The organism is Terrirhizobium terrae, from assembly GCF_030323265.1.
Classification (GTDB): domain Bacteria; phylum Pseudomonadota; class Alphaproteobacteria; order Rhizobiales; family Rhizobiaceae; genus Neorhizobium.
Map to the genome: position 1 here is coordinate 453,723 of NZ_CP104991.1, position 57,225 is coordinate 510,947.

Sequence of the window (57,225 nt, forward strand, 5' to 3'; positions counted from 1 at the left end):
GAATGCTGACTATCAGCGGAGCCTTACCTCGCTCGGTCGGTTTGGCGAGCCCCGTGAAGTCGCCAGTGCAGTCGCATTTCTGGCAGGCCCTGCTGCCAGTCTGGTCACCGGCGCCGTTCTAAGTGTAGACGCCGGCTTCAACGCGTAATCCTCCACCTTATTCGGACGTCGGCCTCCCCGACGTCCTCCGCCCTCGCATCGATTCTTGGCTGGTGCCGGAAAGGGTCCGGAAGGCGTCGAGGCACGGCTACCCTTGATAGCCACAATCGGTTGAAGAGACCTCATCTGCGATCAAGTCGTGGGGGAAAATCAGCCCCGAGCAAGCCGCCAATGCGATGCTTGGAAGCAGAACTAACAAAGGAATCAACACGATGATCGTTGCAGGCAACTCCAGGATCCCCCTGCTCTTGCAGTCGAGCTCCCGATTGTCTGGGCAAGACACCGTCCGCGAAGCACAGCAAGTAAAAGGAGGTGGAAATCTCCCCTCTGTCTCCCTTGATCCCCGATATGGCTCGAAGCTTGCGGACGCGCTGTGGTCGATGGAGAGCAACGGCGTTGTGTTGGATCAAAAGCCCACTCGTACTGCTCTCAGCAAAGACGAGAAACCCGATGCGGCTGATGAGTTCGTGAAAGTATCCAACATGACGCCAGCCGAACGTATCCGTTATTTCTTCCTGAAGGATCGCGAGCTGAATGAAGACAAGCTGGCTGCAATGAGCCAGAAGGATCGAGAGGCGATCGAACAGCAGATCAAAGAGACTATCCTGCAACAACTCGGCTTGGAGAACGAAGACGGTAAGCCTGACGACGCGCCTGCGCCAGCACCGGAAGGGGATCCCGTACCTTTGGATGCAATGCCGTAAAGCGGCGGCGTTCGCAATCGCCCGAACGGCTCAATGACATCCTGTAGGTCGGTAAAGCGGGCCGCGCGCTGAGATGCCATCTTAGTCAAACTACGAAATCAAATCGCCCGAACCTTCCGTCACCGGTTTGCTTGATGTCGAGGAGCAGCGCCTCATCAAACAACCTGTCTCCGGCATTACTGGGCTCTCCGGGAAAATAGAGCTGGGTGGTGAGGACGCGCCCACCCGGGCGCTGGACCTTGAAATGGAAATGGCGCGTTCGGCCGGGATAAAGCGCGGGGACGATGGTGTTGAACCACCATCGCCCCTGCGTGTCGGTGAACTGGTGTCCGCGCAGGCGGAACCCCACGCTATCATAGTCGCCATTCTCATCGGCTTGCCAGATCTCGACGAGGCTGCCGGCTATAGGCCGGCAGCGATTGTCGAAGACGAAGCCGGCGACGGTTATTCGCTCGCCTCCGGGTGCATCCGGATAGAGATCCCGATTGAGCGGCGAGTTCGGCCTGAAGAAGGGACCGGCTTCCCGTTCCAGGGTCGGTTCGTCTCCATCGTCACATGCGGGGGTAAGCGGCAGCTCGGGAGCGGCCTGCGCAAACGCCCTCGTTCTTGCCGCCTCGATGAGAGGCAGCGTCAGAAAGGCAGTCAGAAGCGAGCGTCTGGTGGAGGACAAGACCGGTCTCCCAGTGTGATGGTCGGTTAATCGGCGCGCCGTCCAGGCTGCAGGCGTTGCGCGGCGTTCGCCTGCGCCTCCCGGATAAGGCCTTCATACATATTCTCCTTGCCGGGATACCACGGCATCGTGCCGATGGACCCAAAGCCGGGAACCGTTTCCATATGTGCGACCATGCGGGCGCGCATCCGCTCATCGGGAAGCGGGCCCTTCAGCGCCTGGACATTGTCGCTCATATGGTCGGGGTTGGACGTGCCGCAGAGGACGCTCGTGACGGCAGGATGCGCCATGACCCATTTCAGGAAGAACTGCGCCCAACTCGTCGCTCCGAACTCGGCTGCAAAACCGGGAAGCTCATGGCCCTCGACCACCTTCATCAGGCGGGCCTTTTCGAGCGGCAGATTGATCAGCACGCCGACGCCCTTGTCGGCCGCAGCGGGAAGAAGACGACGTTCGGCGTCGCGGTTGAAGATCGAGTAGTTCGTCTGGATGAAGTCGACATCATCACGCTGGACGATCGCCAGGAGCTGGTCCTGCGCCGCCGACTCGTGGTGGGTCACGCCGACATGGCGTATGAGACCTTCCTTTTTCCAGGCCTTCATGAGCGGGACGACGACCGGCGCATTGGTGATGCTGTGGCATTGCATGAGATTGATCGTGTCGCGCCATGTCCGCATGCGCGATTGCCGGAAGCTTTCCATCGCGTGGCTTTCATCGCCCAGATATTCTCCCGTCGACCAGACCTTGTTGGCGAGGAAGATCTCGTCCGAACCGTCGAACTCTCCCATGAACTGGCCGACGCTGACCTCGGCCGAGCCGTAAAGCGGCGATGTGTCGACCACACGCCCGCCCGCGGCGACATACCGCTCGAAGACCTGGCGCAAGGCGTCGCGTCGGTCACCGGGCTTCAGGTCGAAGGTGAGGAAGGTGCCGAGACCCAGCGCCGTGACCCTTTCGCCGGTCCGCGGCAAGGTGCGGGTAAGGACGTCCGGCTTGGATCCAGCGATTGGCGACGCCGCTTTCGTTTCCTGGGTTTGCGCCGCAGCGTGGCTGGCAAGCGCCAGCCCTGTCGCCGCCGCGCCCATCGTGCCGAGGAAACCGCGCCTGTTGATCTTTGACTGGTCCATGAGAGTTCTCCTGTTTCCTTAATCGTCAAAACTGCCAGTTGGCGGGAACCCAGGCGTAACCGCCGTCGGTTTTCAGCATCCGGCCGAGGCCGGGGAAGGGAAAATGGAAGCCGAGCACCGGGAGACGATCGGCGGCCGCCCTGTCAAAGATGCGCCGACGGGAGGCAAGAGCGGTTTCCTTGTCGCGGTCCGGGCCTGGAAGCCACGGCCTGTCGACGTTGACGACGGGGTGATAGGCAAGGTCCGCCGTCAGCAGCAGCTGGTCGTTTCCGGAATGGACAAGGAAGGTAGCCATGCCCGGCGTGTGGCCGGATGCCACGATCGTCGTCAGGCCGGGCACGATCTCGGCGCCGGCTTCGTAAAGCTCCACATCGTTCATGAACGGCGCGAGGCTGTTCTTGATGTTTGCGGCGAAGCGCAGGCGGAACTCCTCCGGCACCGGCATATAGGAGAGATCCGGATCGGTACGGACGAAGAAGTCCCAGTCCGCCTTCGGGACGAAGACTGTGGCGCGGGGAAAGGCCTTGCCGCCATCCGCGGTTCGCAAGTTACCCACGTGGTCAGGGTGGGTATGGGAGATAACGATCGCGTCGATGTCCGCTGGCGCGAGGCCGACAGCCGCGAGGTTATCAAAGATCTGGCCACCGTTCGGGCCCATGGTCTTGCCGGCTCCGGCTTCGATCAGAATGCGCCGGCCGCCGGTTTCGATCAGCAGCGTGTTGAGGTTGAGTGTCATGTGATCGGCCGGAAGAAAGGCCTGACGCAGGACCTCCTGAAGCTCGGCTTCCGGCGCATCGCTCGCATAGACGCGCGGCGGGCCACCAATCACGCCGTCGCTCAACACTGTCGCGCTGATGTCCCCGACGCGGAAGCGGTAATGCCCCGCATTGCCGGCCACCTGTGACGCGGCCTGGGCCTTGGCTGTTCCGGAACCACCCAGATTCGGAAGGAGCATGCTGGATGCACCAGCGACAGCGGACAGCATGATAGCACGTCTGTTGAGGGTGAAGGCATTCATCGGTCTTCCCTTTCGCATTGGGCACGCTCGGCTTCGCTACGCAGGGGTCTAAATGACCCGCAAAGGAACCGGATGGAGCGCGGCGTTGAACTCTACGCCAACCATGACATCGGACAATTGATCTGATAAGCTGCATTAAGTTTATCAGCTTGATTAGAAATGCTTCTCAATGAACTCTCTTCGTCTGGACAGCTTCGACGTTTTCGTGGCCATCGTGCGTTGCGGCGGTTTCCGCGCGGCAGCGCTTGAGCGAGGGTCTCTTCATCGGCCTTGAGCCAAACGATGAATGCCCTGGAAGAGGCTCTGGGTATCCGGCTCCTCAATCGAACGACGAGGAGCGTGTTCCCCACGGAGGCCGGCCAGCGCCTTCTTGAACGCCTGGCACCTGCATTGGGCGATATCAGGCTCGCCATCGCCGAGGTCGACGAACTGCGGGACAGCCCATCCGGCACGCTCAGGATCAACGCGCCCGCGCCGGCCGTCGATCATTTTCTGTGCCCGCTGGTGTTCGATTTCATGGACGCCTATCAAGAGGTGAAAATCGAGATCATCAGCGATGCGGCCGTCATCGATATTGTGGAGCAGGGTTTCGATGCCGGCGTCAGGTTCGGCAAGCAGCTGGCGCAGGACATGATCGCGTTGCCGCTTGGCCCTGCACTTCGCTACGCCATCGTCGCTTCCCGGATTATATAGGAAGGTGGGGACAGCCGCAGACACCGCACGAACTTGTGGATCACGACTGTATAAGGCGCCGGTTCCCAGGCGGCACGCTCGTCACCTGGCAGTTCGACGAGGCGGGCGAAGAGATCGAAGTCACGCCAACGGGCCGATTGACGGTCAGCTCCGCGCATAACGAACTGCAAGCTTCGCTGGCAGGCAGAGGGATTGCCCATGTCTTGGATGACTACGCCAAGCCGCATATCCAAACCGGCCGGCTGGTGGAGCTTCTCTTAGACTGGAGCCCCACCCTGCCGCACTGGTTCTTATACTATCCCAGCCGACGCCTTCCAAGCGCCGCCATGCGCGCCTTTCTCGACTACATGAGGAACTATGACTGGCAGGCCAGGACCTAATGCCGTTCCAGCCGGAACTGCGGCAGGAACGGCTTGTCGACGATGCCTTATTTGACCCGCTGCCATTCGATCCTGATTTCGGTGCCTTCCGGCCGGCGGAATTGCTCGGTCATACGATCACCATCAACGATGAGCGTGAGATCAGCACGCGTCCGCACGCTGCCGACCCAGTTCGGGAATGTCGACCCTTCGACACGGTTTCCGCTGAACTCTCCGTTCTCATCGACGGTATAGGTTCCGAAAAACCCGATGCTGCGTGACATGGCCGTGCGATTTTCATCATCCGTTCCCTCGCCGCGCGTGTTGGAAGCAAACGGCGGGATTTCGGCGTCTGTCAAGACCTCTACGAAATGCATGTCAGGCGTGAAGACCAGAAGCCCATTGGGCTTCTCTCCATAGGCGGCGATATTTTCCCCGCCGGGGTCGATCGTCGCCGATATCATGCGCCAGGTGCCTGCGACCTGATTTTCGGTGGCAGTCTGCGCGAAGGCAGCCGACGAAATGCTGACGGCGACGGCCAATGTGATCGGTCGAATGAACATGTCGTTTCCTCTGCTGTTAGGGATGATAGGGTCCCGCCGCCGCGGGGTTCACAGATCCTGCCGGTCGGCGGAATTCGCGACGTCCCGCTGCGCCTCAAGTGCCGACAGGCGTTTGGAAAGCGCCTGCGAGATGGAGGAGTAGGCCGTGCTGCCCAGCGCCAATCGCAATGGTGGTGCCTCGCTTGCGGCAGCCGACAGGATCGCTGCCACGGTACGCGCCGCATCCCCTTGATCTCGAAACTGCCATCGCCGATTGCACGGCGAACGGCGCCCGCAGGCGTTTCATCATAGGCAGCCATGGGATCCGCGCAGACCAGATTGGCTCCGAAGTTCGTGCCGGTCGGCCCCGGCTCGGCGATGATGAAGTCGATGCCGAAAGGCGCCACCTCCTGTGCCACAGCTTCGATGAAGCCCTCGATGCCCCATTTGGTCGCGTGATAGAGGCTGAAGCCCGGATAGGCGATCTGCCCGCCTTCGGACGACACCTGGACGATGCGCCCGCCGCCTTGCTTTCGAAGAAACGGCAATGCTGCGCGGATCAAATGAATGGACCCCGTGAGATTTGTGGCGATCTGTCGATCGATCTCGTCGTTCGTCAGCTCTTCCGCCGCACCGAACAATCCGTAGCCGGCATTGCTGACAATGACCTCTATCCGGCCGTGCCGCTGGAAGGCATCTCCGATTGCGCGGCTTATGCTCTCCGGTTCGACCAGATCGAGCTGAACCACGTCCAGGCGTTCGCGGTACGTCTGTTCGAGTTGCGTCAACGCCCCGCGACGGCGGACGGTTGCGACGACCTTGTGACCCTGCGAAAGCAGTCGCTGCGTCATTTCGAAACCGAGTCCCGAAGAAGCGCCGGTTATGAACCATGTCTTTGGCATGTGATCTCCTTATCTTCCATTCGCGAATGTAGATCTGCCGGATTGGTGATATAAGATTGGCAATTTGAGATGAGATGGTGAGGAAAATTCACGAATGGTGCGCCCCAGCCTCAGCGATCTGGCTGCCTTTTCCGCAGTGGCCGATCACCAGAGCTTTCGCAAAGCAGCCGACGTCATGGGTGTTTCGCGTTCCGCCCTCAGCCACGCGATCATCAGTCTCGAGGCGAAACTCGGCGTTCGGCTCTTCAACAGGACGACACGCAGCGTTTCGCTGACACAAGCCGGCTCACGCCTGCTCGGCCGCGTCAATCCGCTTCTTCAGGATCTTGATCAGGCGCTCGATACGCTTTCGGAGGAACGCGGCACGCCAAGTGGCACGCTACGGATCAATGCGAACAAGAGCGGCGCATGCATCCTTCTCGCCGACGTCGTTCCGCGCTTTCTCGATCTCTATCCCGACGTCGAGCTTGATCTCGTGTCGGAAGGTCGCCTTGTCGACATTGTGGAACAGGGTTTCGACGCCGGAATACGCCTGTTGGAAGCCGTTCCGAAAGACATGATCGCGGTAAGATTCGGCGGCGACGTGCGTTTCGTCACCGTCGCAGCGCCGTCTTATCTGGACGGCAAGGCCAAACCGCAAACACCCGATGATCTTCATCAGCATTGCTGCATCCGCCAACGTCTGCCGAGCGGCAAGCGCTATCGCTGGGAGTTTTCCAGACGCGGCGCCGAAATCTCTGTCGACGTGCCGGGCAACCTCACCCTCGATGACAGTGATCTTCTCGTGCAGGCGGCGGCGGACGGCCGCGGTATTGCTTATGTGCCGGAGCATTTCGCGCGGCCGCTCATCGGATCGGGCCGGCTGGTGACCGTGCTCGATGACTGGTGTCCGCCCATGCCCGGCCTGGCGCTCTATTATCCGCGCAGCCGGCATGTACCATCACCGCTGCGAGCCTTCATCGACCTCCTTCGGGAGGTGGACAGGTCACGATAAAGGGGCGACACCGCGTGGCGTCTGCCCCTGTCAGATGGCCTGCCAGATGGATCGAGACGAGCCTGCCGCGCGATCGCTCTGGCCTGATCGCGCAGCAAAGGCTCGTTCGATATGTCAGGGTGTCGCCGGCTTTCGACGCAAGATCATGCCGCCATGGTGCAAGGTGTTGGCATCGACGAAGTCGCCGTCGGCGGTAAAGCCCGTATCGTCCCAGTACTCGATATGCGTTCCGTCGACTTCATAGCGGCCTTCATAGGCTCGCTCGCGCTGGCCGCGCGCTTCGACATAGCGTCCGTTCGGCAGAAGTTCGTGACGGACACGGTTGTCGTCGGTGACCCACATGCCGGCGTAGGGATGGTTCGGCTGCAAATTTGTTTCCTGTGCTTCTACGGATTGAAACGAAAGGGTGGCAGTGACGAGGGCTGCGAATGCCGGTCGCATGGTCTGGCTCCTTTAGACGTTGCTGTTGTGGGTCTGGTGAGGGCGCGAATACGCGCGGTGTCGGTTCGGCAGACGCGCAGGTCTGCCGAACCGCAGCATCGGTCATTGGGAACGCGGGGCGTTGTTATCCACGACCTGCTGATAGGCAACAAGATCCAGGAAGGCTTCCGCATTGACGACGAGGCCGTCCTTCATCTTGATAATCCAGACGAACTGGTTGCGATAAGGTGCGCCGGACGTCGTCGTCGCCGTCCCGTCGAAGCGGATGATGACCGTGTCGCCGTCGGCAAAGATGTTGTGCACCTGCGGCATGATCGGCGTCGCAAGGCGGCTGGTCAGGGAAGAGAGGCCTGTTCGACGAAATCCTTCTGGTTTCGATAGGTGCCAGCCACCGGGCCCGAGCCATGAATTGTCCAGACGACGTCGGGGGCGAGGAGTTCCGCGAAGACATAGGTGCCTCCGCGCCATTTTTCGAAGGCGGCCTCGACGATCGCCTTGTTCCGTTGCTCGACCGCGGCGCTATCGGCAGCCTGCACTTGCGTTGCCGTTGTGTTGGCGATGGCTGGACCCGGCAGGGCGAGCGACAGCAATGCCACTGTGATCAGAGCCGTATGGCTCGCGCCGGCAACTCGCTGGCGTGTCGGAAAAATGGTCATGGTATCGATCCTTTCTGTTGCTGGGGACTTGGCGGGGCCTATCGACGAGCAATGAAACCGGATGCACCGTCGATGGGACTCGCGTTTCAGCGGTCAGTTACGGCGTTCGACCACCGCACCGCCGAAGATCAGTTGCTGGACAAGGGGACGTTGCGTGAAGCGAGCGGGAAAGACGGGGACCAGCGCGCTGATCCGATCCAGTCGGTCCAGTTGCTCCGGCGTCAGCGCCAGATCCAGAGCCTTGAGATTGTCCTCGGCCTGGGCAAGCGTGCGCGCGCCGATGATGGGGGAGACGACGGCCGGGTTGGCCAGCGTCCAGGCAAGCGCCACACGCGACGGCGTGGAATCGGCCTCTTCCGCAACGGTTCGAACCTCGTTCGCTATGTCGATCGCCCGTTTGTTCAGATGCCCGGACGAGGCGATGACGCCCTTGCGGCTGGCGGACACGGTCGCTTCTTGTGAATCTTCAACGTCGGCGAGGGAGTATTTGCCGGTGAGGACGCCACCGCCGAGGGTGACCACGGAAGCACCCCAAGGCCCAGAGCCTCAGCCGCCGGCAGAAGCTCGTGCTCGACCGTCCGTTCCACGAGGCTGTATTCGATCTGCAGCGCCACGAAAGGAGACCAGCCGCGAATGTCGGCGAGCGTCTGCATTTGTGCAACGCGCCATCCAGGCGTGTTGCAAATACCGAGATAGAGGACTTTCCCGGACCGAACGAGGTCGTCGAGCCCTCGCATGACCTCATCCGGCCGGGTCGTCATGTCCCACGCATGCAGATAAAGGAGGTCGATGCGATCCGTGGCGAGCTGCTTCAGGCTCTGCTCGACGGAGCGAACCATGTTCAGGCGGTGGTTGCCGCCCGAGTTCGGGTTGCCCGGATCGCGTGCCATGGTAAATTTCGTCGCAAGAACGATCCGCTCGCGCTTGTCGGCGATGAAGGTTCCAAGCAGGCGTTCGGCACCGCCATCGGTGTAGTTGACCGCCGTGTCGAGGAAGTTGCCGCCTCGATCGACATAAAGATCGAAAATGCGGCGCGCCTCGTTGCCGTCGGCACCCCAGCCCCATTCGGAACCGAAGGTCATCGTTCCCAGGCTTAACGGTGAAACGCGCAAGCCCGACCATCCAAGAAGTTTATAATCATCAAGCGCCATGTCAGCTCTCTCCTGGTTGCGAGAACCAAGGTAGGCGGCTCGATAAGATCGAACAACTTGCCCAATGATGACCATGCTGGTAAATCTATCTAACCAATGGCGATCGATCTGAACGGCATTTCTGTTTTCCTGGCAGTCGCGGAAGCGCGCAGCTTTCGTGTGGCCGCGGAGAATCTGGGCGTCACGCGGCCAGCCATCAGCCAGGCCATCCGTCGCCTCGAAGATCGGCTCGGCGTGGCGCTCGTGCGTCGCACGACGCGCAGCGTCAGCCTCACGGAGGCCGGCGAACAACTGTACCAGCGTGTGGCGCCGGCGATTTCCGAAGTCGGACTGGCGCTCGACGCAACGGCAGACCGCAACAGCGCACCAAGCGGGCTCTTGCGGCTGGCCGTGTCGTCCATCGCCGAACAGTTCATCTCCGGGCCGCTTCTGGCGCGTTTCGCGGATGCCTGTCCCGCCGTTCAGATCGACGTGACGGTCACGGACGAGGAGTTCGACATCGTCGCGGAAGGCTATGACGCGGGGGTACGGCTGGGCGAAGTCATCGATCAGGACATGATTGCCGTTCCCGTCTCGGGCGATCAGCGCCAGGGCGCCTTCGCCGCGCCATCCTACATCGAACGTTTCGGCATGCCCGCGCATCCTTCGGAGCTGTCAGCGCATCGCTGTATCGGCTGGCGCCCGGCGCCGCACAGCGCACCCTATCGCTGGGAATTCGGGCAGAATGGACGTGAGTTCGACGTGGCTGTCGACCCGCAGATCACCACCAACGACATGTGGCTTATGATCCGCACAGCCTGTGCCGGCGGCGGCATCACCTTCGGGATGGAGGACACGTTCAGACCCTATGTCGAATCTGGTCAACTGGTCCCTCTCCTTCAGGACTATTGCCCTCCGTTTGCCGGCTTTTTCTTTATTATCCCAGCCGTCGCAATCTCGCTCCGAAACTTAGGGCACTCGTCGACCATGTGAAGCGGTGGCGATAGCGCCCATCGTGAGATCGCTGTCATCTTACCTGGCCCACTGTCCTTGAGCCTTGACATTCGTTTGCTACCTTGCAATTATCGTTAGGTAACAAACGAATGAGGTTTCAATGCACGATCAGGCGTACAACAAAAATCTCTCCGTGGGCGCCTGGACCAAGCGGTGCTATTTCGCCGGTCGGGCCCTCATGGACGAGCGCCTAAGACCCTTCGATTTGGGGTCCACGCAGTGGTATGTCCTCTGGTACCTCGTCAACAACGGCCCGTCCGTCCAGCGCGACCTCGGTCGCGCTCTGGAACTCGAACGCGCCACCTTGAGCGGAATCATCGCAACGCTCGTCCGCAAGGATCTGGTTGCGCAGACCGCGGATGGCGGCGATCAGCGACAACGTCTGCTGACATTGACGGCGACGGGAGAGGCGCTGTGGCGACGGCTCCCTGACCTTTCTTTCATTCACGACGCTGCTTTCGGCGGAATTAACGAGGCTGATCTGGCCACGACCATACGTGTGCTCAAATCAGCGACAGAACGACTGCAGACCCTGTTGAGAAAGGATTGAGCAGATGACCGTACTGATTACCGGGGCCACCGGGCTCGTGGGTGAGCGACTTGTCCCGCGGCTGGCCGAGGCCGACTTTGCCTGCCGCGTCCTGCTTCGGCCAGGCAAGGATTGCCCGGCGGGCGCAACAGGCGTTACGGGCGACATTCTCGACCCTTCGAGCTTGGCGAAGGCCGTCACCAAGATTTCTGCCGTCGTGCACCTCGCGGCCGTCTTCCGCACGCAGGACACCGATCTCATCTGGAAAAGCAATCTCGATGGGACGCGCAACCTGATCGCGGCCGTGAAGGCCCATGCTCCCGATGCGCGTTTCATTATGTCGAGCACCAGCCATGTCTACAACAAGGACAACCCGCATCCGGGACGGGAAGACGATCCGGTCGCTCCACAACACGCCTACCCCGCAAGCAAGGTTGCAGCGGAACGGGAGCTGCGCGAAAGCGGGTTGAATTGGTCGATCCTTCGCTTTCCCTTCGTCTATGGTGATGGGGACGGACATCTCGAATCCCTGCCCGATCACGTCGGCGCGTGGCATCCGGCACAGCGCATGAGCACGATCCACCATCGCGACATCGCACAGGCGGTCACGCTGGCGCTCGGGGGTGCTTTCGACCGGCGCGTCGTGAACGTTGCGGACGAAGCCCCTCCTCCATCTACGAACTCGCCGGCATCGTCGGGTCCTCCATGAAATCAAGCGCCGAGCCTCTTGCAAATCCATGGTACCTGCATGTCGATACGTCCCTCGCCCGCAGTCTGGGTTTTCGTCCCAGCATCAGAACAGTCTATCAAGCCTTTGAGGAAGGCCTTTCATAGGCGGATCGCAGAATGCGGTGGCCGAGCTCGACATTTGGCCTGTTACTGTTGCCTCAGCCGGTGGTAGGCAAAGCCCATGGAACAACATCCAGCAATTGACCGCCTTGGATAGGCATCTGACGGAGAGAATACGACGCGAGGCCTCGTCGCATCAGACCATCTGCCATCTGGTGACGACCGCAGACAATCGGATCGGCACGATGTCCGCGGCTTCAACGCTTGATTCAGCCAGGATCAGATCAGAAAGCCCTAAAATCGACCTGCATGGCGCTCATTCTGCACTGGAAACCCGACCAGCTGACCCCAAAACATTATCGAGAATAGTTCTCCAACGCAAAATGGTAGGCGATCATGCAGCGTTCCCACAACCCATTCGCTAAAGTCATTCTGATTACGGGCGCCGGCCGCGGCATCGGTGCTGCGTTGGCAAAGGCCGCAGCCGCTGAGGGTCACTTGGTGGTTGCGAACTATCGGTCTGAGAGTGACGAGGCCGAGCATTTGATATCTGGGCTGAAAGATAGTATCGGCATTCGAGCGGATGTCAGCATCGCGGATGATGTCCAACGCCTGATCAACGAGACCCTCGCCCACTTCGGCCGTATCGATTGCGTGATCAACAACGCTGGTATCGGCGAAGTCTGCCCTATCGACCGCCTCGATCTCGCGCTTTTCCAAAAGACGCTTAATGCTAACCTGACGAGCGCGTTTTTGGTCTCACAAGCTGCATGGCCGCATATGACCCGGGATGGTGGCCGACTTATATTCATGTCGTCGGCCGCCGCCCGTACCGGCGGCGGGCTTTCCGCCGCCTATGCCGCGTCGAAAGGCGGGGTGGAGAGTTTGATGCACGCCTATGCCAGCGCCCTCCGGCCGCACCGGATCACGGCGAATGCCATAGCGCCCGCTCTGATCGAGAGCAGAATGGCCAATGCAATCGACGTCGGCCCCACGGAAAATCTGCCCTTAGGCCGCATGGGGCGTGCTGAAGAACTTTGGCCAGCGACACGGATGATCATAGAGACCGAATATCTGACGGGCCAAACCATCCACGTCGATGCCGGCAGGTACATGACGTAAATGCCTGCGAAAGGGCCGCGCAAGGCGGGGAGCATCAAAGACTAGCCTCAAGCTCTTGAGCGGGGTCGAACCTACGGCCCCGCGGTTGTTCCGCGTCGATCTCGTCCAAACTGCTAGAGACGTCAGAGACTTAGAAATCCTCGTCCTCGGTCGCCAGTGCCTTGCCAATGACATTGGAGGGGCCTCTCGAGTTGCTGATAGCTGTCGTCCTCGTACATCGTCTCTCGTCTCGCTGCAAAAGTCTGGATCCGCTCGATTGAGGAATGGCCAGTCCTCCAGGTCACGACTGACAGATCTGACGAACTCTCTCGCGAAAATTGGATGGAAATGGATGGATAAATAGTGCATGACAGCGCCTCAGAAATTGGATGGGAATGGATGAGCAAATGGAATTTCTAAATACGGCGACCGTACGGATCACGCCTGAAATCCTGTCGCTGATTGCCGAAATCGACGAATTCAAGGGTGCTTGGCGTGCGATCGGCCGGATTGCGCCTGAGCGGCTGTCCGGCCTCCGGCGTGTCGCCACGATCGAAAGCGTCGGTTCCTCCACCCGTATCGAAGGGGCACGCCTCACCGATCGAGAGGTCGAAAAGCTGCTGGCAAACATTCGCCTGGGGTTGTTTACGACACGCGACGAGCAAGAGGTTGCCGGCTATGCGGAGGTGATGGAGACCATCTTCAGTGCTTACGAAGCTATTTCGTTCACCGAGAATCACATCCGGCAGCTCCACCGCGACCTTCTTGCGCATTCGACAAAGGACGAGCGGCATCGCGGCGCCTACAAAACCCTCTCCAACAACGTGGAAGCGTTTAACGAACAGGGCGAGAGCCTCGGCATAGTTTTCGAAACGGCATCGCCGTTCGATACGCCGCGTCGAATGGAAGAACTGATCGCCTGGCTGGATGATCAAGGGCGAGAAAAGCGGCTCCATCCACTTTTGGTTGTCGCGATCTTCGTTGTCGTTTTCCTCGAAATCCATCCATTCCAGGATGGCAATGGCCGCCTATCGCGTATTCTGACCACCTTGTTGCTCCTGCGGGCGGGCTACGCTTACGTGCCCTACAGCTCGCTCGAAAGCATCATCGAACAAAGCAAGGAGAGCTATTACATCTCGCTTCGGCGCACCCAGGGAACGATCCGCAGCGCCGAGCCCGACTGGAATCCCTGGATCGAGTTCTTCTTGAGAGCCCTGCATCGGCAGAAGACGCGGCTTGAGAAGAAAATGGAGCGCGAGCGTATTATCCTCGCCGACATGCCGGAATTGTCCGTTACATTACTCGAGTTGGCGCGCGAGCACGGGCGGATCACGGTCGCGGAGGCTGCACGGATCACCGATGCAAGCCGTCACACCATTAAGGATCATCTCAAGGCACTCGTGGATCAAGGGCACCTCGTCCTGCACGGTGCCGGCCGCGGCGCCTGGTACGGTCTTTCCTAATGAAGGGGGTGTCAAGCCCATCTGAATGGGGCGCCTTGAGATCCCATCAGGGGTGAGTAGCGGCCTGCTCCGTGGCAGAGTGAGGTTGCTAGAAAACTCTCTGGAGGCCAACCATGCCGATGACAGCAGATCAATCTCAAGCACAGACCGCTACTCTAGTCGATCTTGGCGCAATTTTCGTCTCGTTGGAACTGAGCAAGTCAACCTGGCTGGTGACAGCCCTATCCCCTTGTAGCGAGAAGATGTCCCGCCACACCATCGAGGGCGGTGACATCGTTAGCCTGTTCGCATGCTTTGAAGCGCTTCGCCAGAAAGCCAAACGGCGGAAGGACAGACTGTACCCATTGGTCGTAATTTAGGAAGCCGGACTGGATGGTTTCTGGCTGGGGCGAGTGCTGAGCAAGCAAGACTGGATTGAAAGCCACATCGTAGAAGCTGCATCGATCGCCATGCCGCGTCGACATCGTCGGGCGAAAACTGATCGTATTGACGGCGAAACGTTGATCCGTGCATTGATGACATGGAAACGTGGCGAGCCTCGTGCATGCTCAATGGTGAAACTTCTCTCAGCCGAGGAAGAGGACAACCGACGGATTGGGCGGGAGCGAAAAACTCTGATTGCCGAGCGCGTCTTTCACGTCAATCGCATAAAGGGTCTGCTCTTCACCCAAGGCATCCGAGATTACGAGCCAGTAAATAGAGATCGCCGTCAGCGCCTGGACGAGCTTCGAACTAGCGATGGGCGTCCGGTATCGAAGCACCTGAAGGCCGAAGTCTGCAGAGAACTTGATCGTCTCGAACTGATACTCAAACAAATCAAGGCCGTCGAAGCCGAGCGAGATGCCTTGATCGTTCAGGAGACGCCGGCGACGCCGAAAGAAGCGACCGCTCTTTTAGGCATCCGAGGGATTGGACCGGAATTCGCTACAATACTTTACACCGAAGGCCTGTTTCGGCACTTCGACAACCGACGCCAAATCGCGTCGTACGCAGGACTTGCCCCTCCCCTTGGCAAAGCGGGAACGTCAATCGCGATCAGGGTGTATCTAAGGCGGGAAATCCGCGTCTGCGAGCCACTATGGTTGAGCTCGCATGGCTATGGTTACGGCACCAACCGAGGTCGGCGCTATCTTGCTGGTTTAAGAAGCGTATCGCTCAAAACGGCGGCCGTTTGAAAAAGCCGATGATTGTGGCACTGGCTCGCAAGCTGCTCGTTGCACTGTGGAAATACGTGAGCTCCGGCGTCGTCATCGAAGGTGCAATCATGAAAACTCCCTGAGGCGGGAAGTGCCTGTGATACGAAAATTCAAATCCTCAGGGTGTGATCAGCCCTGACGGATCCAGGTGAACGGACCGGGATTCCGTTTGGCTAAGAGCCGGTCTTGAGATTGGTCCCGTTCTCCTGAGCCCGCGCCCGCGAAAGCGGGAAATTGGTGCTGCCGTTTGGAGCGGCGACCGTATGTGAGGTTGTACAGGCTCGATAGCGAGCCGGTAAAGCGATGGGCTCAGACCATGGATCCACTAAAAAAGGACGCTTTGTGATGACAACAAAATGAACCGTTGACAAAAAACCTGATGTGAGCGGAATCGAACCATCTGCCCACGCGTTGGTTCGTCAAGCGATTGAAAGTTTAATGGCTTCATGCAAGCGGAGCGTAGGCTGGAGCGTGACCGTTAATTATGGAACCGCTAATTCCAGCCGACCAAGGCACATTATGGGGAGAATACAAACCTGTCGCAGCCGCGCCATTAGCGATACAAACCGCGGCTGGTCGTCCACCAACTATGTCGTTTTTGTTACGTCTTCTACACCAGCTGTCCGGTCCAATTTGAGCACTCTTGGACGTCGGCGAGCATCAACTGCCGCTCAATTCCAACGGGTGCGAAGGTATAGCTGCCACAACTTTGATTTCCACAAGAAGACCGGGATGGGCAAGTTCAGAGACGCCAATGCAAGTCCACGCGCATGTTCCGCGGGGGAAAATCCGGTCCTTTACCTTGCGAAATGTATGCATGTGCTGCTGCAATCCGACATGGTACGTAGTCATTTCGACAACATCTTCGAAGCTGCAACCTGCCGCTGACAAAACGGTAGCTAAGTTGTCCCAACACGCCTCGAATTGCTTCTCTGGGTCGTTGATGACATTCATGTTGGCATCACGTCCAACCTGCCCCGCGCAGAAAACCAGGTTTTCGACGCGTACTGCAGGGGCATAGCCTGCCCGCTCCACAATGGGCTTCATTGCCAGCGGCACAATAATTTCGCGTTTCACTAATGATCCTTTCTTCGTCCGCATCGGCTAAACCAAATTAGCTAAGTGAATGCACTGATGCGATGAGGTCGTTGTGTTGAAGCCGCCTTCGCCCGGATTAGGTTGAGACGATCAGGCAGGGCTCTTTGCCAATAACAAGCGACCGCCTAGCAAAATCAAAGCCGCCCCGGAAACTGTTTTGATCCTTCTGGCGATGTGCGGGCGATTGAGGAAACCGGTGACGCTGCCGATAAGGAGGACAACTACGCCGTAAAAACCTACAGCGATCAGAGCATGTGTGAGTGCAAGCGCGGCGCCATTTGCAAGCACCTCCTGTTGGTGGCCCTCCAAGAATTGGGGGAAGACCGCAACGTAAAAGATCGCCGGTTTGGGATTGAGGAAATTGCTGAGATATCCGCGAACGAAGGCTTTCGGAGCTGTCAGGCTCATTGGAACCCGGCTTGGATTTATGACAGATGCATCCAAACCGCGCAGCGACAAGAGAGATTTGATCCCCAGCCAGATGAGATAGGCTGCACCCAACAGTTTCATGACTGTGAACAAGATTGCCGACGCTGCGATCACTGCCCCCACTCCAACAAGTGCCAACGTGGCATGAGAAACGATGGCTGCGGCGAACCCGAATACCATCCCGAAGCCGGTCAGCTTCGTGTTGCTCGGCGAATTGGCTAGGAGCAAAGCCAGGTTGGGTCCCGGTGTCACCACGATCATGGTAACGATAGAGATAAATATGAGGTATTGATGCAGAGGGATGGACATGGCAACGACCTTGCGGTTTGGGCACAATTAGAGCGTACTGCATCCGACCGTTTTCCGGCCTGAATCATACGAAGGAGTTCGAGTCGAGACGGAGTTATCGGGTACAGTGCTCCCGGGCAACAGATATGCAGAGCACCGTTTCAACGAGGTTGAGAAGTTGAGCCATCCTACATTCGTAAGGAGTGCGCTCCTGCTGTACCTTCCATGGCGATCTGCATTGAAGGCCCGCGACGACACCAGGCTTCGAAGCTCGATGTTGGATCGCGGGGACCCTCTGATGACAACGTTTATCCGATGCAGCGATCACATCACTAGCAAGGCACGAGTCCAAACTCGCAAAACGCCGCAGCTTGTGAATTTGCAGAGTTACCGCGGTCCTTTTCTGTCAGTCGACAGCTTCCGCGGCCTCCTCGATCACCTTTGCAACTGCAGCCGCCTGCGTTATATAAATGGCGTGGCTGCCCTCTACCTCTGTCACCCTTGACCCGGCGCGCTTGTACATCCAGCGCTCCAGTTCGGGGTTGATGGTCTTATCGTTCTTGGCGACAATCCCATAGCTGGGCTTATCGTGCCAAGCGGCAATAGACACGGGTGCACTGGTGGCCGCGATGGCGACAGGCATCTGAGACCGGGCCATAAACTCGCCCTTTTCCTTGGGCAGATCCGCCCCGAAATCAGCTGCGAACTTTGCCGGGTCGATAAGCAGGAAGCCATCCTTTGTCGGCTTGATATCGTTGGTGGGTGACGGCATCGATTGGAGCAGTTGTGCGGTGCTTTCGCCCTTTTCGGGCTGCAGTGCCGCAACATAGACAAGTGCCTTGACCTTGGGATCATCACCTGCTGCCGTGATGATCGTGCCCCCATAGCTGTGGCCGACGAGAACGACGTCCCCGTCCTGCTGATCAAGCACGCTCTTCGTGGCTGCAACGTCCTGATCCAGGCTTGTCAGTGGCTGCTGGACGATGCTGACATGATAGCCGTCGCGGGTCAGGATGTCATAAACGCCGCGCCAGCCCGAACCATCCACGAGCGCGCCATGGACAAGCACGATGTTGCGCACGTCCGCTAAGGCTGGGGCTGTTAGGACAGCAGAAGACAAAAGCGCGGCAATGAGGCCAACGGCCGCTTTACTGAAGTTGGACATTGTCGGTAGTTCCTTGAGTTTTGTGCGTGGAATTGCGGAGGCTTTGAAAGCGCTGAACGACATGTCTCTCCTGGTCCAGGGAGGGATGGACATGATCGCTTGCGCTTACTGCTTGACTACAATTGGCGCCTTGATCGGCACGCGTTCATAGAGGTCGATAATGTCCTGGTTGAGCAGGCGCACACAGCCGGACGAAACGGCCTTGCCAATCGAGCGCCATTGCGGATTGCCGTGCAGACGATAGAGTGTGTCGTGGCCGCCAGAGAAGATGTAGAGCGCTCGCGCCCCGAGCGGATTTTTCAGGCCCGGCTCCATGCCGCCATTCTCGATCGAATATTTGGCCAATTCCGGCTGGCGGGCGACCATCTCGTTCGGCGGCTTCCAACGCGGCCATTTCTGACGCCACTGAATGATGCCGTTGCCCTGCCAGGCAAAGCCATCGCGCCCGATCCCGACACCATAGCGCATCGCGGTCCCGCCCGGCTGGACGAGATAGAGGAAGCGAGAGGGGTGTCGACGACGATCGTGCCGGGCGCCTCGCCAGTCGGGTCGAGGACCTGCTGGCGATAGTAGCGCGGATCGATCTGCTTGTAGGGAACCGCCGGGATCAGAAAGCCGCCATCCTCGGTAGGACCGTACATGACAGCCAGTTCGGCATCTGTCGGCGCAGGAGCGATGTGGACAGGGCCGATCGGATCCTGGAGAGCCGTCGACTGTCGCCCCACCATCCGGCCCGTGCCGGCGGTGGAGACGCACCCTGCTAGGGCCGAGGCCGCAGCCATCGCCGAAAGCGACAGGAGGCTGCGGCGGGATAACGAGGTATCAAAGCTCACGCTCATTCCTCGTCCTGCCATCTGCGCAGATCCGTCTGGTCATGATAGGCCATGCGATCAGGCGTGGTGATAAACTCAATCATCGTGCCCCACGGCGTGCGGCAATAGCAGACCTTGTTTCCAGAACCTTTTTCGGTTGCGTAGGGAATAGCCCGTGGTGCCGTGAGGGCTGTTCCGCCAGCGTTCTCAAAGCGCTCTACCGATGCATCGATGTCGTCGGTATAGACACCAAAATGCGTGATGCCGAAGTCGCTCGGTGTAACCGGTTGTGCTTGCTTGGGGCCGTGCATTTCGAAAAGCTCGATGTCAGGTCCGATTCCGATCTTGACCATCGCCTGCGCACGCACGACGGTTCCTGGGTAAGCACCAGTGGCCAGCTCGAACTCGGGTCCCTGCCTGGCCGGATCCTGCGGCCCGAAGGATTGATAGATCACCTGGCCGCCAAAAGCTTCCACCAGGAACGTTTTTGCCGCTTCGATGTCAGGCACCGTGATGCCGATGTGGTTGACGCCGCGAATTTGAGGTGCGGTCATGACAGTCTCCTTTCTTGTTGAATCGATGAACGCGATCGGGCTCAATTTGCCCGGATCGCAGAGTTTCACTTGGCCTTGAGGAAATCGATGAGAGCAGCGGCCACTTCATCCGGACGCTCGTCCGCCACATAGTGACTGCAGCGGGCAATCGAGCCGCCCGTCACATCTGTGGCGAACTCCTTCAACATCGGGACCATATGAGCACCAAAACGCTGCTCCCCGCCGAGACCTAAAACGGGTATCGCAAGCGGGTGCTTTTTGTACTCCAGCGCGGCCGTATGGTCGGCGGTCAGTGTGCGGTACCATTCCATGCCACCGCGCGTGCGGCCAGGGAGGGCCATGGCTTTCGCATAGATGTCGATGTCTTCAGGATTAAAGGTGCTGTGATCGTAAAACCGCTCCGCCATGAAGGCCGAGATATAATCGTACTCACGGCCATAGATCAGTCGCTCCGGCAGATCCCGATTGGCATGGAACGCGAAGTGCCAGATCATTGCCGTCGTCGCCTCCCATTGGCTCCAGCCAGGAAGCGGAACATCGAGGACGGCAAGGTGGGTAACCGCATCTCGATAGATTGCGGCCTGCGGCAATGCGACCATTCCGCCGATGTCATGGCCACACACGGCATAGCGTTGATGCCCAAGGGAAAGCATGACCTCATGCGCGTCGCGCGCCATCGTCGCCTTATCGTAGCCGTCAAGCGGGCAGTCGGAAAAGCCAGCGCCGCGTAGATCAATCGCCACCACGCTAAAATGTTCGGCCAGCAGCGGCATGACGTGGTGCCATTCCCACCAGGTTTCCGGCCAACCGTGAAGCAGAAGGATCGGGGGACCTGAGCCGCCCGTGACGGCATTGATCTTGATGCCATTCACCGGCACCAGTTGCTGGGTAAAACCTTCCAGTGTTGGGATCATAACTCTTTCCCGTCGATGTTGATGTCAAACAGAGCTAAAGACCAGCTCAGGGCTGGTCGAAATCGGTAGCGATCGAGATATCGCGCCAAGCGTCGATATCGCTGCGGAAGGAGGCAAGCTTTCGCTCGGCGATCGAATGCGCGACGGGGCCGAGCGGCAGATGAAGCGGGGCATCATCGGCATCGACCGCCTTCAGGATCACCGCGACCGCCTTGTCGGGATCACCCGCCTGATTGCCGTTGTTGGTTTCGCGATAATGCCTGCGCGAGCTCGCAACGTATTCCGGCATCTCCTTGGCCGCCATCGTGATCGACCGGCCGAGGAATTCAGTACGGAAAGGTCCAGGCTCGACAATCAGCACGCGGATTCCGAATGGCTTCAGCTCACCGGAGAGCGCTTCGGAAACCCCTTCAACCGCAAACTTGGCGGCATTGTAATATGCTGCGCCACCGCTGCCCGCGATCCCTGCCCCAGACGACATGTTGACGATCGTTCCGCGCGAACGTCGCAGGACAGGCAAGGCTGCTCTGGTGGTTTCGATAAGACCGAAAACGTTCACCTCGAACATTGGTCGATATTCTTCGGGCGTGCCTTCCTCGAGCGCGCCAAACAGTCCGTAGCCGGCATTGTTCACAAGCACATCAAAGCCGCCGAATGTCTCGACCGCCTTAGCGACTGCGGCTTTGGCTGCCGCCACATCCGTCACGTCGAGCGGCAAGGTGATCATGCGGCCATCGAATGGCCGAGCCATTTCTTCGATCGATTTGACGTTGCGAGCAGTCGCGACAACCTGATCGCCTCGCTGCGCTGCAGCGAGCGCGAGCCGCTGGCCGAAGCCGCTCGAGCAGCCTGTGATGAACCATGTTTTCATAATGACGTCTCCGCTTGTTTTCGAAAGATGACTTGAACTTAGACGTTAATATTTGCACTTGAAGTGACAGTTTTGTATTATCAATGTTCATTTTTGTAAGGGTATGGCCATGGAATGGAGTGACGTAAAGATCTTCCTTGCGATTGCGCGATCCGGCACGCTCGGCGGCGCTGCGCGTGCTCTTCATACAAGCCATCCGACCGTCGGCAGACGACTGCGTGCCCTTGAGGAGGCGATCGGTCACACGCTCTTCCAACGCACCGCGGACGGTCTCGTGCTGACCGAGGAAGGCCATGGGATCATCGCTCTGGCAGAGCAGATGGAAGAAGGCGCGCTGGCCATGGAGCGCCGGCTCGCGGGGCAGGAGCAAAACCTCAAAGGCAATCTCCGCGTCTCGTCAGCGGACTGGTTCGGAGCCTATGTCCTGCCTCCCATCCTGGCAGATTTCTCCAAAGCCTACCCCAATGTAGACGTCGAGATCCTGACCGGTACTCGCCTGTTCAACCTCGCACAGAGAGAGGCCGACGTCGCCTTTCGTATCGTTCCGTTCGACACTGCCGATGTCATTCAGCGGCGGCTCTTCCGGCTCGAATACGGCGTCTACATCGCCGAGGAGTCACCTGATCCGAAATATGGCGACGGGACCGGCTTCCGGCTGATCACCCACGATACGTCGACCGGACAGTTCCCCGATATCGCCTGGCTCATCGAGAGCTTCCCGAACGCGAGACCCGTCCTGCGATCGAACAACCGCAATGTTCAGGGACGCATGTGTCGGCAGGGCGTTGGGATCGCCGTCCTGCCCCTCGTAGTGGGCAATCAGATACCGGGTATCCGCAGACTGGAACCACCCAAGCCTCCGCCGGCGCGAGACATCTGGATGGGATATCACCGAGACCTGCGACGTCTTCAACGTCTTCGGGCGTTTATCTCGACCGTCTCGAACCACCTCACAAATGCCCCTGCATGGTAAGCCGCCAAAGAACCAAAGAATATGTAACTCTCCCTGCCGACCGACCACATTCGCCGCTGCGGTAGGGGTAGGCCCGGCAGACACTTTGCTTCTCGGCCGTAATCTCCCTGTGCCGCTCCACCACAGCACCCACGATCATTCTCATCAGCCCTTCGACGAAGTTCTGACTGAGGCCAATATCGTTGGCGATGCTTATCATTTTAGCTCCTTCCAGGCGGTTTCATTGGCACCAGGTAGAGCTTATGAGACGGGATGCGTGCTGCGACGCGACAGGGCTATTGTCAGCGATATTGCCGAAACCAGAAAATAGAATGCCCCGACGCCAGCGTATCCCGCGACCGTGGAGATAGAAGGCTCCTGCGGCATTTGCGCTTGAAAGATGAACAGCGCGCCGGCCACAGCGGATTGTCCACCGCTCAAAATCATTGCCCACTGACCTCCACTCGTCTTCCAGCGCCGCACGGCAGCCCCAAGCTGCAACAACCCCGAAAAGATCGCCCACAGACCGAAGGCGCCGAGAACCCAGTTCATGTTCATTGTCAGCGCAAGGATCACGGCAAGAGTCATGACAGAGCTCGCTGCGACGTTGATCGCTTGGCTACGGTTAGCGGCAAGACCGCCGCTCCTGGCGGCATCGATGACGTTCGCGATCGCATCCCAAGCGGGATAAACAACCAGCAGTGCGGCAGCCACCGCAAAGGAATGCCGTCCGGCAGTCAATGCAGCCGCGACCCACAGCACTGAGAAGGCGGCTCTGGTGAAGTAATACTGCTTGAGCCATTGCTCGTTGGCGCTCGCGCCAAGGGAGGTCTGATTGTTTGCCATTGTTCTTTTCCACTTTCTTGAATGATGAGATTTGGTAAAATGAGACTGGTCAGAAGAAGCCGACCTGTTTTCCAAATGCGGTATTCTCGGCCCACTCAAATCGACCAATTCGGTCGCTTTCGCCCGAGAGTTTTGCAGCTGGCTTCTCTAAGTGCTCGACGTTCTGCGCGCCCTCGTCCGCCGGAGTCGCTAAATCAGTGTCCTGATCGCTCTGCAAGCGCATGCGCTTCTCGAACGCCTCGTTGATCGCCCCTTGGCGCTTTGCTACCCATCTGCCGTCAGGATCGGAGAGGATCGAACTGGTCTGGTTGATCTCGACCTGTCGTGACGGCGCGACCGCGGAAATCGGCATCACTTCCTGAATTCTGCGTCTAGTCATGAACCGTGATCCTTTGATTAACCGGGTGAACGCCTCAGATGCCGGCGTACCATTCGTAGCCACGGTCTTCCCAATAACCGCCGTTGCCGCCCCATAGGCCAGCGAAGCTATCGACCAGCTCAATCCGCATGATGTACTTCGCTTGTTTGTAACCGAGCTGCCGCTCGACCCTCAGACGCAATGGGGCGCCATGGCCGACGCTGAGATCTTGGCCGTTCATCTGGTAGGCAAGGATGGTCTGCGGATGAACCGCGTCGATGAGATCGATGCTCTCGTAGTAGCGGCCGCTTCCATCGAGCGTCTTTTCGAGTTCGTCGGCACAATGCAGCACGACATACCGCGCCGTCGGCTTGAGCCCGGTCAAACCCAACAGGCTGGCAAGCGGAACGCCAGTCCATTTGCCGATGGCACTCCAGCCTTCCACGCAGTCATGGCGGGTGATCTGAGTGCGGGAGGAAGCGCCTTCAGATCGGCGAGAGAGAATTCCCGAGGTCGATCGACAAGACCGTCGATCTTCAGCCGCCAGTTTGCAAACTTGCCTTCCAGCAGTTCCACATATTCCTCACTGTCAGGAGCACTCGTTCCATTGACGCGAAAGGATGGCGAGATATCCTTCTCATCGAACTCGCGTGCCCTGGCATTACGCCCCTGAAGCAGCCTCTGGGCCTTCATGGTCAGTTCCTCGGCCGATCGAAGGACATTGGCGATGTCCGCGTTCTGGTCCAGCAGGTCACATCCGGAAAGGGTCAAGGCACTGGCGCCGAGCGTGCCGCCGATGAGAAAGCGGCGTCGGGTGAAAAGCTTGCTCATGCGTTCGGTCCTTCCTCATGAATGGCGTAACGTCCAGTGATCATCGAACGGATATTGTTCCAGGTCCCCGACAACACGACCATCGCCACATGCACGATGACGAAGATGACCAACGCCGACGCTGTGATGAAATGGATGGTACGCGCCGATTGGCGTCCGCCGAAGATATCGACCAGGGCAGGAAGAGCGGCGTCGACGCCCGGTGACATGGTCAGGCCTGTCAAAACCATGAGAGGGAGAAGGACGACAATGACAGCCAGATAAGTGAGCTTTTGAAGCGTGTTATAATGCCGAGCCTCCTCTCCTTCGGGGAAGCGAAGACGAGCGTGGTCGAGTATTTCACGGCCGAGATGGCGAGGTGAGAGTTCATGCGCCATTGGCGCCAGGTCTCGCCTGAAATGTCCGCTCAGCAGGCTGAATCCCAGGTAGAGGATGCCATTGATCACAAGCAACCAAGCGAAAAAGAAATGCCAGCGACGTCCAGCCGCCAGATCCTGAAACGAGGGGATGGTTGACCAGGACGGGAAAGCTCGCGCAGTCTGCTCTCCATCAACATTGGAAACGCCAAGCACGCCAGTAGTAGGAATTTGTACTCCTGCGACACGCAAGAAGCCGCTTGGGGTGCCTGCATCGTCTTCGGAGCCGATCGTCAGAACGGCGGGGTCGCCGTTCGCGCCATAATGACCCCAATAAAGCTCTGGGTGGGCGTTGAATATCTGCAGCCCGCTCAACAGAAGAAAGCTCAGGCAGAGCACGTTCAGCCAATGCGTGAGCCGTGTGACAATTGAGTGGCGTCGGATGAAGACTGTCCGGGGATAGTGTATATTATCATTGGAAACTTCTGCGCCCATCTCAACGTCTTTCATCTGTTGCACATGATGGCTGCAGATCACGCAGCATCGCTCGGTAGTCACCGACCGAAGCAGTAAGGCGGCTGCTCCGGCCAGTGACGGCGGGGTCCTCACATGGGGGAACCACGCCATTTTTGCCGACAACCACCTGATGGGCGATTGGGCCGGTCGCAGTCTTTTCGGCAGTGATGAAGACAACGGCGCCGGAAACGAGATCGTCCTTGGTTGCAGCAGCGATGGTCACGACGGGTGTCCCATCCGGTATGGCGATCTTCTTTTCCTTGCCGTGGTAGGTCACGGTGACGGTTCGGCCATCAACGTCCTTGACGGCATCTGCGACCGTTGCATTCGTCATGCTGCTTTCGGGCTTGAGATCCCAGCCATAGCTACCCTCACCTGTGCCCTTCATGGCCGGCGGGAAAATGAGAACCTCAAGCGCGCCATCGCCACCGCCAGCCTTTGGCAAGGATGCAATGCCGACAAAATCACCAGGCTTGATATCGGTGACCTTGGCTTTCGCGACGCCAGCAACCTTCCAGTCGTCGGCAAGCGCAACATCGACAGTTTCACCCTCGCGGGTCTTCACCTTGAGTGTTGATCCCGTATAGGCCACGATGCTGCCGCGGACATGGATCGGCGCGGATTTCTTATCCTCGGCATGAGCGGGCGGCGCCAGCGTTATCATGGAAAGGGCGATCGTCAGGCCGAGAGCTAAGGTAGACAAAGCATTTTTCATTATCATCTTCCTACTAGTTGGTAGTTTCGCGGGACGCGATTATTCCTGAGGAGATGGGCTCCCGCAGGATTAGTGAGAGACAGTGGGAGTGAGCCGATTGAGAGCCGGTTCGAGTATCATCGGGAAAACTTCCGGTTTCCCGTAAGCTCTCGCCGAAAGCATCGCTCCATATACCGTCGCCAGAAACGTTTCAGCTTCGACATGAGGGGCGCTGGTGAGGTTCAGCGCGCCTTCCCTGGTGCCACGCTCCATGACTGAGGTCAGCCACGAAGATATGAAGTCAAAGAATGCCGTAACCTCCTTTGCCACCTCCGGCGGCAGGGACGGCAGTTCACTGGCAAGCATAGCACAGACACAGTAGGGTCTGCTGGAATCCTCAATGCATGCAGTCCAGTGGTTTGCATAAGCCTTGAGGATGTCCAGAGCATTCGGAACCTTCTGCTCAAGGACTGCCACGCTTGCCTGTCCATCCTCCCGATACCGCTTGACCAGCTCACGCACCAAATCGACCTTGCTTGGAAAATGATGGTGAATGCTGGCCTTGCGGATACCGACAATCTCCGAGATATCGGCGTAGCTGAATCCGTTGTAGCCCCCATTCATGATGAGGGTTCGGGCAGAAGCCAGGATGTCGTCGGAGGTGGTTGAAAGATTGCTCATATGCTTTGTCTACCTTCTAGTAGGCAGACGGTCAAGAATAAAGTTCCGCTTTATGTCAGCCGTCGGTGGACAGGCTCAGATCGGTCCACGTTTCGATTTCCTGTTTCAGACGGTCGATCCGCGCCGTCACGTGCTTGAGAGCATCGCTGCCAAGGAGAAGTTGCGGCGGGGGATTGTCAGATTCGATGAGGGTTAGAACCGCGTCGGCGAGCTTTTGCGGATTTCCGAGCTGCTTGCCGCTCACTGCCTGACGCGCCTCGCGGATCGGATCAAACAGGGTATCATAGTCAGCAATGGAACGCTCTGTGCGGACCATGGAACGGCCTGCCCAGTCCGTCCGAAACGAGCCGGGGCAAAGGGTTGTTACGTGCACACCAAACGGCGCCATTTCCGACCGCATGACCTCGGAGATGCCCTGGAGTGCGAACTTGCTGCCGCAGTAATAGGCGATGCCGGGCATGGTGATCATGCCGCCCATCGATGTGACGTTGACGATAAAGCCGCTTCGGCGCTCGCGGAATCTCGGGAGAAACGACTTGGCGACTGCAACGGCGCCAAACACATTCACATCGAACTGGCGGCGCATCTCCTCGATCGGCGATTCCTCAAGTATACCCTCATGCCCGTATCCTGCATTGTTGATTAGGACGTCGATTGAACCGTGTTCTTCCTCGACTTGTCGGACGACGTCCGGGATTCGGTCGAATTCGGTGACGTCGCAAAGAACCGGATGTAGTGTCGGAAGAGTGTCCGCCAAGGCTTTGCGCGAGGCCTCAGAGCGGATGGTGCCGATAACCTTGTGACCGGCGTCAATAGCGGCAGTGGCGATCGCCAACCCGAAACCCGAACTTACACCCGTTATAAAAAACGTTTTGCTCGACATTTTCGAAACTCCTTGATTTATGCATGCTGACAGATAATCTGGTGGCTCTCTCAGCTCGATTGCGAGATCCTCTCGTTATTTTGCCAAATCCTATGATTTATGAAGAACCGTCCGTCGGACATGACCGGCTTGTCGCCCTGGCCGGGCAACTTGCTCCCCGTCTCGGCTACAATCAGACGGCGATCGGTTGTGTCCGTATTCTGCGCACTGAAGCAGTCCTCAACGACGTGCCGGTTCTCTATAGGCCGGGGGCAGTCTTCGTATTACAGGGAAGCAAGCACGGCATCTTGAATGGGGAAGCCTACCTTTACGATGAGGATCACTATCTTGCCGTTTCGGTACCCGTTCCCTTCAGGATGACTTCCAAAGCCAGTCAGCAGAGGCCGTTGCTGGCGATCTATCTCGAGTTCGACATGCAGGTGGCGGCAGAAATCGCCATGCAGGTCGAACAACATGCAGGTTCTCCGCGCGCCACGCCGAAAGGGCTATTCTCCAGCAGGATGGACCGCAGCATCCAGGACGTGCTGCTGCGCCTGGTCGAGGCGCTCCAAAGCCCGGTCGAGGTCGCTGTGATCGGAAGCTCCATCCTGCGCGAATTGCACTACCGCCTTATGGTCGGCCCGCAAGGCGGCGCGATGATCGCGGCCCTTCAGCGAAAAGGGACGTCCGGAAAATGGTCGAAAGCGTAGCGTGGCTTCGCGAGAACTATGGTTCTGACATCACTGTCGCGGATCTTGCCAAAAGCGTGGGCATGAGCGTCCCTTCGTACCACGTTCACTTCAAAGACCTGACCGGCTCAAGTCCAATGCAATACGTGAAGGCGATGCGACTCCACGAGGCGAGACTGATGATCGCGCGCCAAAGCGGGACCATTGCTGCCGTGGCTGCATCGGTCGGTTATGTCAGTCCCGCTCAATTCAGCCGCGATTTCAGACGGCATTTCGGTCGTACCGCATCGGAAGAGGTGAAGTGGGTCCAACAGCACCTTGGAGAACAGGTTTAACCCCATTTGCCAACACCTGAACCCAGGCGCCTCCTACGAGATAACCGCCGAGCCACAACCGGCCGCACATCAATCCAGCGCCGCCCTGAGAGCCGCTTCACAGTGAATGAGGGTCGTATCGAAGACAGGGACGGCGACATTATCCTGGTTCAACAGCATGCCCACCTCCGTGCAACCAAGAATAAGACAGTCGCAGCCTTGACCGATCAGTCGCTGCGCAATCAACTCGTACGCCAAACGGCTTTCCTTGGTTACGACGTCACGACACAGCTCGTTGTAGATGATGCGATGGGTCTCCGCTCGATCTCCGGCTTCAGGAATTATCGGCAACAGTCCCCTGGCAGTCAGGCGGTCGGTATAGAAGTTCTGCTCCATCGTGAAGGCGGTCGCCATCAGGCCCGGCTTGCGAAAGCCGCCGTCGAGGATCGCCGTCGCCGTGGCGTCCGCGATGTGTACGAACGGGATCGACACCCCGGCCAGGATCCTGTCCGCCACCTTGTGCATGGTGTTCGTCGCCAGGATGAGGAGCTCGGCGCCTCCACGCTCCAAAGCAATGGCTTTCTCATTCAGGATATCTGCCGCCGCGTCCCAATTGGAAGACACCTGCAACCTTTCGATTTCATCAAAGTCGACGGATCGTATGAGAAGCTCAGGAGAATGAAGTCCTCCCAGGGTCTCGCGGGTGAGCCTGCAGAGTTCACGATAATAAATCTGCGTCGAGGCGGCGGACATTCCGCCAAGTATGCCGATGGTCTTCAAATGCTCTCTCCGGTTCCATCTGTTTCAGGTTCGCCCAAAAGTATGCATCGAGGGCAGAGGCGCGAAATCTCGAGGCTGGCGGTTCCAACTCGTGTGTATTCCATGTTTCTCCACCTTTTTTCGGTGCTGTTGAATAGAACGCGTTGCAAGAGGCGTACGGTCCGCCGCCTCGTGCCAATGCTCAGGCGCTTATGCCGCCGTCGACAAGAATGCCCGAGCCGGTGATATAGGCTGCACCGGGACCAGCGAGGAAAGCGACGGCCTCTGCCACTTCCCTGGTTCTGCCATACCGGGCGATCGACAGTTTTGGCAGGATGGCGGGCGCGAGAGCTCCGTCGGCAGGGTTCATCTCAGTGTCGATCGGCCCCGGTCGGACCAGATTGACGGTAATCTCCCTCGGACCCAGTTCACGCGCTAGGCCGCGCGTGAAGCTTTCCAGCGCTGATTTGGTCGCCGCATAAACCGCGATTCCTGCAAATGGAACTGCCAGACCCGCATTGCTTCCGGTGCTGATGATACGGCCGCCATTCGGGATGTATTTCAGCGCTGCCTGGGTGATTAGAAACACGCCGCGAACATTGACGTTCAGTTGCAGGTCGATTTCCCCAAGTGGCTGTACCGCGAAATCTCCTGCGAAGAGGACGCCGGCATTGTTAACGAGAATGTCGAGGCCGCCAAGTTCAGCGACGGTCCGCTCGACGGTAGCCGTAGCGGCGGCTGTGCTTGCTGCATCGGCCTGAATGGCCACAGCTTTGCGGCCCATAGTTCTGATCTCGGTGGCGAGAGCTTCGGCTTTTTCGGCCGACTTCTCATAGGTGATCGCAACGTCGGCACCATCTTTAGCCAGCTTCAGCGCGATGGCCGCGCCGATCCCGCGCGCTGCACCGGTAACAAGCGCGCTCTTACCCGAAAGAGGAAGACCATGGATGTTGTTCATGGCGGTTTACTCCGATATAGATCTGTTTCAAGCTGTGAGAAATGGTCCTCTTGTGGGGACCGACGTGGAGGCGGAAATGATCAAGCCGTCAATGCAGCGTTAGTCATTGAGCTCGTCAATGCGCGTGCTTATCGGCGCACCGCCTTGTTCGACGGAAGGCCGGCGGAAAGCCATCCTGCGACGAGAAGACAGAGTCCGATTGCGATTGCTGCCACGCTATATGCCCGGCCGATGGATCTGGCATCGGTTGCAGACCCCAAATTCAAGAAGAACAACCCGCCAATGAGTGCAACCGCGAATGCGCCGCCAATCTGAAGTGTGGAATTGACGAGACCGGAGGCCAGTCCCGATTGCGGTCTGGCGACGCGCCGCACGACGCTTTTCAAAAGGTTTGGAAGCGCGATCCCCTGCCCCGCTCCAATGAGAAAGAGCGCTAGAGAGAGGAACTGGGCATGATCACTTGAGATAAGGGTGGCCGTTGCAAACAGGCCGCCTGCTTGCAGCCCCATGCCAATGGCAGCGGAGTATCTTCCAAAGAAGCGGAGGACGCGCTCGCTTGCAAAGGGGCCAAGGACAAAACCGGCTGCGGCAGGTAGGATGGCGAGCCCGGCTTCAAAGGGCGTGCGGCCAAGGCCGCTCTGTTGATAAACCGAGAATACGAGCCAGAATGCCGCCAGAGAGTAGAAGAAGAAGGCAGCTGCCAACCCGCGCTTCAACCCCGAGACGTTCAGCAGGCTTGGTTCAAGGATAGGATTTCCGCCCGCTGTCTCGACGTTTCGCTCATGCCGCCAGAACAAGACGAAAAGCAGTGGTGAAGCACAGAGCATCAGAAGCAACCAGATTGGCCACCCCCGCTCCCGGCCCTCGATAAGCGGCGCGATCAGGGCAAAAAGCGCAAGCGCTATCAGCAAGGCTCCGCCCAAATCAAGATTGGTTGGGTGTTCCGAGCGGGTTTCGCGCAACATGAAGGAGGCCAGCGGCGCGGCGATCGCAATCACCGGGAGGTTGATCAGGAAAATGGCCCTCCATCCGAGGCCAAAGATATTCAGTGCGATTAGCGCTCCACCGAGAAACAGACCAACCATCGATGCCACCCCGAATGTCAGGGCATAAAAGCTGAGGGCCTTTGATTTTTCGTGGTCTGGGAAAATTGCATTGATGGAAGCTAAGGCTTGCGGTGCCATAATTGCCGCTGCAAACCCCTGAAGGATACGGCCGACGATCAGCGCGGCTGGAGACCAGGCAAACCCGCATAAGGCAGACGCGGCTGCAAAACCGACCATTCCAGCCAGAAAGACATTTCGTCGACCATAAAGATCTCCAAGCCTTCCCCCAGTGATCAGCATCACAGCGTAGGTGGTAGCGTAACCGGAGATAATCAGCTGCATCGTTGATGCAGAAGCCCTGAAATCCTCCCGGATCGAGGGCAGCGCCACATTGACGATGAAGAAGTCGAGCGGCGGCAAAAACGCACCGGTCAAAAGGATGATGAGCGCCATCCATCGACGTGGATCGAGTTTATCATCGGGATTGCTGGTGTCTCTCATAAGTCTCTCCAAGCGATCAAAAAATCGATCGACGGTTTGCAATATCATCAATTGGAACTAATTGGTTCCAAAATAGGGTCAGCCAAGTGCCTTCAGTGCCAGGTCGACCATGGCCCTTGTCTCCGCGCGATCTGCTCCTGCCTTCGCCAGGACCCGCATACCCTGGATCTGGCACACGAGGAACCTCGCGAGCGTTCGTTCATCCAGCCCAGGATCGATCTCGCCCAAGGCCTGGCCTCTTATGATCGCCGCGGCATAAAGATCTTGCAGACGTCTGAACAGCCGGGAAATACGTGGTGCGACCTCTTTATCCTCCGGAAGCATTTCGACAGCTGCAAAGACGACAAAGCATCCACGCAAACCGTCCGTTCCCGATGTTTGATCCACTTGTTGAGAAAAAGCTTCTAAAATTGCGGCTTTAGGCGACGGATTGGAATGCAGTGTTTCGCCGACCGAGCGAACGGCGTCCTCGATGTAAGCGTCGAGGGCGCGCAGATAGACGCCTCTCTTGTCGACGAAAGCCTTATAAAAGCTGCCTCTGGAAAGTTCCATTCCCTCAAGCAAGTCGGGAAGGGATGCATCGTGATATCCACGATCCCAAAATACGTGCATTGCTTTTCGAACTGCTTCATTGAGTTCAAATTCGCGAGGGCGACCGACGGACGCGGATATTTGAGTGCGCTTGACCATGGAGACTATATGGAACCATTCGGTACACAATGCAAGAGACAATGTGGCTTCATCAAGCTAAAGGTATCCAGATCAAGGACCAACAGTCGGATCGACGGGATAGTCCCGAGAGAATTCCCTGACCGCCATCAAAATCGGCATAAGCCCACGGCCTGCTGAACTCAGCGAGTATTCGACTCGAGGAGGCTGCTCTTGAAAGACGTGTCGGCGTATGAGGCCGTCAATTTCCAGCTCCCTGAGATGTTGCGTTAGCATCTTCTGGGATATCCCAGGTATGTCTCTCATGAACTGCGATGCCCGCAGTGATGGTTCGGCGAACAATCGGAAAAGGATCGGCAGTTTCCAACGTCCTGTGATCATCCGAAGCACCCTGCTGACATGAGAGACAGATCCGTCGGCTCCGAGGCATGTCGCCCTATCCTCGACAGGCACTTTAAAGTGCGTAATTGCCTGTTTCATCGACGAACCTCATATCTGCCGGAGACGATAACAAGGATCAAATATCATGGAGTTACAGCTCCAAAACAAGGTTGCGCTGGTCACGGGAAGCAGCAAGGGGATTGGCGAGGGTGTGGCCCGAGGCCTCGCAAAGGAAGGGGCGACCATTCATGTCCACGGTCGCGACAGAATGAAAACAGAGGAAGTCGCGCATGACATCATATCCTCTGGAGGTCGGGCATTCGCAGTATTCGGCGACCTGACAGTATCGGATCAGGTCGATCGTCTCATTAGGGATTCCATGGCTGCAGCAGGGTCGATCGACATCCTGGTCAATAATGCCGGCGGATCTGCCCCGGCAGAGGATTGGACCTCGACGAACTCTGAGACGTGGGCGGCTGTCTATGACAGGAACGTGCTCGGATCTGTGAGGATAATCTCGCTCGTTCTGCCCGCAATGAAAGCGTCGCGGTGGGGTCGGATCATAAGCATCGCAAGCCTGGCGGCCCTGATGCCGCCCGCAAGTCGACCGGACTACTCCGCCGCCAAGGCAGCCATGATCGCGATGACGGCGTCGCTCGCAAAAGACGTTGCTGCATACGGCATCACCGCAAACACCGTCTCGCCTGGAACGGTGCATAGCACCAGCTTGGATGCCGTATTCCGTAGGAAAGCCATTGAGAGGGGATGGCCATTGACGCCTCCTGGAACGACATAGAGAGAGAAATCCTGCCGATGTTTGCTCAGGTGCCCCTTGGGAGGGTCGGAACCCTTGAGGAGATTGCGGATGCCATTGCTTTTCTCTCGAGCCCCCGTGCCGGCTATATCACAGGAGCAAACCTCCGACTTGACGGAGGAATGTGGCCAGGGACGTAGCAGGGTAACAGAGGATCTGCGCCAGATTCTCTGGGTGCCCCGCATCAGTTCCAGCTTGCCATGACGAACCGGTGGATGTCGATTTCGAGTTCCTGGTCTTCCGGCGTCCCACCCATGAAGCCACCATGGGGCATGGCTTCGAAGACGTGCAATTCGGTTTCCACGCCAGCTTTTCGCAAGGCTCGATGCATCCTCACCGTGTTCGATAGGAACAGGTCACGCGTGCCGGTCTGCAGAAACGTCGGCGGGAAGCCCCGCAGATCACCAAAGAGTGGCGATAGATAGGGATTGGAAAGATCTGCACCACCAGCGTAGAGCAGGTTGCTTGATCTAAGCGGGCGAGGGAGAACAAGATCAAGCATCTGGTTTGTTTGGAAACTGTCGCCCGATTCGGTGAGGTCAACCTGTGGCGAGAGCAAGACTAATCTGCCGGGCATTGGCATGCCTTCATCTCTCGCCCGTAGCAGCATAGCGGTCGCGAGATTGCCGCCGGCCGATCTCCCCAGGATGACCACCTTGTCGGGGGATGACCGTTCAACACATGACCGTACGTGGCCAAGCAGTCATCAAGAGCGGCCGGATATGGATGCTCGGGCGGCATTCGGTAATCGACGCCGTAGCATCGAACGGCATGCTTGTGAGCTTGGCGGCGCGCACTGACGCGACAGGCCTCTCCGCCTCCGAACACCAATGCGCCGCCATGCAGGTCGATGAGTGCGCTACGCTCATGAAATGATCCGTGCGGCGTTGCGACATGGATCGTTGCTTGTTCGACTACGATTGTCTCGACTGTGGACTGCAAACTCTTGGCAAGGTCTTTAGCCGCGGCGGCGTAGTGCGCATCTACTGCGGCTTTCATCATCATCCAGCCTGAAAAATCCTCTGGGGACGGCATTTCGAACCGCGCATTGGTAGGGCTGCCGTCCTCGTCGACCAGGCGCGACAGTGCCGCTCGTGCTTCAGCGCTGATGGACTTTGGGGCCTGAATTTTCCGTGAAGGGACGGCTACGCTGCGCGAGGAATTGCTCATTTCTTGCTCTGTCATGGAACGAAGCGGCGATGACTTTTTCTCGAACCCCGGGCGCCGGTCTGGCCTGTCGACGTTAGATAATCTGCCCGAGACATGAAATCGCTTCAGATTGGAGCTTGGGTCCGCAGCCCGATGACAGACTGTATCCCATTGCTTCGAAGGGTAAATAGCATCTATCACTAAATTGACCTTGCTACCACCTCAACAATTTGGGCCCGATTGAAGCTCCCAGTGCAGTTACGCATGCAATGGCGATCGAATACCATACCGCCACAAAGGCGGCGCCATCGTTGAGGCAGGCGATGGTATAGGCGAGACCACCAACGGAACCTGCAAGGAAACCTGCAATAGCGCCTGCCCGGCTGAGCCGCGTGGGCGTTCCGGCTCGCATCGCAGAAAGAATAGCGGCGAGCGCCGGGATCGAAGCCATGATGATAGTAGCCGTACAATTTAGCACGGAGTAGGTGTGAACCCCAAATAGGGGAAAGCCGCTCCGATCAAACAGAGCTCCAGCAAGCAGGAAGACCAGAGCCGGAGCAAGAAAGAGAACCGTACGAGGCGCCTGGCCCGGCTGGACCACTGCCCAAACAAGCTGAAACCCGCCGGCAGCTACAAGAACCATGCCGATGACCTTGAACAGGAACGTCCATGTCGGGAGTATCTGCATGAGGTCGGAACGAGGTCCGGCGATCATCACAACGACACCAGTCGCTGCCAGGATCGAAAAGACCAGCGCGACAGGTAGGACGATCGAGAGACGGAGCGAAAGTGACGCGCCTTTACCAGCTTGCGCTGCAAGCCCTCGAATAAGATCGTCCGTTGGTTGTCGATTGTCATTCATGCCCGGGGCCTCTTCTCTGTGTTGCCGCCAGCAGTTTCTTAACGAGCGATGGAAGGCGACGCGCACCGCTCCCTCGGTGGAACCGATTCGCGCCGCGGCCTCTTTGGTAGAGGCACCCTCAAGCCCGATGGCTCGGACAGCTGCCTGTTCGCCAGGGGCAAGGCGGAGATTAGTTTTTCGACATCTGCCGGATTGCGTTCAGGATCGAACACCTCGAATGAGAACAAGCCGGCCCACTGCTCCTCGGTCAAATCGACACGCGTGCGTGCGTCACGGCCCAAGCGCCGGCTGGCATCAATGATCTTGTAGCGCGTAATTGCGTTCAGCCAGGGAAGCAGAGACCGCTTCGTATCCCATTGGTGGCGACGGGAATGCACTGCTATGAGCACTTCCTGGACGACATCCTCTGCCTCGTAAAGACTTAAACCCATATATCGCAAATGCCCCTCGACGATCCGCCGCACCGAAGCGGCGAAAGCCCTGAGAAACGCCTCGTAGGCAGCGCTATCTCCAGTACGTTCCGCGCGCATCGCTTTCGCCCATCTGTCTTCCCGTGTGTCCATGCACCCATGCTTTCGGTTGGACGAAACCCATTGTTACGTCCTATCGCGAAATTATTCGAATTTACGCGCCGATCACATAGTCGTGACGATGTAAGATCGGGGAATTCCCAACGAAAGACTCCTCCGAAGCATGTGCTTTACGATGAAAGGAAGTCCGGAATGATCATGAACAGGCGCACATTTTCAACTGCTATGCTTGCCGGCGCGGCAGCATCAATGCTTTCAACCAAAGGCATGGCCGCGTCGGCAGCCGGCCGCCCAGAAAAGGCCCGTAACGTTGTCTTCGTCCATGGGCTATTCGCAGATGGTTCCTGCTGGAGCGAAGTGATATCGAGGCTGCAGCCAAAGGGCTTGAACATCACATCCGTGCAGAACCCCTGACCACTCTCTCGGAATCGGTCGCTGCTGCGGAGCGAGTATTGGCGCGGCAGGATGGGCCAACAGTACTGATCGGGCACTCATTTGGGGGAATGATTGTAACTCAGGCCGGAATGCATCCTAATGTGTCGGCGCTCGTGTACGTCGCCGCCCGCGCACCCGACGCAAACGAGGATTTTGGCGCTTTGGCGAAAACCTTCCCCACTCCCCCGCTTCTGCCGGGATTGTTTTCGACGGTGAGGAAGGAAGACTTAGCGAGAAGGCGTTCCTCGAGGACTTCGCCGGCGACATTCCCACGGCCCGCGCGAAGGTGCTGTACGCAACGCAGTATCCTTTCCAGAAGACGCTGCTCTCGGGCAAGGTCACCGAAGCGGCATGGCGCCATAAACCCAGCTTTTACGCGGTGTCGAGCGAGGACCGGACGATCAATCCAGAACTGGAGCGGTTTCTCGCGAAACGGATGGACGCTAACACTATTGAATTGAAAGCTAGCCATTTATCGTTGATCTCGCATCCTGATGACATCGCCGATCTTGTCATGAAAGCAGCAGGCTACGCCGCCTAAACGGGACGGGCGACGACGTGGATCGTGCGTGCATCGATCACCCCGAAGCGAGCACACCATACTAATGCTGGGCGGCGAGTGACAGCCGCGCGATTGCGAAAGACCATAGCAAAGCAACTACATTCGTCCTCCCGGCTTACTTTGCGGTTCGGTACCAACTGCGAATTATCTGCGTCACTTTATCGGAGGTGACGCAGATGACGTGAAACTCCATTCAAGAACTGCAGCAATCGCTCCGAAATCAAACGCATTATCGAGTGACTGTTTGTCCTTAAACTTGCATACTGCAACGGCGATCAGCCTACCTTGTCGTCACTCGGAAAGAACCGCCGCAGGCTTCTAAACCATAGAGCCGCAAGATTTTGGACCAGCGCCAAATGCTTTTTGACGTAGTAGTCTCTGTCAAAATGCGACGAGGTGCCGCCAGCGTTACTGACGTCAAGTATCACGTCAGCGAGCGCCCCGCCCGCCAAACTTAGCCACACGGCGCCTGCAGCAAAAACAAACTTTTTAAGAGCATATGTCACGTTCGTATGCCTTGTCTAATGCACCCATTGCGATTCGAGCTGGTCTGCCAACAGATCAACTTATCTTGCCCGGAACCGCGCTGCCGCTCGGTGCAACATGCTGATGTCGTCATGGCGGATCACAATCGCAGTTATCTCCGCCCGGCGCCTCATCATCAATTAACAATGCAGAACTCTGCGCGTTCACTTTTATTAGAGTGCCCCCATATGTGTCTTAACTGATATTGGCTTCGAACTCAGCGGAACTCCCCACGGGCTGGTATCCGACGGGGCAGGTCCGGAGGAGCGGGTCATAAATGCAGCCCCGTTATTGCGTTGCCAGCAGCAAGGGCAACGATCATATCGTTGGGCCCGTGCTGGTAAGCTATTCGGCGTCGCACAGTGTTAGTCGCTTGGTGTAAGAGAGAGCAGATCGTTGACGGGGCTTGACCGAACGCGTCCGAAACTCAAGGGTTTTTGACGAGGCAACCTCCCTTTCGACGGAAGTTGAACTAAATGGTCGCAATGGCGTGATAGCCCGCAATTCCCCGGCAGGCTTTGAGTACTATTTATGATCCAATATCTGTGGGAAGTGACTGGAGACAAATCCCCAGCCTTTCGCCACTTCCTCAGGCTCCAAAACCGCCGTCGATCGTATGCATCGCGCCCGTCACAAAGCTGGCCTCAGGCCCAGCTAGCCAAGCTACCATTCCCGCGACATCCTCAGAGCGACCGTGGCGTTTGATAGCCATCGCGGCATGCTGCAGATCCGTCGTTGGACCGTCAGCAGGGTTGAGATCCGTGTCGGTCGGCCCAGGCTGCACAACATTGACCGTAATGTCACGCGGGCCGAAATCGCGTGCCAATCCACGCGCCATCCCCTGCAAGGCTGATTTACTCATCGCGTATGCAGCCAATCCCGGAAAGGGCATCCTGTCGCCATTAACTGAGCCAATCAAAATGATTCTTCCGCCATTCGGCATTTGGCGTGCAGCCTCTACTGAAGCGTGATAAGGGGCAGCTACGTTAATGCGGATCAGGCGGTCAATTACATCGGGGTCGTGCTCCAACGGATCGCCCCACGCGCCAACACCCGCGTTTACCACAAGGATTTCCACCGGTCCTTGTTCACGAACGGCCCTGATGACCGCATCCCGATCTGCGCTGTCGGCCATCACCGCAGCGCTGCCAGTTTCACGCCCCAATCTCTCCGCCGCCTGTCTTGATGCGGCATAGGTGAAAGCAACTTTTGCACCGTCAGCAGCGAGCCGCCGAACGATTGCAGCACCGATACCCCTACTCCCGCCAAGAACGAGAGCCGATTGTCCCGCGAAAATTGCCATGTCTTCCTCTTTCATTTACTGTATCCGTGACTACATAAATGAAAGCAACACAGCGTCAAGAGATTTTATAGCCGTGACTACAAAAATTGCCCGTGGAAGAGGAAGGCCTCGTCGCTTTGATCCCGAAGAAGGAGTCGCGACAGCTCAGCGCATGTTTTCGGCACAAGGATACGATGCTGTCGGGGTAGCTGATCTCACGGAGGCCTTGGGCATAACCCCCCAAGCTTCTATGCTGCTTATGGAAGCAAAGCAGAGCTATTTAAGCGAGCTCTCAACCGTTATTCTGAAACTGACGGCGTCCCTCTCATGGAGATCCTACGGCCCGGCCGACCAGCGGCAGAGGCTCTTTCGGAAGTTTTAAAGGATGCCGCTAACAAGTATACGTCAAACTGTGGCAGCGGAGGGTGCCTCGCCATTGAGGGGACAAAATGCAACGATATGGACGCGCGGGCAGAGGCTCTGACCTTGACCTCAGCCGCGAGGGATACAATCTATCGGTTTATTGCTGCGACGCACCCGGACGTCGCGGAGTTGATAGCTGACTACATGGTCGCGGTGATGAGCGGTCTCTCGGCCGTGGCTCGTGAAGGATACGATTCTGCCCGCGTGATCCGAATAGCGGCACTGGCAGCGACCGCGTTGACAGGAAAGTTGAAAGATCAACAGGCGGGAAATTTCTGAGCGCTATTGGCGCTCCTGTGCCGCGATGCTGCACGGCCCTATAGTGTTTGCGGTCAGCCAGAATGCGAGTTGATGGGGTGATTCCCGCCAGTCAACCCATCTACGCCAGAAAAATGAATGTTTGCGGTTTCGGGTGGCTCCTTACTGCCGCCTCAGTAGAAGAGCCGTGCGGTGTCCGGTTCAAGTCACACTTTCTTTGACAACGCCCGCCCAGAAGAGAGCCTTCGCCTGGTAGACCGGTTGGCGCGGCCTGTGTGGAAAGCAGTTCGGCGCGTCCAAGCGCTGACCGAGCAAAATGGTAGTTCCTAACGCACGCCCTGCGGCGACGTATTTTCATTTGATCTTGAACCAGCTCATCGCTCTTGAAGAGACTCGAACCGACGACCCGTCATAACTTCGCATCCAAGCCGGCGGAAAAACAAGCCAGATCATGCATCTGGTTCATTTGGAGTGTCCGGACGGGGGCCGCAAGCGGACTGTCCGATGACGGGTGCCGAACGGCGAAAACCGGACCTCCACGTAAGCGGTGATGTGTTCCGCGTTTGGCCCTAAGCGGATGTCGCGGGCCTGGGTGACCTCGGCACAGTTGCCATAAGGCGGTATGGAAAACCACCCGCTGCTCCACCTGTCAAAGCGGCAACTACCATCAGCGCGGGGTCGAGTTCAGTCGAGAGTGTCGGCGCAACCCACATGAACGTCGCTAGGGCAAGCAGACCAGCGAGCAAACCGGCTATTGCGAAGGTCCTCCTCCTTTTTGCGCGACACCGCTTCAACAACAGTAGCAATACGGCAGCGAATGGCGAGATCAGAAGAAGCAAAGGTATTAGCATCAAGCTTGTAAGCAGCCATGCGGCCATGGGAGCGGCCCAACCACCCGGTGCACATACTATCAGGAAACTCAAATACGTTCCTAGTGAGCGATAGCTAGGCTACCAGCTGCGTCAGACACCCGGGTCACAAACGACTTTGCAGCAGAGCTATGCTCATCTTTCATTGATTCCTAAAAGCAGACCTCAACTTATTAGACTTCGGAGGTGGGTCAGAAGTTCGCCCAGCCCGGGCATACCACTGATGGTTCAACACAACGCAAACCACCGTTCTAATTAAAACCCCTTCGGACCAAGATTTCAGGTCTTGAATAGATCCGAACCATCGACAGCGAACGATGAACAGACGCAAGGCAAGAAGCGCGTGGGTATAGGTCCCAGGACAGCGATCTTATCAAAGGCTCGGCAATAAGATTTCTCAGTCGCGATCTCCGCAGATCGGGCTACACCGTTTCCGTTTCAAAAAAACCGATTGGCCGGACGTGGAAGCCCGAGATGGTCGCGAAGGGTCGCGCCTTCATATTCCGAACGAAAGCGGCCGCGGCGTTGAAGCTCCGAGACTACGTTACGAGTGAAGTCGTCGAGTCCGCCGGGCAGCCAGGAGAAGTAGATGATGAACCCGTCCGCTGCCTGTTCTTCGATCCAGACCTCCATCTCTTCAGCAATGGTCGTCGCCGTGCCGACAAATGCCAATCCGGCATAGCTCCCCGCCTTGGCAGCCAATTGCCGGATCGTCGCGCCGGTCTTACGCGCGTAGCCAATCATTTGGTCGCGGTTCGCCTTGACGGCATTGCCCTCGGGGATCTCAGGCAGCGGTCCGTTGGGATCTAAGCCAGACACGTCGAAGTCCAGCATTATGGAAAGCGAGCGGATGCCACTGTCATAATGAACCAGACTGTCGAGATGGGCCCGCTTGGCTTGCGCCTCCTCCACCGTGTCTCCGACAACTACCAAGGCAGCCGGCAAGACCTTGAGGTGCTCGGGATCGCGGCCGACAGCCAGCATTCGGCCTTTGACGTCGGCGTAGAATGCCTTGCCATCGGGCACATTGCCTGCGATCGAGAAAATGGCTTCTGCCGTTTCGGCCGCAAGCTGACGCCCCGCCTCCGATCCCCCGCCTGGAAGATGACCGGCTGGCCCTGCACAGGTCGCGCGATATTCAGAGGACCGCGCACCGAGAAGTGTTCACCCTTGTGGTCGAGCACGTGTAGCTTGTCAGGATCGAAAAACACACCGTTGTTCACATCGCGGACGAACGCGTCATCAGCCCAACTATCCCAAAGTCCGCTCACCACGTCGTAAAACTCCCGCGCCCTTGCGTAGCGAGTTGCGTGCTGCAGATGCTGGTCGCTGCCGAAATTGTACGACGTCTCTGGATAGCCGGTGGTTACAACGTTCCAGCCTGCCCGGCCCCTGCTGATGTGATCGAGCGAGGCAAAACGGCGAGCGACGTGATAGGGTTCATCGTAGGTGGTTGTGGCTGTCGCCACCAAGCCTATCCGGCTTGTCTCCATAGCCAGAGCGGAGAGCAAGGTAAGCGGTTCGAAGGACGTAACCGTGTGGCTGCGCTTCAATACATCTGGAGGCATGTTCAGCACAGCAAGGTGGTCGGCCATGAAGAAGGCATCGAACTTTGCCTCCTCCAACGTTCGGATCAGCCGTCGCAAATGGTCCAAGTTAAAATTGGCGTCCGGCCAAGCCCCAGGATAGCGCCAAGAGCCCGTGTGGATGGCGACGGGGCGCATGAACGCGCCCAAGTGCATCTGTCGTACCATAAATTACCTCCTCTATCCTTGACTCCTGGTGCCCCTCGTCGGCCGCATACGACGAGGCGCAGGGCACTGGGAACGACCGCCCCCTTGGTCAGAACCTCTGTGCCGCTCCAGCCTTGTTGGCAAACGACGTTGGTCATTCACTCGCCTTCTTGGGGACGCCAATGGGGTGGGTAGGCGGCATCGTAGCCAGCAATGGCCTCCATGCGGGTCAGCCAAGCTCCGATCGCCGGCAAAGTCGCGTTGAAGTCGTCCAGACCGAGATTCATTTCGACAGCTTCCGCTCGACGGCCGACTCGCGCAAGCATCTGCATATTGGGTAGCGCGACGATATCGGCGGCCGACACGCGGTCACCAGCCAGATAACAGCCATTTTGGAGAGCGTTTTCCATCCACTGCACCGCGTTGATCGCCGAAGACGCCGACGATCGAATGGCGTCCGGGTTGTCCTGGCTATCACCCCTCAGCAATGGTCTGACGATTCCAAGTGAAAGTAGGTCGCGAACGTAGTTCTCGAACTCGAAAATCGTCTCCTAGATAAGTCCGGTCTCGAAGGGATCTTCTCCGAATAACGCAGGTTCGGGATGCGCCTTCTCCAGGAAAGACATGATCGCGACCGACTCCGTGATAGCCGTTCCGTTCGCGATAAAGGTCGGCACCTGGCCTCGAAAATTCAGACGTAAGTATTCGGGACTTTTGTGCCCTCGCGTGGAACCGTCGATCCGGTTGGATTTGTATCGGAGGGACTTGTATCCCAACGTGAGCATGACACGCCACGCATAGGGACTGCCGCTGATCCAGTAGAGTTCGTATTCCATGCGATGTGCTCTCCAGTTCTTTTACGAGGGCCAGATCGGTTGACACTATTCGTTTCACGCAGCCGTATAGGGGACACGCTACCGTCGACGTCTAGCTAAATGCCGTTCACGCAGGCACTGTCGTCGGGTTCGGGGAAAAGTGCTGCCGACGCGAGGTCCTCAGGTGTTCCAAGGCGTGCGGACGGGGTTGTGGCCACGAGACCCGGCAGAAGGGAGCCGCCGGCCGGGTAGATCGCGGCCAAGCTCCCTTCCCGTCTGTAATTTTCAGGATCTCGTGCGTCACGTCGACTTCGGAAACGCAGAGCATCCTGTGTTGACGCATTCCCCACATTATTCGGTTCGCCTGCTGGGGAGGCGCAGCTTTAGGCTACCGCCGGTTCGAAGGTCACCAATGACAACGATCCTCAATTGCGTGTCGATATCAGAGGGTGACGCCGATGCTGTTGAGGAACGTATCCATGCGCTCATCAAGGTCACGCTTGGTTTCCACCCAGGCCGGAACGGTGTCCAGGAGGCGCTGATGCCAAGCTGTAAGATAGGGGAACTCGTTGAGCGGCGGCTTGGACCGGTCGATTTGTGAGAACGGAGCCGCGATGTCAATATCAGCCAAGGTCAGTTCGTCGCCGACCATAAACTGGCGGTTGGCGAGGTGGGCGTCTAGAACGGTGGCAGCGGCGCGGATCTTCTTATTGACGTACTCGACGATCGCCTCGTTCTGCGGCTTTCCCATGGCAGTAGCAGCCACGCGCTCGTCGAACAGCATGGTGAAATAGATGCGCCACTGCTCGCCCGACCAGAACATCCACTGGAGGACTTCCGTACGTTGCTGCTCGGTCTTGCCGACGAGGGGCGAATTTACTTTTTCCGCAAGATACAGATTGATTGCCGCCGATTCCCAGACGACCGTATCGCCTTCCTGCAGCACCGGCGTCAGACCGTGCGGATTGAGTTGCAGGAACTCCGGAGTGTGGCTTTCTCCTTGAAAAGGTCGACGTTCACACGCTCGTAATCGACGCCCATGACCTTCGCGGCGACGGCGACCCGGCGGTAGCTGCCCGAGCCAAGGTCACTATAGATTTTAATAGACATTTGTAGTCTCCTAGCTGGTCGCCATCCCGTGGATGGCGTGCGTAGAAGGTAGGTCATTCCAAACTGGACAATAAGGCAGACTGATCGAATATGTTTTATTCCTTTATCGGATTAATGCCGAACCTTGTGGCGTTGACTTGCGCTTCGATGAATTCGACGAAAGCCCGGATTTTAGGGCTGATACGTCTCCCTCCAGGCATTACTGCCCACAAATCAAGATCAGGCAGCACCCAGTCACTAAGAACTTTATGTACGGCTCCGCTTTCCAGTTCGGCTTCAAACATCCACTCAGTTGCTATCGATAAACCAGCGCCTGCCAGAACAGCAGATCGGATGCCTTCCGTTGCATTAATCCGCAACCTTGGTTTGACCGACACCGATTTGCTTCCTTTCGGACCCTTGAATGTAAAGCGTTCGCCACCCTCGCCTTGCGAAAAAACAACCATGGAATGTTCGGTCAGATCTTCTGGCTTATGTGGTGCTGCGTGCTTGGCAAGATAGGACGGGGTGCCGACGACGACGCGGCGACAGCGGCCAATGCGTTTGGCAACATAGCCGGAATCGTCAAGCTGGCCCATGCGGAGCGCGAGATCGATCCCCTGCTCGATCAGGCTAACATTTCGGTCGTCGAGATGGACCGAGATATCAATGGCGGGATGTTCATCAAGAAATAGCGGTAGCTTCGGGATAATATACTGGGACATGAACGTCAGTGTCCCGCCTACACGGATGTGACCTGAGAAGCTTTGTGACATAGTCCCGACCGAGGCTACTGCGGCCTCGGCATCTTCTAGAACCTTGGTCGCGTGTTCGTAGAATACGCGACCCTGCTCGGTCGGAATAAGCTGTCTGGTAGAACGCACCAAGAGCGGCGCGCCGAGTTCCTGCTCGAGTTGTGCGACAACTTTCGAGACCGCCGATTGACCCACGTCCAATAATTTAGCAGCGCCACTAAATGAACTTGTTTCGTACACGCGGACGAAATAGCGCATCGACGTTATGAGATTCATGCTGCCGCTCCATAAATGCTACCCCGGTCATCCTGCGGATGTCGTCTCACCAGTGTATAGTTTTCAAATCATGTTGAGACAAAATCTGCCAGAACGGGCATGGTCTCGGCCGGTGGAGAGCGCGGACGGATTAATAGCTGGTCCTCGTTACAAACGCTCCCCCGCGACCCGCCAAATCGAGACGCTGCTCCGTGTTAAGGGCGTGATAATATTGCCGCTTCGCTTTCCACTGAAGCCGTTCAAAGGGGAAACAGCATTATCCCTCGCGGGCACCCCTAATGTCACAATGACCTTTCCAAATTGCTGGCCGGATTCGAGGTGGCGGTGAGCTGCCACCATGTCTTCGAAGGTGAACACGCTGTCGATTATTGGCGTAATGTCCTTCCGACGAAGCGCATCCGACACATATTTGATTGCTTTGCGCTTACGATTGTCATCCGCCAAAAGGTCAGCGATGATCCATGCTTTGATAGTGGCCCGGTGCATCAAAGCTTCCAGAACCGGGATTGTAGCAGTTTCCCCGCCCAAGGCTCCATACAGGTAGATTACGCCCTTCGGCACCGTCTTCACCAAGCTCTGCAGAAGTTCACCGCCAACTGCATCGAATGCAACACGCGCACCCTTCCCCCGGTAATTCTCAAAATTTCGGCAGTCAGGTCGACTTCGGGGTAGATAACGACATGCTTCGCTCCAGTATCAAGCAACCTTTGCTTCTTCTCTTTGGTGCGGGTTAAAGCGATCGGGATTGCTCCAGCCATCTTTACAAGCTGGATGGCGGCTATACCGACACTGCTCGAGGCGGCTGAGATGATGACATGATCACCGGGCTGGATGCGCGCGTCCTCGATCAGGGGGCCGTAAGCGGTTAGGAACATAACCCAGATCGATGCAGCTTCCTCGAAACTCAGCCCTGCCGGCTGCGTGACCACGGCATGACCTGGTACGATGATCTCTTCGCCATAGATGCCGTATGCGCCCATCGGGAAAGAGGGAACGAGGTTCACCTTATCTCCCACGGAGACGTGGGTTACGTCCCGGCCTAGGGCAAGAACGATACCTGCCGCCTCGGTCCCTAGCTGTGCGGGAAGGATCGGCTCAAAGATGTATTGCCCACGCCGGAACATCGCATCGGCGCGGTTGAGGCCGATAGCTTTCACAGAGATGAGCACCTCATCATCTTTGGGTGAAGCAGGAGTGCCGCTGACGAATTCAAGTACCTCAGGCTCACCTGTCTCCGAGAACTGTATGAATTGTGACATTGAAACTTTCCAAGTTTGCGGACCACGTCGCTCATATTTCATGAGGGGCCACCCATGAATTAAGTGTGGCGATATCCTCCCGGAAGGCGAGGGCTTGGAATAACATCTATTCCATATTGTGGCGGATGGCCGAGATCGCAGGCTTGAGCTGAACTTCAGCTCCTGCCACACCGTTAGGCTCGTCGGTTACATGTGAGAAGTGTTACTGCGAAGCATCGACTCACGGCGGCGACAGCTCGGTAAGCTTGCATGATCTTTTGCATTAGCTGGAAGTGGATTTCACGGCGAAGCGGGCTTTAAAGCAAATGGGTGTATGGCTGGGAAGCGAAGGTAGCGTAATTTCACTATTCCAACGTAGAGTACCTATTATGCCAGTTCTTATCCTACCGCGAGATAGCGGCTGATCGCATCTGACGTGCTGCAATGATGCACGCACGAAAGGATCAGTCTCTTGTCTAAACTCGATGGAAAAATAGCCGTCATTACGGGTGGTAGCAGCGGGATCGGGCTCGCGACCGCTCAGCGTTTCGTCGATGAAGGAGCTTATGTCTTCATCACTGGCCGCCGCCTCGCCGAACTCGAAAGAGCCAAATCGACGATAGGCCGTAATATCTCGTTCGTTCAGGGTGACGTCGCCAACCTCGAGGAACTCGACAAGGTATTCGCACAAGTGAAGGCAGAAAAGGGGATCGTCGATATTCTCGTAGTCAGCGCTGGCGTCGTCGAACATGCACCAGTCGACACTGCATCTCCAGAACATTTCGACAGAACGTTCGGCATCAACTCACGCGGCGCATTCTTCACCGTTCAAAAAGCCCTACCGCTGATGACCCGGGGCGGCTCAATTGTTTTGGTATCGTCCGGATTGCATTTGAAGGGCTTTCCTTCTCATTCGACCTATTCGGCGAGCAAGGCAGCGGTACGCTCATTCGCGCGCACCTTTGCAGCAGAGCTGAAGGATCGTGGCATCCGTGTGAACTCGCTTTCGCCCGGTGCAATCGATACTCCCATTATTGAAAGCCAGTTCAAGACTACGGAAGAGGCCGATGGCGCGCGTTCGACCTACGCGCAGATCACCCCCTCGGCCGCCTTGGAAGAGCCGAAGAGATGGCAGCGGCAGCTCTGTTCCTGGCGTCCAACGAAAGTAGTTTTTCGACCGGCACAGATCTCGTTGCCGACGGCGGAATTACCCAGCTCTGAGCCCCAGTCGGCGCGGCCTTAGTGGTCGCGCCACCTCCCTCATCCGCCGACCAGCGAAAAACCAGGACGCCAGGATATGAAAATCCAGTTGAACGGCCGCACGGCCATCGTGACGGGATCCACCTCAGGCATTGGCCGAGCGACAGCGGAGGGGCTCGCGCAGGCCGGCGCGTCGGTCATCATCAATGGCCGCACGCCGGCACGTGTCAATGAAGCGGTGCGGCAGATGCGCGCCGCGTTTCCGGAGGGCATTATCTCAGGTATCGCTGCCGATCTGTCGACCGCAGAAGGCGTGAACGCCTTTATTGCACAGGCGCCAGCAGCTGACATTCTTGTGAACAATGTCGGTACGGCCTTCCTCCGGAACTACGATGGCCTGAAGGACATCGTAGCAATCCCAGACGGGGACTGGATCGACCTGTTTGAGCTCAACGTCATGAGCGGCGTGCGGCTCTCCCGCCACTACCTGCCTGGCATGGTTAGTAAGGGCTGGGGGCGCGTCGTTTTCGTCAGCAGCGAGTCCGCCGTTAACACGCCCAAGGAAATGCTTGACTACGGCGTGACTAAAACCGCGCAACTTGCAGTCTCGCGTGGCCTCGCAGAGGCGGTCGCCGGCACGGGTGTCACTGTCAACGCCGTACTGCCAGGCCCGACCCGCTCCGAGATCCTGGGCGAGTACATCGCGAAGCAAGCGGCGGAGACTGGCATTACGCGCGAGGACGCCGAGCAGGGTTTCCTGCAAGCACTACGACCGACGACCCTGATACGGCGCTTCGCAACGACCAACGAGGTCGCCAATTTTATCGTCTATGCCTGCTCCGAGCAAGCATCCGCAACGAGTGGCGCCGCATTGCGCGTCGACGGTGGCGTAGTCCGGTTCATTGTCTGAACGCGAATTCTGGGAGCGTTGCGCTTCCGCCGACGATACTCACGCGCCATCCACGTTGACCGAAATAACGCTGGTGATCGCAGTACGAACAGGGTGCCCGGAGGTCATTCGAGTGAAGGACCGCGACATAAAACCTCCGAGCAACGAACAAAGTCGAGCAAAACCTATCCTTACGCGGGCCGATCATCAGCTTGGCGGAACTGTGCTGAAATAACGAGAAATGGCTCGATCGAGAAACGACGAACGCGAGGACCGGATCGTGGAAGCAGCGATCGAGATTCCCGCGTCCAACGGACCGGAACACCTTCCGCCGCCGTCACGAAGGCATCTGCCAACAAGTGGGTCCTGCCCCTATCGATCGACGTGATTGTCGATCCAGTCGACCAAGACGTCCGCTACCTTGATGTTCTCTTTGCCCTGCATGAACATATGCGTGCTGCCCTTGATCCCGACATCGGGGAGCGAGAGGAAGGTAATGTCACCACCTGCCGCCTTGATCTGCTCCATTTCCTTGGCGCAGGCTGCGGCTGGGTTGTCGCCCATGTAATCGCCAACCACCACGAGGATGGGAACCTCGGCCAGCGCCTTGACCTGCTCCTCCGTCAGGTTGGAGAAACAGCCGGTCTCAAGCTGGATCAGGCCCTTGATATTACCTTTGCCCTTCAGGACTGCCTGGCTCGGAAATCCCGCCGACTGCGAGTGGCCGACGAGGATTGCCCCTCCGAGTTCTGCAGCCAGATCGGCAACGTTGGCGACGGTCGGGTTGTCAGTTTCAGGCTGGATCAGCTCGCCCAGCAGGCTCGGCACCTGGGTCTCGATCATGTCAGGGATCACCTGCTTGGCGAATTCATCGATTGCCTCGATCGGGAACTGGACGTCTGGCCAAGCCTTGCCAAGTTCAGGACCGAATCTGAAGACTTTCCAGGCCATGGCCGACGTGCCAAGAAAAACCATAGGCTGCGCCTCAGGTGGCAGACTTTTGTTTTTCACCTGGTTGAAGATCGTACCGTTGAAGCCTGAGCGTGCCCGTCCCGTCTGTTCGGCAAGATAGGTGGGGAATCCCTGCCGCGTGAAATATTCGAACCAGCCCATGCGACCATCCGGCGTCGTTTCCCACTGCTTTGAAGAGAGCAGCCCGCCATGCATGAACACGATCGGCAGGTGCGTCGGCTTCGGCGGGGTCTGGAACTGGACATACATCTGATCGACGACGACATCACCGGCTTCGAAACTCTCGCCGAAGATGTCCTTGAGGTCGCCCCAGCCGGCGCTTTCGGTTTTGACGGTCCGGCCGCCGACGAAGAAACTACCCTGGCTCTGAAGCACAAGCGGCTCCGGTGCGGGCTTGATGTCGGAGAGCGATTGCGCCGAGGCACCGGCTGTACTGAGGAGAAGGGCAAGCACGGTTGCCTGCATCTTGGAGAGGATCTGCATCATAAACCTTTGTGTTGGGCGATTGCATGAGATATCGGAGAGGACCAGTCGAACGGTGCGTATTCACACACCATATCTGGCTTTTGGATATACAACGGTACTGATCCGAGGATAAACTCCGAGAGAACACACAAGGGATATGAATAAACGCACCATGGATCATTGGGATGAGTTACGGATGTTCCTAGCAGTGGCCAACGGCGGAACGGTGCGTGCGGCGGCTGAGGAGCTGGACCTCAACCACGCAACGGTGCTTCGCGGCGTTGCGCGTCTGGAGCAGCGACTGAAAACAAAACTCTTCGAAAAGCTTCCTTCCGGATACAGGCTGACGTCAGCGGGTGCCGACATTGTGGACCTCGCCGCGCAGATGTCGGAGGCATCCACGAAGATCGAGGGAAGGATCTTCGCTCGCGACCAGAGTGTATCTGGCCCGTTGCGCCTCACCCTCCCCGTCTCGTTTGCGACCGATCTTTTGATGGAGACCCTGACGGAGTTCAGATCCACCTATCCGGACATCGCGCTCGAAATCATCGGAACGGGGACGGTTGCCAACCTGAGCAACCGAGAGGCGGATGTGGCTTTGCGCGTCGTTCTTGGAAAGACGTCGCCTCCGGAAAACCTCTACGGAAGCAGGCTCTGCGGATTCCACACAGCGTTTTACCGACGCCGTGACCGGCTCAGCGACGTTTCATCCCCTTTGGCCTGGTTGCTAGGACCTGGCGAGTTTGTTCCTCTCGATTGGATCCCGGGAGAGATCGAGATGGCCGCCACCCCTGTCCGCTTTTCCGAGATGCGGTCGAGGCTGCAGGCCACGCGCGCGGGCATGGGCATCACATTGCTACCCTGCTTTGTCGGCGATGCAGACCCGCTACTCTCGCGAGTCCCAGGCAGTCCGGTCATACACACCGGTGATGTATGGCTCCTAACCCACGTCGACACCCGGCAAACTCTGCGCGTCAGACTTCTGAGCGACCGTATACGCGACACCATGCGAAGGGTCTCCGCCAAGGTCCAGGGACAAGCGGACACTGTTACATCTGACCATGATGACACGAAGGAAGGTACGAAACGACAGTAGCCTTCGCCCTGAGCAGATACGAGCCCGCGACCCACACGTCCCTCGAATGTGCAACCCATTGAAATCGTTACGCAGCCCCATAAGCATATTGTATGCAATTCTCTAGCCTTTTTGACAAGCCAGTCGAAGTCTTCATGGATCAGTAGCCACAGTAAAATCGGATTTCTCACCTCTCCGGTTGCGAGAGACGTAACAAAATCTGCTTGAGGCATCCCTTCCTTGACAATCCTGTTCGCGTGATGTTGCGGTAGCCGCTAAATTTGTAAGAGAGAGTTGCTAGTGGCGGAACCCACCTCAGTCGATCTACTTGACGTAATTGCTTTCATCCGGGTGGTAGAGGCAGGTAGCATCGCAACTGCGGCCTCTCGTCTCGGGATCGCGAAGTCTATTGTGAGCCGTCGGATTACGCGCCTGGAAGGCTTTCTCGGCGCGACGCTTCTTACCCGGTCTCCAAAAGGCACTGTTCTCACCGATGTTGGCCGGGAATATCATATCCGTGCTGCGTCGGGCCTTGCCGAACTGGAGTCGGCGCAAGAAATGGTGATTAAATCGACGACGGATGTATCAGGCCAACTAAAAATTTCGGTGCCCGTTGCTTTTGGGGAATTTTGCCTTGCACCATTACTAGCGGAATTCGCGATCCTCCATCCGAGGATCGATTTGGACATCCGCTTTGAGGATAGAAAACCGGATCTGATTTCAGAAGCTTATGACGTGGCGATGTGGGTTGGAGGCCCAGCTGATTCAAACCTTATTACTCGCAAGCTTGCGAGTGTTCGCTGGGCTATTGTGGCCAGTCCGTCCTACCTTAACACGAAAGGGCGTCCAACTAGTCCAGCTGATTTGGCAGGGCACGAGGCAATGCTCTATGCAATGGACTCGGGTATCTGGCGGTTCAAAGGGCCTGACGGATGGGAACACATTCGTATCCCGTCTCGATCTCGGACGGATAATGGCCAAATGCTTCTTGCGGCAGCGCGAGCAGGCCTTGGTATCGTCTTATTGCCTATGTTTATGGTCCAGCAAGCGCTTGAAACTGGCGAGTTAGAGTTTATTCTTCCCGCTTTCCCTTATGAGGGTGCAGATCTGCACATCCTGATGCCGCCAGGGCGCGCCGGAATTGCCCGCGTACGTGTGTTGGCAAACTTCTTGTACGAGCGGCTTAAGGGAGAGATCTAATGCTATTCCGATCGGTTAGCAGCTAAGTCTCTGGAAGCGTTGCAACCCATCTGTAAGGGATACCTAGACGGTTACGCCTATCAGGCGTGCGATTGACATTTTCAACCGCTCGCCGAAAAACTGCGCGACCTCCGAAGGTGGATCAGTGACGCCGACACGCGCCTCGACGGAGGCCGATATACGATCGCGCAGATCGGGGTCGGTGATGCTGGCGTGTTCGACCAGTGCGCGGATGACCGTGTTGGTTGCAAGCTCCTGAGCGCTTTGCGCAAGAGCGGATTTCTCGCGTCTCTCCCTTTCAAGCTCCGCCTGGCTCTCCGCCTTTCGGCGCCTCGACCGAGTTCCGTGTTCTTTTTCCCAATAGCGGGCCGTACCGCGTACCATATAGAGTATGTCCCAGGCGTGTTCTGGATCACCCCCTTGGCCGTTTCCGCATTCGCACCACACAGGTGCAAAAATAGCTGACGCATGGCGACGTCCGCGAAGTAAGTCTGGTCGGTTGGGGGTCCAGTTAGCTGAAATGCAGCCTCCGACTCCTTTGCCGCCCTGATGATGGCTGCATGTATCGCATCCATCATAGTTCTTTCCACCTGCTTCAAAGCGTCGACCTTGTCCTGCACATCATTATCCATTCGTATGGTGCTGCATTCAATCAGGGGAGATGCCGACCGTTTTTGTCAGCTCTCTCCATCGGCCGACCAGATTGGATTGGTAACATTAAGTGGAAATTACGCAGCAAGACCGAATGTAAGTTTCCATTAGAGAAACTGCAATCGATGCCCTGCCGCCCAGAAGCACACCTTCTGACCAACTGGCTTCTTTCACCGCAGCAAGCCCGGTTTAAGGGCGATGTGCTTGTGCTCGATAAAGTCCTCGATCGCGGCAACGCCGTTCAGCCTCCCGAGACCAGATTGCTTGAAGCCACCCTCCTCCGTCCCGTCGTAAACTTTGGCCCAATCGTTAACGAACACGCTTCCCGCTTCAAGCGCCTGCGCGACCCGCAACGAGCGATCCAGATCCCGCGTCCAGATCGAGGCGGACAGACCATAGTCGTTATCGTTTGCCAGCGCGACGGCTTCGCGCTCATCTAAGAACCGCTGGATTGTAATGACAGGACCGAATGTTTCCTGCTGCACGACCGGTAGACTGTTATCGGAGACTTCCAGCATCGAAGGACGAAAAAAGCGCCTTTCGCCAAAAGACCTTCTGTCACGGGACCTCCCCGAACGACCGCAATCGCACCCTTCGCCAGCGCGTCTTGCACCACGCGGTCAACGCGGTGGACGTTCTGCTTGTCGATGAGCGGCCCCATATCGCTTGCCGGATCGGTTGCAGGTCCCACTTTGACCGCACGCAGCCTTTCGGCGAGACCATTGCGCACCAGTTCGTAGACTGAGTTTTGTACGAGCAACCGTGAGCCTGTCATGCAGAATTGGCCGGCAAAGATGGTCAGAGCCTTTTCCAGGACGGGCAGCATTGCCTCGATATTGGCATCGTCGAACACGATCATCGGCGCCTTGCCGCCGAGCTCCAGCCCGAAGCGCTTCATTCTCTTCGCACCGACGGCGCCGATGGCCGCGCCCGTTTTCGTGCTGCCAGTGAAGCTGATCGTCGGTACATCGGGACTTTCGACAAGGAGAGCTGCGCCCTCTGAACCGCTTTCGATAAACATGTTGACGATACCGTCTGGCAGGTCTGCGGCCTCCGCAAGAACCTCGGCCAGAACGCTCGCGATCTGGGCTGTCTGTCCGGGCATCTTAACCACGACGGCGCATCCGGCCGCGAGTGCCGGCGCGAACGAGCGAACCGAGAGTATGACTGGAGAATTCCAAGGCACGATGATCCCAGCCACTCCCATCGGCTGGCGCAGGACCACCGAAAGGCTGCCGGGCCTGGGCAGCGTCGCGCGGCCCGCCTCCGTTCGGGCCATCGCGGCCCAGTAGCGCAATTTGCTCGGGCTGCCGTCGACCTCGAACGCGGCCTCGCCGCGTAATTTTCCGTTTTCAAGCGAAAGAATGTCGATCAGGCGGTCGCGATTACGCTCGAACGCCATGGCCATCTGATCGAGCACTTTCGCGCGCAGTTCGGCGTCATGCCGCCAGTCGGAGCCACGAAACGCTCGCAGGGCCGCGTCTATCGCCGAGCGAGCTGCGGTTTCTCCATAATCCGGATAGTCTCCTATCGTTTCATAGGTAGCAGGGTTGATGGAGCTTTGGCGCGACGGCGACGTAACAAAGCTTCCATCGATCCAGTTCTTTGCGGAATACCGGGTCATTCAATGGCCTTTCTGATGATGGGCGGACGGACGTGACGCAGCCATCGGGGATGGCGTCCCGGACGAGCCGGTCGCGGCTCGCCCTCTCCGGCTCTTGACGGCGGGCGGGGTAGGGTCAGGTCAGGAACGGCGGTGGATTTTCGCCGCGGAGCCTATAGTTCGGCCTTGGCCGTTCAAGGCGGATCGATTCCAGTACGGTGTAGGCGTGGTACTTCGTCTGTGTCGTAACCCCAGCCAGCCGCTCGGACCAGAGTTGCCCGTTGCTGCTCTTCTTTTCGAGAACGTATTTCGTCGCGAAGTTGGCCATCGAATTGATCCAGTTCTCGGTGCCCGCGAATATATTGTCCCAGCCTGCGCCATCAAGGATGCTCACAAGCGCGTCCGACCTGCTGAAACGATCGATCGCCGCTTGCGCCCCATCCAGCACATCCTGGAAATACTCGATCGAAGCCGCGACCGTTTCCGGCGTGCCGTAACTCATGTGATGACCGGCGACGAGGAAGTCGAAATCATACTCCATCAGTTGCTTCTGGGCCTCGTACCAACCCGCGATGTTCTGGGACGCGTCGCAGTGCATAAACGTTGCGCTGCCCGGGCTGACGATGTCGATGACAGTCAGGACCTTTTGAGCCGGGGCATAGATGAAAATGTTGCCGGGGCAGTGATTTTCGCCCTTGTAGGACAGTTCAAGCGTAACGCCGCCCACGACGAGGTGGTGATCCTTGTCGAATGTCAGGGTCGGCACTGGTCGGTTCGGATCGGGAAACCGCTCGAGCAATTCCTTGGTGATATCGTGCGCCACGATCTCGACATCCGGCCCGAAAACTGAAGCGGCACCAATGTGATCCGTATGCCAGTGGCTGTAGATCACGTGCGTTACCGGCTTATCCGTGACGTCTTCGATCGCGGCCAGCATGTTTTCGCCGATCGTTGGCGGAGCGTCGATGGCAATCACACCATCGCCGGTCACGACGAAAGCCGCATCGTAGCCGCCGCTTGTCACCCAATAGAAGCCGCCGCGCAGCTCCTCGACGTGATAACCCAGCCTCTGGAACCGTTCGCTGGTGAAGTAGGGCGGATAGTATCCCTCCGGATCGGACGGGTGTTCGCCGGCCTCCGGAAATCCGTAATGATTTATAGCGTAAAAGTTTGGGGCGTCGGTCGCTTGGATTAGTTTCTGGTGCTTGTCGCACATGTGGATTAGTCCTCCATGACAAAAGTTACTGGGTAAAGAGATGGTGAGGCATTGGGTGAGCGTTCAGGCAACGTGCTCGGGAAACCGCAAAACCGCCTTGATGACGCGCCCCGCGGCAACGTCGTCGAACGCGGCGTTGATGTCGGCGAAGTCGTAGAAGGCGAGCAGCCTATCGAACGGGAAACGGCCGCTTCGATAAAGACCGACCAGTTCCGGAATCATCAGGCCGGAAATGGCATCGCCCTGGATAATCCCGATGAGGCTTTGCCCTACCGTGAGCCGGGAGGCATCGACGACCGCGCCCGAATGGTCATTGAAGGCGACGAAACCGAACTGCCCCATCGGAGCAAGAGCGCCGATGCCGGCATCGAGGTTCTCCTTCCGACCACTCGTGTCGAGAACGTATTCGACGCCGCGAGAGGTGATATCCCTGATCGCCGCGGCTACATCGGTTTGCGCACGCGGGTTGACGCAATGTGTCGCGCCGAGTTCGTTAGCGAGCTTCAGCCGTTCGGCATTGACATCGATGGCGATGATGATTGCCGCATCGGCGACCTTGGCAGCCATGATTGCAGCCAGTCCCACTGCCCCCACTCCGAAGATCGCGATCGAAGCACCGACCGGCACTTTGAGCGCCTTCAAGACCGAGCCGGCTCCGGTCTGAAACCCGCAACCGAGCGGCCCGAGCACTTCGAGCGGAACATCGTCCGGGACCTTGACGGCATTGCGCTGATGAGCGAGCGCATAGGTGGAGAATGAGGACTGACCAAAGAAGTGCGCATGGAGCCTGTTCCCGTCGGGTGCTGCCACGCCGATCGTTCCATCGAGCCTGGCGCCGGCGAAATTTGTTTCCCAGACATGATCGCAATAGGCTGCATGGGAAGACATGCAGGGTTTGCAGTGGCCACAGGAGTGATAGGAAAGAACGACATGATCGCCGGGCTTGAGATGCGATACGGTCGATCCGACACGTTCGACGATGCCGGCGCCTTCATGGCCGAGGATCGCGGGGAGCGGCGTCGGCATGAGCTGTTGCCTGACATGCGCATCGGTCGCGCAAATACCCGTAGCAACCATGCGAATGAGCACTTCGTCGGGGCGCGGGGCCTCAAGCTTCACTTCACGAAGAATGAAGGGCCCATTTTTTCTTCTAGTACGGCTGCGGTCGCTGATTGGGTCATCTGTTCCTCCTGGGCTGGTTTCGGATACTGGGACGAGTGATCCCGCTCACGGACCGGCGGCGATCCATGTTCGGAAAGGCTTGATCCGATCCGCTTGAGTTTTGGACGAGCGGTGTGAAGCGGCTGG

General features: G+C 57.8%; 47 protein-coding genes and 17 pseudogenes (1 of these 64 cut by a window edge). 19 read left to right on the plus strand and 45 right to left on the minus strand.

Going from position 1 to position 57,225, the window contains the following annotated elements; all coding sequences use genetic code 11:
* Together N7E02_RS06085 and N7E02_RS06090 are read left to right on the plus strand one after the other, a co-directional pair.
* A protein-coding gene (locus N7E02_RS06085) for an SDR family NAD(P)-dependent oxidoreductase (protein ID WP_286578473.1) crosses the window boundary here: on the plus strand, positions 1 to 148 show its 3' portion. The gene continues 593 nt to the left of window position 1, outside the view; only the last 148 of its 741 coding nucleotides appear in the window; the start codon falls outside the window, past its left edge; the stop codon is at positions 146 to 148.
* A gap of 223 nt (positions 149 to 371) precedes the next feature.
* Positions 372 to 863 carry a hypothetical protein gene (locus tag N7E02_RS06090; RefSeq protein WP_286578474.1) on the plus strand — a complete coding sequence of 164 codons (492 nt, stop codon included), beginning with the start codon at positions 372 to 374 and terminating at the stop codon, positions 861 to 863.
* A gap of 85 nt (positions 864 to 948) precedes the next feature.
* Here N7E02_RS06090 and N7E02_RS06095 read toward each other — a convergent pair whose 3' ends face one another.
* Genes N7E02_RS06095 through N7E02_RS06105 form a run of 3 tightly spaced genes read right to left on the minus strand, consistent with a single transcriptional unit; the run spans position 949 to position 3,678 of the window.
* On the minus strand, positions 949 to 1,533 hold the full coding sequence (locus N7E02_RS06095) for a dioxygenase family protein (protein ID WP_286578475.1): 585 nt from the start codon (positions 1,531 to 1,533) through the stop codon (positions 949 to 951).
* A gap of 26 nt (positions 1,534 to 1,559) precedes the next feature.
* Positions 1,560 to 2,660 (minus strand): aldo/keto reductase, encoded by a 1,101-nt coding sequence (locus N7E02_RS06100; protein WP_286578476.1) that lies wholly within the window; start codon positions 2,658 to 2,660, stop codon positions 1,560 to 1,562.
* A gap of 25 nt (positions 2,661 to 2,685) precedes the next feature.
* A complete protein-coding gene (locus N7E02_RS06105) occupies positions 2,686 to 3,678 on the minus strand; it encodes an MBL fold metallo-hydrolase (protein WP_286578477.1) in 993 nt (330 codons plus the stop codon).
* A gap of 169 nt (positions 3,679 to 3,847) precedes the next feature.
* On the opposite strand from N7E02_RS06105, the pseudogene N7E02_RS06110 reads away from it, so the two are divergent.
* Positions 3,848 to 4,751 (plus strand): annotated as a pseudogene (locus N7E02_RS06110) (LysR family transcriptional regulator).
* 47 nt (positions 4,752 to 4,798) lie between these two features.
* On the opposite strand, the gene N7E02_RS06115 reads toward N7E02_RS06110, so the two are convergent.
* Together N7E02_RS06115 and N7E02_RS06120 are read right to left on the minus strand one after the other, a co-directional pair.
* Positions 4,799 to 5,293: a lipocalin-like domain-containing protein gene (locus N7E02_RS06115; protein WP_102761913.1), complete on the minus strand. Its 495-nt coding sequence runs from the start codon at positions 5,291 to 5,293 to the stop codon at positions 4,799 to 4,801.
* Positions 5,294 to 5,341: 48 nt separating this feature from the next.
* Positions 5,342 to 6,174 (minus strand): annotated as a pseudogene (locus N7E02_RS06120) (SDR family oxidoreductase).
* Positions 6,175 to 6,268: 94 nt separating this feature from the next.
* On the opposite strand from N7E02_RS06120, the gene N7E02_RS06125 reads away from it, so the two are divergent.
* The gene (locus N7E02_RS06125) at positions 6,269 to 7,168 is read left to right on the plus strand and encodes a LysR family transcriptional regulator (RefSeq protein ID WP_286578478.1); all 900 of its coding nucleotides are present in this window, start codon (positions 6,269 to 6,271) and stop codon (positions 7,166 to 7,168) included.
* A 114-nt stretch (positions 7,169 to 7,282) separates the two neighbouring features.
* On the opposite strand, the gene N7E02_RS06130 is transcribed toward N7E02_RS06125, so the two are convergent.
* The 3 genes and pseudogenes from N7E02_RS06130 to N7E02_RS06140 form a co-directional block, all read right to left on the minus strand.
* The gene (locus N7E02_RS06130; protein ID WP_134646417.1) at positions 7,283 to 7,609 is read right to left on the minus strand and encodes an Atu4866 domain-containing protein; all 327 of its coding nucleotides are present in this window, start codon (positions 7,607 to 7,609) and stop codon (positions 7,283 to 7,285) included.
* A 102-nt stretch (positions 7,610 to 7,711) separates the two neighbouring features.
* Positions 7,712 to 8,265: pseudogene (locus tag N7E02_RS06135) on the minus strand (nuclear transport factor 2 family protein).
* Between the two features lie 93 nt (positions 8,266 to 8,358).
* A pseudogene (locus N7E02_RS06140) lies at positions 8,359 to 9,416 on the minus strand (aldo/keto reductase).
* 96 nt (positions 9,417 to 9,512) lie between these two features.
* Here N7E02_RS06140 and N7E02_RS06145 point away from each other — a divergent pair.
* From N7E02_RS06145 to N7E02_RS06170, 6 genes and pseudogenes are all read left to right on the plus strand, one after another.
* A complete protein-coding gene (locus tag N7E02_RS06145) occupies positions 9,513 to 10,388 on the plus strand; it encodes a LysR family transcriptional regulator (RefSeq protein WP_374730621.1) in 876 nt (291 codons plus the stop codon).
* A gap of 121 nt (positions 10,389 to 10,509) precedes the next feature.
* Complete coding sequence (locus N7E02_RS06150; RefSeq protein ID WP_286578479.1) at positions 10,510 to 10,959, plus strand: MarR family winged helix-turn-helix transcriptional regulator; 450 nt, start codon at positions 10,510 to 10,512, stop codon at positions 10,957 to 10,959.
* A 4-nt stretch (positions 10,960 to 10,963) separates the two neighbouring features.
* Positions 10,964 to 11,772 (plus strand): annotated as a pseudogene (locus tag N7E02_RS06155) (NAD-dependent epimerase/dehydratase family protein).
* Positions 11,773 to 12,123: 351 nt separating this feature from the next.
* On the plus strand, positions 12,124 to 12,849 hold the full coding sequence (locus tag N7E02_RS06160; protein ID WP_286578480.1) for an SDR family NAD(P)-dependent oxidoreductase: 726 nt from the start codon (positions 12,124 to 12,126) through the stop codon (positions 12,847 to 12,849).
* Between the two features lie 368 nt (positions 12,850 to 13,217).
* Positions 13,218 to 14,291: a Fic family protein gene (locus tag N7E02_RS06165; protein WP_286578481.1), complete on the plus strand. Its 1,074-nt coding sequence runs from the start codon at positions 13,218 to 13,220 to the stop codon at positions 14,289 to 14,291.
* Positions 14,292 to 14,404: 113 nt separating this feature from the next.
* A pseudogene (locus N7E02_RS06170) lies at positions 14,405 to 15,570 on the plus strand (IS110 family RNA-guided transposase).
* A 577-nt stretch (positions 15,571 to 16,147) separates the two neighbouring features.
* Here N7E02_RS06170 and N7E02_RS06175 read toward each other — a convergent pair.
* The 7 genes and pseudogenes from N7E02_RS06175 to N7E02_RS06205 all read right to left on the minus strand — a co-directional run bounded on the left by N7E02_RS06175 (position 16,148) and on the right by N7E02_RS06205 (position 21,618).
* Positions 16,148 to 16,588, minus strand: coding sequence for a RidA family protein (locus tag N7E02_RS06175; protein ID WP_286578482.1), 441 nt, complete (start codon positions 16,586 to 16,588; stop codon positions 16,148 to 16,150).
* Positions 16,589 to 16,675: 87 nt separating this feature from the next.
* The gene (locus N7E02_RS06180; protein WP_034499637.1) at positions 16,676 to 17,323 is read right to left on the minus strand and encodes a LysE family translocator; all 648 of its coding nucleotides are present in this window, start codon (positions 17,321 to 17,323) and stop codon (positions 16,676 to 16,678) included.
* Between the two features lie 385 nt (positions 17,324 to 17,708).
* Entirely contained in the window at positions 17,709 to 18,467 is a 759-nt protein-coding gene (locus N7E02_RS06185) for an alpha/beta fold hydrolase (protein WP_286578483.1), read from the minus strand.
* 105 nt (positions 18,468 to 18,572) lie between these two features.
* Positions 18,573 to 19,132: pseudogene (locus N7E02_RS06190) on the minus strand (L,D-transpeptidase); the annotation flags it as partial.
* A gap of 170 nt (positions 19,133 to 19,302) precedes the next feature.
* Entirely contained in the window at positions 19,303 to 19,833 is a 531-nt protein-coding gene (locus N7E02_RS06195; protein WP_286578484.1) for a VOC family protein, read from the minus strand.
* A gap of 65 nt (positions 19,834 to 19,898) precedes the next feature.
* Entirely contained in the window at positions 19,899 to 20,747 is an 849-nt protein-coding gene (locus N7E02_RS06200) for an alpha/beta fold hydrolase (protein WP_286578485.1), read from the minus strand.
* A 46-nt stretch (positions 20,748 to 20,793) separates the two neighbouring features.
* On the minus strand, positions 20,794 to 21,618 hold the full coding sequence (locus N7E02_RS06205; RefSeq protein ID WP_286578486.1) for an oxidoreductase: 825 nt from the start codon (positions 21,616 to 21,618) through the stop codon (positions 20,794 to 20,796).
* A 109-nt stretch (positions 21,619 to 21,727) separates the two neighbouring features.
* Here N7E02_RS06205 and N7E02_RS06210 point away from each other — a divergent pair, with 109 nt between their 5' ends.
* Positions 21,728 to 22,591 carry a LysR family transcriptional regulator gene (locus tag N7E02_RS06210; protein WP_286578487.1) on the plus strand — a complete coding sequence of 288 codons (864 nt, stop codon included), beginning with the start codon at positions 21,728 to 21,730 and terminating at the stop codon, positions 22,589 to 22,591.
* A gap of 240 nt (positions 22,592 to 22,831) precedes the next feature.
* Here the strand turns inward: N7E02_RS06210 and N7E02_RS06215 are convergent, their stop codons facing one another.
* From N7E02_RS06215 to N7E02_RS06245, 7 genes and pseudogenes are all read right to left on the minus strand, one after another.
* Positions 22,832 to 23,416, minus strand: coding sequence for a DUF308 domain-containing protein (locus N7E02_RS06215; protein ID WP_117195562.1), 585 nt, complete (start codon positions 23,414 to 23,416; stop codon positions 22,832 to 22,834).
* A 49-nt stretch (positions 23,417 to 23,465) separates the two neighbouring features.
* Positions 23,466 to 23,795, minus strand: coding sequence for a hypothetical protein (locus N7E02_RS06220; protein WP_286578488.1), 330 nt, complete (start codon positions 23,793 to 23,795; stop codon positions 23,466 to 23,468).
* A 34-nt stretch (positions 23,796 to 23,829) separates the two neighbouring features.
* Positions 23,830 to 24,605 (minus strand): annotated as a pseudogene (locus N7E02_RS06225) (molybdopterin-binding protein).
* Entirely contained in the window at positions 24,602 to 25,456 is an 855-nt protein-coding gene (locus tag N7E02_RS06230; protein ID WP_286579098.1) for a cytochrome b/b6 domain-containing protein, read from the minus strand. The pseudogene N7E02_RS06225 and the gene N7E02_RS06230 overlap by 4 nt, the downstream one beginning before the upstream one ends.
* 115 nt (positions 25,457 to 25,571) lie before the next feature.
* Positions 25,572 to 26,192, minus strand: a pseudogene (locus N7E02_RS06235) (hypothetical protein); the annotation flags it as partial.
* 69 nt (positions 26,193 to 26,261) lie between these two features.
* The gene (locus N7E02_RS06240) at positions 26,262 to 26,852 is read right to left on the minus strand and encodes a TetR/AcrR family transcriptional regulator (protein ID WP_286578489.1); all 591 of its coding nucleotides are present in this window, start codon (positions 26,850 to 26,852) and stop codon (positions 26,262 to 26,264) included.
* A 55-nt stretch (positions 26,853 to 26,907) separates the two neighbouring features.
* Positions 26,908 to 27,735, minus strand: a complete 828-nt coding sequence (locus N7E02_RS06245; RefSeq protein WP_286578490.1) for an oxidoreductase — start codon at positions 27,733 to 27,735, stop codon at positions 26,908 to 26,910.
* Positions 27,736 to 27,812: 77 nt separating this feature from the next.
* Between N7E02_RS06245 and N7E02_RS06250 the strand changes: the two are divergent.
* Positions 27,813 to 28,738, plus strand: a pseudogene (locus N7E02_RS06250) (AraC family transcriptional regulator).
* 69 nt (positions 28,739 to 28,807) lie between these two features.
* Here N7E02_RS06250 and N7E02_RS06255 read toward each other — a convergent pair.
* The 5 genes from N7E02_RS06255 to N7E02_RS06275 all read right to left on the minus strand — a co-directional run bounded on the left by N7E02_RS06255 (position 28,808) and on the right by N7E02_RS06275 (position 33,130).
* On the minus strand, positions 28,808 to 29,497 hold the full coding sequence (locus N7E02_RS06255; protein ID WP_286578491.1) for an aspartate/glutamate racemase family protein: 690 nt from the start codon (positions 29,495 to 29,497) through the stop codon (positions 28,808 to 28,810).
* A gap of 181 nt (positions 29,498 to 29,678) precedes the next feature.
* Positions 29,679 to 30,434 (minus strand): SDR family oxidoreductase, encoded by a 756-nt coding sequence (locus N7E02_RS06260; protein WP_286578492.1) that lies wholly within the window; start codon positions 30,432 to 30,434, stop codon positions 29,679 to 29,681.
* Between the two features lie 128 nt (positions 30,435 to 30,562).
* Positions 30,563 to 31,981, minus strand: a complete 1,419-nt coding sequence (locus N7E02_RS06265; protein WP_286578493.1) for an MFS transporter — start codon at positions 31,979 to 31,981, stop codon at positions 30,563 to 30,565.
* 78 nt (positions 31,982 to 32,059) lie between these two features.
* Positions 32,060 to 32,671: a TetR/AcrR family transcriptional regulator gene (locus tag N7E02_RS06270; protein ID WP_445344454.1), complete on the minus strand. Its 612-nt coding sequence runs from the start codon at positions 32,669 to 32,671 to the stop codon at positions 32,060 to 32,062.
* 72 nt (positions 32,672 to 32,743) lie between these two features.
* Entirely contained in the window at positions 32,744 to 33,130 is a 387-nt protein-coding gene (locus N7E02_RS06275) for a winged helix-turn-helix transcriptional regulator (protein ID WP_286578494.1), read from the minus strand.
* Positions 33,131 to 33,176: 46 nt separating this feature from the next.
* Between N7E02_RS06275 and N7E02_RS06280 the strand changes: the two are divergent.
* Positions 33,177 to 33,985 (plus strand): annotated as a pseudogene (locus N7E02_RS06280) (SDR family NAD(P)-dependent oxidoreductase).
* Positions 33,986 to 34,029: 44 nt separating this feature from the next.
* Here N7E02_RS06280 and N7E02_RS06285 read toward each other — a convergent pair.
* The 4 genes and pseudogenes from N7E02_RS06285 to N7E02_RS06300 form a co-directional block, all read right to left on the minus strand.
* Positions 34,030 to 35,015 (minus strand): annotated as a pseudogene (locus N7E02_RS06285) (alpha/beta hydrolase).
* 193 nt (positions 35,016 to 35,208) lie between these two features.
* Entirely contained in the window at positions 35,209 to 35,856 is a 648-nt protein-coding gene (locus tag N7E02_RS06290) for an NrsF family protein (protein ID WP_286578495.1), read from the minus strand.
* A gap of 38 nt (positions 35,857 to 35,894) precedes the next feature.
* Positions 35,895 to 36,386, minus strand: coding sequence for a sigma factor (locus tag N7E02_RS06295; protein ID WP_286578496.1), 492 nt, complete (start codon positions 36,384 to 36,386; stop codon positions 35,895 to 35,897).
* A 170-nt stretch (positions 36,387 to 36,556) separates the two neighbouring features.
* Positions 36,557 to 36,778 carry a hypothetical protein gene (locus N7E02_RS06300; protein WP_286579107.1) on the minus strand — a complete coding sequence of 74 codons (222 nt, stop codon included), beginning with the start codon at positions 36,776 to 36,778 and terminating at the stop codon, positions 36,557 to 36,559.
* Between N7E02_RS06300 and N7E02_RS06305 the strand changes: the two are divergent.
* Positions 36,744 to 37,362: pseudogene (locus N7E02_RS06305) on the plus strand (alpha/beta hydrolase). The gene N7E02_RS06300 and the pseudogene N7E02_RS06305 overlap by 35 nt on opposite strands.
* A gap of 296 nt (positions 37,363 to 37,658) precedes the next feature.
* Here the strand turns inward: N7E02_RS06305 and N7E02_RS06310 are convergent.
* Entirely contained in the window at positions 37,659 to 37,889 is a 231-nt protein-coding gene (locus tag N7E02_RS06310; RefSeq protein WP_286578497.1) for a hypothetical protein, read from the minus strand.
* Positions 37,890 to 38,497: 608 nt separating this feature from the next.
* Positions 38,498 to 39,211 carry an SDR family oxidoreductase gene (bdcA, locus tag N7E02_RS06315; RefSeq protein ID WP_286579100.1) on the minus strand — a complete coding sequence of 238 codons (714 nt, stop codon included), beginning with the start codon at positions 39,209 to 39,211 and terminating at the stop codon, positions 38,498 to 38,500.
* Positions 39,212 to 39,676: 465 nt separating this feature from the next.
* On the opposite strand from bdcA, the gene N7E02_RS29525 reads away from it, so the two are divergent.
* On the plus strand, positions 39,677 to 39,892 hold the full coding sequence (locus tag N7E02_RS29525) for a hypothetical protein (RefSeq protein ID WP_353622793.1): 216 nt from the start codon (positions 39,677 to 39,679) through the stop codon (positions 39,890 to 39,892).
* A gap of 1,286 nt (positions 39,893 to 41,178) precedes the next feature.
* Here the strand turns inward: N7E02_RS29525 and N7E02_RS06325 are convergent.
* The 7 genes and pseudogenes from N7E02_RS06325 to N7E02_RS06355 all read right to left on the minus strand — a co-directional run bounded on the left by N7E02_RS06325 (position 41,179) and on the right by N7E02_RS06355 (position 46,667).
* Positions 41,179 to 42,494 (minus strand): annotated as a pseudogene (locus N7E02_RS06325) (LLM class flavin-dependent oxidoreductase).
* 137 nt (positions 42,495 to 42,631) lie between these two features.
* On the minus strand, positions 42,632 to 42,961 hold the full coding sequence (locus N7E02_RS06330) for a glutathione binding-like protein (protein WP_286578498.1): 330 nt from the start codon (positions 42,959 to 42,961) through the stop codon (positions 42,632 to 42,634).
* A 63-nt stretch (positions 42,962 to 43,024) separates the two neighbouring features.
* Positions 43,025 to 43,309 carry a glutathione S-transferase family protein gene (locus N7E02_RS06335; protein WP_286578499.1) on the minus strand — a complete coding sequence of 95 codons (285 nt, stop codon included), beginning with the start codon at positions 43,307 to 43,309 and terminating at the stop codon, positions 43,025 to 43,027.
* Positions 43,310 to 43,730: 421 nt separating this feature from the next.
* Positions 43,731 to 44,398 (minus strand): annotated as a pseudogene (locus N7E02_RS06340) (glutathione S-transferase family protein).
* Between the two features lie 95 nt (positions 44,399 to 44,493).
* Positions 44,494 to 45,408, minus strand: a complete 915-nt coding sequence (locus N7E02_RS06345) for a LysR family transcriptional regulator (RefSeq protein ID WP_286578500.1) — start codon at positions 45,406 to 45,408, stop codon at positions 44,494 to 44,496.
* 147 nt (positions 45,409 to 45,555) lie between these two features.
* The gene (locus N7E02_RS06350) at positions 45,556 to 45,981 is read right to left on the minus strand and encodes a zinc-binding dehydrogenase (protein WP_510185297.1); all 426 of its coding nucleotides are present in this window, start codon (positions 45,979 to 45,981) and stop codon (positions 45,556 to 45,558) included.
* Positions 45,975 to 46,667 (minus strand): zinc-dependent alcohol dehydrogenase family protein, encoded by a 693-nt coding sequence (locus N7E02_RS06355; protein WP_286578501.1) that lies wholly within the window; start codon positions 46,665 to 46,667, stop codon positions 45,975 to 45,977. Before N7E02_RS06355 ends, N7E02_RS06350 begins: the two co-directional genes overlap by 7 nt.
* A gap of 451 nt (positions 46,668 to 47,118) precedes the next feature.
* Here N7E02_RS06355 and N7E02_RS06360 point away from each other — a divergent pair.
* Positions 47,119 to 47,867 (plus strand): annotated as a pseudogene (locus N7E02_RS06360) (SDR family NAD(P)-dependent oxidoreductase).
* Positions 47,868 to 47,943: 76 nt separating this feature from the next.
* On the plus strand, positions 47,944 to 48,756 hold the full coding sequence (locus N7E02_RS06365; protein WP_286578502.1) for an SDR family NAD(P)-dependent oxidoreductase: 813 nt from the start codon (positions 47,944 to 47,946) through the stop codon (positions 48,754 to 48,756).
* Positions 48,757 to 49,107: 351 nt separating this feature from the next.
* Here N7E02_RS06365 and N7E02_RS06370 read toward each other — a convergent pair whose 3' ends face one another.
* Complete coding sequence (locus N7E02_RS06370; protein ID WP_286578503.1) at positions 49,108 to 50,193, minus strand: alpha/beta hydrolase family protein; 1,086 nt, start codon at positions 50,191 to 50,193, stop codon at positions 49,108 to 49,110.
* A gap of 136 nt (positions 50,194 to 50,329) precedes the next feature.
* Between N7E02_RS06370 and N7E02_RS06375 the strand changes: the two genes are divergently transcribed.
* Positions 50,330 to 51,268, plus strand: coding sequence for a LysR family transcriptional regulator (locus N7E02_RS06375; RefSeq protein WP_286578504.1), 939 nt, complete (start codon positions 50,330 to 50,332; stop codon positions 51,266 to 51,268).
* A gap of 279 nt (positions 51,269 to 51,547) precedes the next feature.
* Positions 51,548 to 52,447 (plus strand): LysR family transcriptional regulator, encoded by a 900-nt coding sequence (locus N7E02_RS06380; RefSeq protein ID WP_286578505.1) that lies wholly within the window; start codon positions 51,548 to 51,550, stop codon positions 52,445 to 52,447.
* A 63-nt stretch (positions 52,448 to 52,510) separates the two neighbouring features.
* Here the strand turns inward: N7E02_RS06380 and N7E02_RS06385 are convergent, their stop codons facing one another.
* The 4 genes and pseudogenes from N7E02_RS06385 to N7E02_RS06405 form a co-directional block, all read right to left on the minus strand.
* The gene (locus tag N7E02_RS06385; protein ID WP_286578506.1) at positions 52,511 to 52,831 is read right to left on the minus strand and encodes a hypothetical protein; all 321 of its coding nucleotides are present in this window, start codon (positions 52,829 to 52,831) and stop codon (positions 52,511 to 52,513) included.
* A 437-nt stretch (positions 52,832 to 53,268) separates the two neighbouring features.
* Positions 53,269 to 54,722: pseudogene (locus tag N7E02_RS06395) on the minus strand (aldehyde dehydrogenase family protein).
* Between the two features lie 115 nt (positions 54,723 to 54,837).
* Entirely contained in the window at positions 54,838 to 55,917 is a 1,080-nt protein-coding gene (locus N7E02_RS06400; RefSeq protein ID WP_286578508.1) for an MBL fold metallo-hydrolase, read from the minus strand.
* Positions 55,918 to 55,980: 63 nt separating this feature from the next.
* Positions 55,981 to 57,036 carry an NAD(P)-dependent alcohol dehydrogenase gene (locus N7E02_RS06405; RefSeq protein WP_286578509.1) on the minus strand — a complete coding sequence of 352 codons (1,056 nt, stop codon included), beginning with the start codon at positions 57,034 to 57,036 and terminating at the stop codon, positions 55,981 to 55,983.
* Positions 57,037 to 57,225: the final 189 nt, after the last annotated feature.

Coding starts and splice junctions, on each gene's coding strand:
- N7E02_RS06240 (WP_286578489.1), bottom strand. CDS start 26,852: ATGAGCAATCTTTCAACCACCTCCGACGACATCCTGGCTTCTGCCCGA.
- N7E02_RS06165 (WP_286578481.1), top strand. CDS start 13,218: ATGGGAATGGATGAGCAAATGGAATTTCTAAATACGGCGACCGTACGG.
- N7E02_RS06195 (WP_286578484.1), bottom strand. CDS start 19,833: ATGACCGCACCTCAAATTCGCGGCGTCAACCACATCGGCATCACGGTG.
- N7E02_RS06220 (WP_286578488.1), bottom strand. CDS start 23,795: ATGACTAGACGCAGAATTCAGGAAGTGATGCCGATTTCCGCGGTCGCG.
- N7E02_RS06215 (WP_117195562.1), bottom strand. CDS start 23,416: ATGGCAAACAATCAGACCTCCCTTGGCGCGAGCGCCAACGAGCAATGG.
- N7E02_RS06145 (WP_374730621.1), top strand. CDS start 9,513: ATGGCGATCGATCTGAACGGCATTTCTGTTTTCCTGGCAGTCGCGGAA.
- N7E02_RS06200 (WP_286578485.1), bottom strand. CDS start 20,747: ATGATCCCAACACTGGAAGGTTTTACCCAGCAACTGGTGCCGGTGAAT.
- N7E02_RS06400 (WP_286578508.1), bottom strand. CDS start 55,917: ATGTGCGACAAGCACCAGAAACTAATCCAAGCGACCGACGCCCCAAAC.
- N7E02_RS06275 (WP_286578494.1), bottom strand. CDS start 33,130: ATGAAACAGGCAATTACGCACTTTAAAGTGCCTGTCGAGGATAGGGCG.
- N7E02_RS06205 (WP_286578486.1), bottom strand. CDS start 21,618: ATGAAAACATGGTTCATCACAGGCTGCTCGAGCGGCTTCGGCCAGCGG.
- N7E02_RS06230 (WP_286579098.1), bottom strand. CDS start 25,456: ATGGGCGCAGAAGTTTCCAATGATAATATACACTATCCCCGGACAGTC.
- N7E02_RS06175 (WP_286578482.1), bottom strand. CDS start 16,588: ATGCGGACGAAGAAAGGATCATTAGTGAAACGCGAAATTATTGTGCCG.
- N7E02_RS06180 (WP_034499637.1), bottom strand. CDS start 17,323: ATGTCCATCCCTCTGCATCAATACCTCATATTTATCTCTATCGTTACC.
- N7E02_RS06375 (WP_286578504.1), top strand. CDS start 50,330: ATGAATAAACGCACCATGGATCATTGGGATGAGTTACGGATGTTCCTA.
- N7E02_RS06130 (WP_134646417.1), bottom strand. CDS start 7,609: ATGCGACCGGCATTCGCAGCCCTCGTCACTGCCACCCTTTCGTTTCAA.
- N7E02_RS06355 (WP_286578501.1), bottom strand. CDS start 46,667: ATGTCACAATTCATACAGTTCTCGGAGACAGGTGAGCCTGAGGTACTT.
- N7E02_RS06160 (WP_286578480.1), top strand. CDS start 12,124: ATGCAGCGTTCCCACAACCCATTCGCTAAAGTCATTCTGATTACGGGC.
- N7E02_RS06100 (WP_286578476.1), bottom strand. CDS start 2,660: ATGGACCAGTCAAAGATCAACAGGCGCGGTTTCCTCGGCACGATGGGC.
- N7E02_RS06150 (WP_286578479.1), top strand. CDS start 10,510: ATGCACGATCAGGCGTACAACAAAAATCTCTCCGTGGGCGCCTGGACC.
- N7E02_RS06370 (WP_286578503.1), bottom strand. CDS start 50,193: ATGATGCAGATCCTCTCCAAGATGCAGGCAACCGTGCTTGCCCTTCTC.
- N7E02_RS06185 (WP_286578483.1), bottom strand. CDS start 18,467: ATGTCCAACTTCAGTAAAGCGGCCGTTGGCCTCATTGCCGCGCTTTTG.
- N7E02_RS06210 (WP_286578487.1), top strand. CDS start 21,728: ATGGAATGGAGTGACGTAAAGATCTTCCTTGCGATTGCGCGATCCGGC.
- N7E02_RS06245 (WP_286578490.1), bottom strand. CDS start 27,735: ATGTCGAGCAAAACGTTTTTTATAACGGGTGTAAGTTCGGGTTTCGGG.
- N7E02_RS06105 (WP_286578477.1), bottom strand. CDS start 3,678: ATGAATGCCTTCACCCTCAACAGACGTGCTATCATGCTGTCCGCTGTC.
- N7E02_RS06385 (WP_286578506.1), bottom strand. CDS start 52,831: ATGGTACGCGGTACGGCCCGCTATTGGGAAAAAGAACACGGAACTCGG.
- N7E02_RS06345 (WP_286578500.1), bottom strand. CDS start 45,408: ATGAATCTCATAACGTCGATGCGCTATTTCGTCCGCGTGTACGAAACA.
- N7E02_RS06335 (WP_286578499.1), bottom strand. CDS start 43,309: ATGGAATACGAACTCTACTGGATCAGCGGCAGTCCCTATGCGTGGCGT.
- N7E02_RS06300 (WP_286579107.1), bottom strand. CDS start 36,778: ATGTTCAAGCCCTTTGGCTGCAGCCTCGATATCACTTCGCTCCAGCAG.
- N7E02_RS06290 (WP_286578495.1), bottom strand. CDS start 35,856: ATGAATGACAATCGACAACCAACGGACGATCTTATTCGAGGGCTTGCA.
- bdcA (WP_286579100.1), bottom strand. CDS start 39,211: ATGGCAATTTTCGCGGGACAATCGGCTCTCGTTCTTGGCGGGAGTAGG.
- N7E02_RS06125 (WP_286578478.1), top strand. CDS start 6,269: ATGGTGCGCCCCAGCCTCAGCGATCTGGCTGCCTTTTCCGCAGTGGCC.
- N7E02_RS06115 (WP_102761913.1), bottom strand. CDS start 5,293: ATGTTCATTCGACCGATCACATTGGCCGTCGCCGTCAGCATTTCGTCG.
- N7E02_RS06265 (WP_286578493.1), bottom strand. CDS start 31,981: ATGAGAGACACCAGCAATCCCGATGATAAACTCGATCCACGTCGATGG.
- N7E02_RS06295 (WP_286578496.1), bottom strand. CDS start 36,386: ATGCGCGCGGAACGTACTGGAGATAGCGCTGCCTACGAGGCGTTTCTC.
- N7E02_RS06090 (WP_286578474.1), top strand. CDS start 372: ATGATCGTTGCAGGCAACTCCAGGATCCCCCTGCTCTTGCAGTCGAGC.
- N7E02_RS06260 (WP_286578492.1), bottom strand. CDS start 30,434: ATGAACAACATCCATGGTCTTCCTCTTTCGGGTAAGAGCGCGCTTGTT.
- N7E02_RS06365 (WP_286578502.1), top strand. CDS start 47,944: ATGAAAATCCAGTTGAACGGCCGCACGGCCATCGTGACGGGATCCACC.
- N7E02_RS06270 (WP_445344454.1), bottom strand. CDS start 32,671: ATGGTCAAGCGCACTCAAATATCCGCGTCCGTCGGTCGCCCTCGCGAA.